Source organism: Thalassospira permensis NBRC 106175, assembly GCF_000714555.1.
Lineage (GTDB): Bacteria > Pseudomonadota > Alphaproteobacteria > Rhodospirillales > Thalassospiraceae > Thalassospira > Thalassospira xiamenensis.
The window spans coordinates 1-57,671 of the sequence record NZ_AUNC01000016.1; the positions used below are offsets into that span (position 1 = coordinate 1).

Sequence of the window (57,671 nt, forward strand, 5' to 3'; positions counted from 1 at the left end):
CTTGGGCCGACAGGCAAGCGCCATGGCAACCATGACGCGCTGGCGCATCCCGCCCGAAAGCTGATGGGGATACCGCCCCAGAAGTTCCTGCGCATCGGGCAGCCGCACCATATCAAGCAGCCGTTTGCTTTCAACAAGCGCATCGGGCTTGGACATGCCTTCATGCAGCATCAGGGATTCCGCAATCTGATCGCCGATGGTGAAAACCGGATTCAGCGACGTCATCGGTTCCTGAAAGATCATCGCGATGTCTTTGCCGCGAATGCGGCGCATCTGTTTTTGCGACAGTGCCAGCAAATCTTCATCGCGATCTTTTGACGTAAACCGGATACGCCCCGATGCATAGGATGCGCCCATCATATCGGCCAGACGCATGATCGACATCGATGTCACCGATTTGCCCGATCCGGACTCTCCGACAATTGCCAATGTCCTTCCGGGTTTCACGGCAAAACTCAGATTTTCGATAACCCGGCTGTCGCCGAACTCAACGGACAAATCTTCGACGGACAGGATCGGAACAGAAACAGCATCAGTCACGCAAACATCCTCGGCAATGTAAGGCGGATGCGCGGGTGGCGCGCACCGGTCAAACCGGTGTCAGTGCTGCAAGAAACGATGGCCGCAAAGAAGGAATTTTCTTCAGGCACGGTGGGGGCCGTGACCTTCTGATCATGCGTAACGGAAAGTTGTAACGCGGTCCCTCTTAACGACGATTGCCAACAACCCTGATACCGAATTCATGGTTTTTTATTTTGTATACAAACCTCATCATTTATTCGACAAATTGTCAACGAATTGAATTTCACTAAATTCAATTCGGTTTAAATGCCCTGCTGCCGCATAATCCACTGCACAGCCCGAACGTATTAAAGGTTTGTTTCAAAACCACAATTTTGCATCGCAACATTTCACCATGTTTCTGGTGTATGCCAACGCACTTCACAATCAAAAGACGAACCCATCACATCGCTTTCGGAACCCACCCCGAAGACTCCTCATGCACCGGCACCAACCATCCTTCCCTTTGCCAAACCATGGCCGGTTTTGGGATACCCCTTTCCGGTCAGAAAATTGGCACCATTAATTTTACCAAAACGGCTCTTTATGGCGCACCACTAATATCCCAGACTGCATGCTCCCTCGCCCCGCAACAAAGGTCATCAGATGCCATCCGAACATAAAAACGAATTTGGCCAACCGGTCGGTCGCCCGGTTGAAAACTGGAAAGAATGCCCGATGCCACCACGCAGCGACATGGCTGGCCGCCATGTCATTGTCAGTCCGACCGATGTGAAACGCGACGCCAGACAGCTATTTGACGCCAACCGCACAGCCATGGACGGATCGCGCTTTACCTATCTTTTCACCGATGCGTTCGAGGATTTTGATGCTTATCAGGCGTGGCTCGAAACCATGACCGCCACCCGCGACCCGATGCTTCATACCATCATCGACAAAGCATCGAACAAGGCCGTCGGCATTGCCGCCTTCATGCGCATCGATACCAAATTTGGCGGCATTGAAATCGGCAATATCAACTATTCCCCGGCGCTTTCGAAAACCATCGGCGGGACAGAGGCGATGTATCTGATGATGAAGCGCGCCTTTGACGAACTGGGTTACCGCCGGTACGAATGGAAATGCGACGATCAGAACGCCCCATCACGTGCCGCCGCCCTGCGATATGGCTTCACCTACGAAGGCACCTTCCGCAACCACATGGTCTATAAGGACCGCAACCGCGATACCGCATGGTTTTCGATTACCGATCTTGAATGGCCGATGGTCAGGGCCGCTTTCGAAGCATGGCTTGCCCCCGGCAACTTTGATGAAACCGGCAAACAACGCAACAGCCTGCAAAGCTTCCGCAGGGCATAATCGCGCCCATAATAGCGCCCCATGAAACACGCCTCTGGTCCGGTGCCGGGTTATTCCCCGACACCGGCAAAGCTGCGCATGTCGAATATGCTGTTATCCAGAAACGCATCCGGGCCGACAAACGCCCGGTCGGCGGCATCATTCGCGCCCTCGACCCGCCAGTCATCATGCGGAAGCGCAACATCAAGCCCCTTGACCGCACGACGATAAAGATCAGGACGATAAATGTCGGAAATAAGCGTACCGAAATCGACGGAGGCATCAACCTGCCCCCAGCGCTGCATCTGTGTGCCAACCCACGCCCCCTGCGACAGCCACGGGAACGTCGCGGTATAGCGATAGAACACATGACGATCAGGCGCCTCAATCGGATTGTCACCGGGTTTAAGCACCGGCCGGCCAAGTAACGAGGCCCGCAGAATATCAAACGATGCCCCGACGTGATTTTCACCAGACAGCAATTGCGCCAGTTCGGTGCGGTTTTCCGGCTGATCGGCCCATTCCGCCGACCGGACAAGCGCACGCACCAGCGCATCCACCGTATCGGGATTGGATTGCACCCAGTCTTCGCGCACGCCAAGAACCTTTTCCGGGCTACGCGCCCAGATATCTTCCTTAAGCGCGACAATCACCCCGTCCCCGTGGAATACCGCCCGCTGGTTCCACGGTTCCCCCACGCAATACCCATCGACCCAGCCATTGCGCAGACTGTCAAACATGCGCGGCGGTGCGATGACGCCGATATTGACGTCCTTGTCCGGGTCAATACCGCCCGCCGCCATCCAGTAACGCAGTTCGTAATTGTGGCTCGAATACGGAAACACGGTCGCAAAGGACATGATCGGACGACCATCCGCCCGGTCCTCGTCGATCACCTTTTTAAGCGCCCGCGCCGAAAGCCCGCGCGGCCCATGCATCGCCGCCGGATCTGCTTCAAGCATCCGCTGATAAAGCCGGGTTGAAACCGTAATCGCATTCCCGCCGCGCCCCAGCGCCATAGGAACCGCAATGCGTTGCGAGGGCATCCCGCCAAGCCCTAGCCGAGCTGCCAGCGGAATACCCGCCAGCAAATGGGCCGCGTCATAAACCCCATAAGACAGCTTGTCGCGAATGGCCGCCCAGGACATTTCCCGGATCAGGGTCAGGTCGATATTTTCTTCCTCGGCAAAGCCCTTGGCACGCGCCACGACAGGCAGGGCACAATCCACAAGCGGTACAAAGCCAAGTCGAACCTGTTTAAGGGACATGCGTTAGAACTCCAACTGAAAGGCCGTGATCACGCTTTGCGCGATTTCAGAAATTTTGCGGTTCTGTTTCATGGCGTTTTTGCGCAGCAGGTTATAGGCCTCATCCTCGCTCAGCCCCTTTTCCTGCATCAACAATCCTTTGGCCCGGTCGATCAGCTTGCGATCATTAAGCTTGGCCTTGGCCTCGTCACGTTCGCGGCGCAATTGATCAAACGCGTTAAAACGCGAAATCGCCATTTCGACGATGGGTCGAATACGATCCTGGCGCAAGCCGTCAACGACATAGGCACTGACCCCGGCCTCGACCGCCTCGCGGATCGTATTGCTGTCGCTTTGATCGACAAACATCGCAATCGGGCGTGCAATAACACGCGATACCTGAAACATCTGTTCAAGCGTATCACGGTCCGGGTTTTCAAGATCAATGATGATGATGTCGGGGGCCAACGCCTGAATGCGTTCGACCAGATTGTATGACGTGCCAATGCGGCTGACACGGGTATAGCCACTTTCGACAAGGCCGCGCTCGACAATGGCGGCACGGTCCGGGTTTTCGTCGATCACCAGAATGCTGAAGTCTTCAAGCTTCATTTAGAACCTTTTCCCTGACGATCAAGGCCTCTCTCCTGTCTGTTCTTTTTCGCCCGGACCTTGATGGCCCGGTGGAAACCGGGATGCGGCACATGCCGCATCCCGGAAAGATCGTATGTTATTCTGCCGGAACCGCCTGCGCACCGGATGGCAGCGCATCGCGTTCCTTCATGGCTTTTTCGAAACGTTCCTTTTCCTCGGCCACGGTCTTTTCCGAGAAACGAACCGCAAGGGCTGCAAAGGAACAGACAATCACGGCAATACCAAGATACATCAGTCCCTGCTGATAGGTCAGTGCTTCGGATTTGAACAGGAAGCCCGCGGCAACCGCCCCGGCATTCCCGCCCGCACCGACAATACCGGCAACCGAGCCAAGCGCCTTGCGGTTAACAAACGGAACAATCCCGAATGTCGCTCCTTCGGACATCTGCACGAAAAGCGAGAAGACCACCATCATCGACACCGCGATGACCAGCGCATCCATCATCGAAAACGCAACAAGCGCAACACCTTCAATGAACAGCGCCAGAAACAGGAATTTGACCCGCCCCGAAAGCCCGCCCTTGGCGGCAAACTTGTCGGAAAACACCCCGCCCAGCGTGCGGGCAAAGATGTTCATCAAACCAAACAGACCGGCAATCAGACCGGCGGTCTGAAGGCTAAGTTCAAACCGGTCAAAGAAATAGATCGCGGCGATGTTGTTGATCGTAAGCTCGACACCGAAACACGCCCCGTATACCAGAAACAGCGCCCAGACCCGGTAATCCTTGGCCGCGGCCAGCATGCCCTTGGTCGCACCGGCATGATCATCTTCCGGCGACAGAGCACCGCTTTTGCGCATATCGGCATAATTGCCATCCGGCGCATCGGTGGTGAAGAACCAGTAAAGTGCCGCAACCACCAGCATGATCACACCCGGAAAGACCATTGCCAGACGCCAGCCCATGGTTTCCGAAACACCAAAGCCAAGCACCATGGCAAGGATCAGCGGCATGACCATCTGTGTCACACCACCGCCAAGGTTACCCCAGCCCGCCGTGGTGGCGTTTGCCGTCCCAACGACGTTCGGCGCAAACATGGTCGAGGTATGATACTGCGTGATCACAAACGATGCCCCGATCGAGCCGATGGCAAGACGCGCCAGCAGGAATGTTTCATAGCTGTCGGCAAGCCCGATCAGCATGACCGGCAGGGAACCGATAACCAGCAACGCCGTATAGGTCTTGCGCGGGCCGATTTTATCGCAAAGCGGCCCGATCAGAAGACGGACCAGAACCGTGATCGCGACAGACGCGATGATGGTATTGCCGATTTCACCCTTGGTCAGGCCAAGATCGTCACGCACAAGCGGCATCAGCGGCGCAATACCGAACCAGCCAAAGAAACACAGGAAGAACGCAAGCCAGGTCAGGTGGAAAGTCCGCATCTGAACAGTCCTAAGACTGAAGAGATTAATGCGCGGAGCCTTGTTTTTGATTTCCATAACAATGAAGCCCTTCGTTTGGGTCACTCCGAACCGGTTTCCCGGTTGTCGCGACCGACGGTTATTTCCCCAAGGGCCGCACGCTTCATCAGATGGATTCCGCTGGCGGCCCGTCATTCGTTTCGACTGCGGCTGCGCCATCGTTGCGCGCCAAAATCAAACGTCTGATCGCCCGCCATTGGACGAAGAACTGTGAGTCACCCGTCATTGGGCCTGCTTCCGTCGAAGCGGCTCACACGAAACAAGTTGTGCAAACCGCGCGCCAATTTTTTCGCAACGCGGAAATTTTCAAATAATTCCCTGAAATTCAATACAATTTATCCACCGCAACTGCACAGACGGAAAACCCGCCATGTCTGGAAGCAGCATATTTGCACATTTTTTAATCTCATCATTTTGCGTGTGGTTATTTTTTAAACAATCACAGGTTTCGCGCAATTTTTGCTTATCCCGCAGGCATCAGAAATCTGTTTTAAAATCATTGCGTTGCAAGTTTTTCGGCGCAATCTGCAGTTCTGGCACGCAACTTGTATAGTAAGGGGCAAGAGCGCGGGCAAGGTCGCCTGCTGCCACGGCAGAAATGCCAAACCCCTATATAGAATCCAATGGCGGGTTCACCCGGATAACGACGTCCGTTGCGAGATTGCCTTTTTGACAGGCAGTGCGCACCGGGCGTTTTTTTTTGCCAATTCGCTTCCCGCGATCAGGAGCCAGAGACAAATGAACCACGTCCCTGCAGCACTTACCAAGAAACCCCGCCTTGTCGTCATCGGCAACGGCATGGCCGGCATGCGCACCGTCGAGGAAATCCTCGGTCGCGCCCCTGACAAATACGAAATCACCGTTTTCGGGGCCGAGCCACGCGTGAACTATAACCGCATCATGCTCTCCCCGCTTCTGTCGGGCGAAAAGGAATTCGACGATATCGTCATCAATACCGCCGAATGGTATCAGGAAAACCGCATCCATCTGTTTTCCGGCGATCCGGTGATTGAAATCGACCGCGCCCGCAAGGTCGTCATTTCCCAAAGCGGCACCGAAACCGTCTATGACCAGCTTCTGCTGGCCACCGGTTCCGACCCGATCATGATCCCGATCCCCGGTCACAAGCTTTCGGGCGTTGTCACCTTCCGCGATGTCGATGATGTCGATACCATGCTGAAAACTGCCGCCAATGGCGGCCCGGCTGTCGTGATCGGTGGCGGTCTTCTGGGCCTTGAGGCCGCTGTTGGCTTGCAGGCACGCGGCATGACGGTCACGGTCCTGCATCTGGCCGGTCACGTGATGGAACGCCAGCTTGATCCGTCGGCGGGTTATCTCCTTGCACAGGAACTGGGCCGTCGGGGCATCAATGTCATTACCGAGGCCGACACCGCCGAAATCGTCGGCACCGATTGCGTAACCGGCGTCCGGCTTAAAGACGGGCGCATGATCCCGGCTGATCTGGTGGTCATGGCTGTTGGCATCCGCCCCAACGGTCGCCTTGCCGCAGACGCGGGACTGACCGTCGAACGCGGCATTGTCGTTGACGATGTCATGACCACCAGTGATCCGGATATCTTTGCCGTTGGCGAATGCGTGCAGCATCGCGGCCAATGCTACGGCCTTGTTGCACCGCTGTTTGAAATGGCAAAATCCTGTGCCGATCATCTGGCCGAAATCGCAACCGATGGCTATGCCGGTTCGGTCACCTCGACCAAGCTGAAAGTCACCGGGGTTGATGTTTTTTCCACCGGTGATTTTTCCGGCGGCGGCGAAACCGAAGAAATCGTCTTCCGCGATGCCGGACGCGGCGTTTACAAACGCATCGTTCTGGAAGACGGCAGGATCAAGGGGGCCGTCCTTTATGGCGATACATCCGATGGCGGCTGGTATTTCCAGCTGATGAAAGATGCTCAGGACGTGACCGAGCTTCGCGATACCCTCGCCTTTGGTCAGGCCTTCGCCGGGGGATCCGCCGGAAACCCTCTTGATGCCGTTGCCGCCCTGCCAGACGACGCAGAGATTTGTGGCTGCAACGGCATTTGCAAGGGAACCATCGTTTCGGCCATCACCGAAAAGGGCCTGACAACGCTTGACGAAGTCAAAGGCCACACCAAGGCATCCGCATCCTGTGGTTCATGCAGCGGCCTTGTCGAAAACCTTCTGGCGGCAACGCTTGGCGGTGATTATCAGGCGGCTGCGGTCAAACCGATCTGCACCTGTACCGATCATGACCATGACAATGTCCGTCGCCTGATCAAGGCCAAGGAACTGAAATCCATGCCTGCCGTCATGCAGGAACTGGAATGGAAATCATCGGACGGCTGCCATGTCTGCCGTCCGGCGCTCAACTATTACCTGCTCGCCGCATGGCCGGGTGAATATGTCGATCATGGTGCGTCGCGCTTCATCAATGAACGCGTCCACGCCAACATTCAGAAAGACGGCACCTATTCGGTGGTGCCCCGCATGTGGGGTGGCCTGACCAACCCGCGCGAATTGCGCGCCATTGCCGATGTCGCCGACAAATTCAATATCCCGACCGTCAAGGTCACCGGCGGGCAGCGCATCGACCTTCTGGGTGTAAAAAAGGAAGACCTGCCCGCTGTCTGGGCCGATCTGAATGCGGCCGGGATGGTTTCGGGTCATGCCTATGGCAAGTCCCTTCGCACGGTCAAAAGCTGTGTCGGGCAGGAATGGTGCCGCTTTGGCACCCAAATGTCGATGAGCATGGCGGTCGACCTTGAAAAAATGACCTGGGGCTCCTGGATGCCCCACAAGTTCAAGATGGCGGTATCAGGTTGCCCGCGCAACTGTGCCGAAGCCACGATCAAGGATTTCGGCATTGTCGCAACCGATGGCGGCTGGGACCTGCATGTGGGTGGCAATGGCGGCATTCATGTCCGCGCGACCGAACTTCTGTGCAAGGTCACAACCGATCAGGAAGTAAAGGAATATTGCGGCGCCTTCATCCAGCTTTACCGCGAAGAAGCCCGCTATCTGGAACGCACCGCCCCCTGGATCGAACGTGTCGGCCTGAAACACGTTCAGGAACGCGTTGTCGATGATGCCGAAAATCGCGCCGCCCTGTTTGAACGTTTCATCGAAAGCCAGAAAACGGCGCAGGTCGATCCGTGGGCCGAACGCGCCAGCCAGGGCGTGGATGCGCACGAATTCAAATCCCTTTCCCTGATCGCAGCGGAGTAACGGCAATGACGGATATCGTAAACTGGGTAAATGTCGGACCGGTCGCCAATATCCCGCTTCAGGGGGCCCGTACCTTCCAGACCGAAACCGATCGCATCGCGATTTTCAGAACCCTTGATGATCACGTCTATGCCCTTCTGGACCGCTGCCCGCACAAGGACGGGCCGCTGGCACAGGGGATCGTGCATGGCCATTTTGTCACCTGTCCGCTGCATAACATGGTCTTTTCGCTTGAAACCGGCGCGGCACAGGGCCCCGATGACGGCTGTGCGGCCAAGGTGGAACTGCGCGTCATTGACGGCACGGTTCATATCGGCCTGACGGCGGAACAAATCGGTCTGCGCCATGCGGGGTGAGGTTAAAACCACCTGTCCTTATTGCGGCGTTGGCTGCGGCCTGATCGTCTCCCCCACCAGGGACGGCTGGGCGGTCGGGGGCGACCCCGATCACCCGGCCAACCGGGGACGGCTATGCTCAAAGGGTGCCGCCCTGATCGATACGATCACCGCCGAGATGAAGCGCGATTTCCGCCTGCTGAAACCCGAAATCTATGGCAAAATCGTCGATTGGCCAACCGCAACACAGGAAACCGCGGATCGCCTGCGCGCAACCATCCAGAAACACGGCCCGAAATCAGTGGCATTCTATGTTTCCGGTCAGTTATTGACCGAGGACTATTATATCGCCAACAAGCTGATCAAGGGCTTCATCGGGTCACCGCATATCGATACCAATTCCCGGCTTTGCATGGCATCGACCGTGGTCGGGCATAAACGTGCCTTTGGTGCCGATGTTGTACCGGGATGCTACGAAGACCTGGAAATTGCCGATCTGGTCGTCCTGACCGGATCGAACCTGGCATGGTGCCATCCGGTCCTGAACCAGCGTTTGCGCGCAGCCAGGGAAAAGCACGGCACCAAGATCGTCGTGATCGACCCGCGCAAAACCGCAAGCTGCGACATCGCCGATCTGCACCTGCCAATCAAACCGGGCAGCGACGTTGCCCTGTTTAACGGCCTGCTGGCATGGCTTGACCAGAACGGTCATTGCGACCTTAAATATGTCGCCCGTCACGTCAAGGGCTATGAAGCAGCCGTCGCCGAGGCACGCGCGGACTGCCCCGATATCGAGAGTACAGCAAAAAAATGCGGCCTCGATTATCCCTCCGAGATCAGTGAGTACGCCGATCATGACGGCTCGGGTCTGGGGAAACTGGAAACGTTCTTTAACTGGTTTGCCGCCTTTGACCGCACGGTCACCGTGTTTTCACAAGGTGTCAACCAGTCCAGCAGCGGCTCTGACAAGGTCAATGCGATCATCAATACCCATCTGGCAACCGGGCGGGTCGGCAAACCGGGATCAAGCCCGTTTTCCGTCACCGGCCAGCCAAACGCCATGGGCGGGCGCGAGGTTGGCGGCCTTGCCAACCAGCTTGCCGCCCACATGGACCCGAACGATGTTAACGACGTTGATCGGGTCCGCCGCTTCTGGAAATCCGATATTCTGGAACCGGGCGAGGGATACAAGGCGGTTGATATGTTCCGCGCCATCGAACGTGGTGAAATCAAGGCCGTCTGGATCATGGCAACAAACCCCGCTGTCAGCCTGCCCGATGCGGACCGCGTCCGTCTTGCCCTGTCGCGTTGCCCGCTTGTCATCGTGTCCGACACGGTGAACGATACTGACACGCTGCGCTATGCCCATATCAAGCTACCCGCCGCCGGTTGGGGCGAAAAATCCGGCACGGTCACCAACTCCGAACGCCGCATTTCCCGCCAACGCCCGTTCCGCGAATTGCAGGGTGACGCCAAACCCGACTGGTGGATAATGACGCAGGTCGCACGCGCCATGGGCTATGGCAAGGCGTTCAAATACCGCGATCCTGCCGACATTTTCGCCGAACACGCCGCCCTGTCGGAATTTGAAAATGACGGGATGCGCGCCTTTGACATCGGCAAATGGCACAAGGCAAAAAAATCGACCTATGACGCCATGGAACCCTTCCAATGGCCCGCATCGCGCAAACATCAGCCCGCAGGCGGGGCCGAACGTCTTTACGGCAATGGCATTTTCACCACCTCAAACGGGCGGGCCCGTATGCTGGCGGTCGCGCATAAACTGCCCATGTCGCAACCGGGCAAGGAATTCCCGCTGATCGCCAATAGCGGCCGCTACCGCGATCAATGGCACACCATGACCCGTACGGGCACCGCTGCGCGCCTTTCGGCCCATCGGCCCGAACCGTTACTCGAAGTCAACATCCTTGATGCCAGGCGTTACAAGCTGACCGATGGCGGCATTGCCAGAATCAAAAGCAAACGCGGCACCGCCCTGATGCGCGTATCCGTATCAGACGCGCAGACGCCCGGCGAAGTCTTCATGCCGATGCACTGGAACGATGTTTATTCATCGGCGGGCGGTATCGGGCGTTTGCCAACCGCCCATGTTGATCCCTTTTCCGGGCAACCGGAAACCAAACATATCCCGGTTTCCATAGAACCGTTTGAACCGCTGTGGCAGGGATTGCTGTTTTCCAACACGCCGGTTGATCTTTCAAACCTGCCCTATTGGGTGGCGGCAACTGGCCCCGGCTGCATGATCTACGAAATCGCCGGCGACAGGCCCTGCCTGTTCAAATCCATGTTGCCAATGGCGGCCAACAATATTGGTAATGAAAACGCCATCGAACACATCATTGAATATAACGACGGCAAAAAAGGCGTTCATCGCTATGCCCGCCTGAATGGCGACCGCATCACGGGTGCGCTTTTTGTCGGCCCGGATCGCCCCGCCCTTGGCCGGGACTGGATATCGGCACTGCTTGGCAATGATGCGATCAGCGGGCCGGAACGCAATGCGCTTCTGGCGGGCCGCATGCCCGATGCGGGTGCCATCAATGACCGGCTGATCTGTTCGTGCTTCTCGGTCGGGCTGGCCGCCATCACGCGCGCCATCCATGATCAGAATGCGGTCAGCACCGCCGATATCGGCCGCCTGTTGCAAGCCGGAACCGGATGCGGCTCCTGCCTGCCGGAACTCAAGGAGATTCTTGATGACGCATTACCGCGCGCCGCAGAATAAGCAGCAGTATAAAACGGCCAAACCCGAAAACCTGTATGGCCTTGAAACGGAAAACCGGGAAACCTTCCCCTTCTTTCCGGCCTTCGTCCATGTCACCGGCAAAAAGGTCGTCGTACTGGGCGGGGGCGAGGTCGCGGCGGGCAAACTCCGCCTGTTGCTGCGCAGTCAGGCCGACATTACCGTCATCGCCCCGGAACTGTGCACCGACATCGCAACGATGGTCAATACCGGCGCGATCCGCTGGGAACCCGCCCCGTTTGTCGATACCATGCTAAACGGTGCGGTGATGATCTTTGACGCCGCCGATGACATGCAATTGACCCGCCGGGTCAAGGTCGCGGCCAAACGGCGCAACATCCTTTTGAATGTCGTCGACAAGACCGAACATTGCGATTTCATCGTGCCGGCAATCCTTGACCGGGCACCGGTGATGGTCACGATCTCGACCGGCGGCTGCGCCCCGGCACTGGCGCGCATCATCCGCCAACGGCTTGAAACCACCCTGCCCGCCTCGATGTCACAACTGGCAAGCCTCGCCCGTAGCGCACGCCGTCGCGTTGCCGCCCACCTGCCCGACAATGTCGCAAGACAACGGTTCTGGACGCGTTTTTTCCAGAACGGATTGCAGGATACCCACCTGAGCCAAAGCACCCCGCAGGACCTTGACGCCGCCCTGACCCGCTTCGTCCCCCAAGGCAGTTCCGCCACCGTCCCGGGTGGCCAGATCCTGCATGCCGATGTTGCGGCCGACAATGCCTTCGACCTCGCCCATGGCATTGCGCGCGCGATTGAAACATCCGACATCATCTTCCACATGCCTGGCATCGCACCTGACATCCTGGGCCTCGCCCGCCGCGACGCCACCGTGATCGAACTTGAAAGCATCGGCGATGATGGAAACATCGATAACGACGCCCGCGAACGCCTGAAACACCAGGCCGCCTTTTTCGCCCGGCAAGGCAGCAATATCACCTGTCTGTATCGAAACTAACGCATTAAAAACCGCGCCAGCCCATCCATTGCCCTGTGAATGCGGTCTTCCGATACCGCATAACAGGCTCGGATATGACCGGCACCCTCTGGCCCAAATGCCTCGCCGGGCGCAAGGCCGATGCCCTCGGACAGCAAAAGCGTCTTGGCAAAGGTCAACGTATCCTCAACCCCATCAACCCGGAAAAACGCATAAAACGCGCCTTCTGCTTCAGGCAGGTGGATGCGGTTCATGTCGCGTAACCGTTCGGTGATTGCCGCGCGCGCACGGCTGTATCTGGCACGCGAACTCGCAACGAAATCCTCGCCCTGCTCAAGCGCCGCAATGCCCGCCTGCTGAACAAACCCCGCCGGGCAGGACACGTTGAATTCCATCATCTTTTCAAGCTCGCCCCCAACCCCCTTGGGTGCTGTGATCCAGCCCAGACGCCAGCCCGTCATCGCCCAGCTTTTGGAAAAGCTGTTGATCACCATGATCCGCGTATCGTCGCTGACATAAGGCACAAATGACGGTGCCACGTCCGATCCGTCATAGATCAGGCGCGCATAAACCTCATCCGCAATCAGCCAGATACCCCGTTCGGTGGCAAATTCGACCAGCTTTTTCTGGTCCTCCGCGGGCATCACCCAGCCGGTCGGATTATTCGGCGAATTGATCAGAATGGCGCGCGTATCGGGCGCACAGGCGGCAATGAATTCATCGATATCAAGCTGCCAGCCATCAATCCCGGCGTGCAACGGCACCGTTGTCACCTGCGCACCCAGAACCTTCGGCATCGCAATGATGTTGGGCCAGATCGGCGCCGTGGTCACCATCCTGTCCCCTGCCGTCAGGATCGACTGCATCGCAATCATCAGGGCATTTAACCCCGATACCGTCACGGTCATGTTTTCACGGTCCAGCGACGTGCCATAAAGACGATCGGCATAAACCGCCAGCGCATCGCGAAGCGGCGTGATACCCCGGTTGGGTTGATAGAACGTGTCACCGGCTTCAAGGGCCGCAATCGCCGCCTTGCGGATGAATTCCGGGGTCGGCTGATCGGGTTCGCCAAACCACAGCGGCACGATATTTCCCCGCCCCATTCCCAGATGGGCAACTTCGCGGATCAGCGACGCCCCGATATCGCGGACATCCTTGCGGATACCGTCTACCGCAAAGGAAGAAGTCGGGATAACGTTCGAAACGGACATATGGAGCGCCCCGATAAAATTGAATTGCCATACAAACAACAGCCAATCCCGTTTTCAACGCCCCGTCAATCGGACAATTTCAAACCGGTATCATCACGCGTGCATGATTTCCCAACAGACCGTGATAGGATTATGATGTGTCTGCAATGACTTAACCGGAAACCAGAATGTTTGATGCCCGTCTGCGCCCGCTGATCGACAAGCCGCTCAATGCCGTCGCCCGCCAGCTATCGGGAAGCGGCATCACGCCCAACATGGTGACTGGCCTTGGTTTTGTCTTTGGTCTCCTGGCCGCCGCCGCACTCGCCTTCCGGCTCGATCATATCGCCCTTGGCCTGATTTTGCTCAGCCGCATCATGGATGGTCTGGACGGGGCCGTTGCCCGCCATACCCAGCCGCGATCCCGTCACGCCGGATCAAAGTCGCAGGAAAGCGACCTTGGCGGTTATTACGATATTGTCGCCGATTTCCTGTTTTATTCGGGTATCATTCTGGCCTTTGCCATCGGACGACCCGAACACGCCCTGATGGCGGCATTCCTGATTTTCTGTTTTGTCGGCACCGGATCAAGTTTTCTGGCCTATGCGATCATCGCGGCCAAAACCGGGCGCAACCATGAAAAACAGGGCAAAAAAAGCTTCTATTACCTGACCGGCATTACCGAAGGCAGCGAAACCATCTTTGTCCTTGTGCTGATATGCGTTTTCCCGCAATGGTTTAATCATATCGCGGCTATTTTTGGCGCGTTATGCGTCCTGACAACAATCGGCCGGGTGATGCAGGCCCGCCGGGATTTCGGATAAGGTCAATGTCCCGCTTTCGCGAAGCTTGAAGTCGCGATCTGCGCGCGCCATATCGAAATCTCTGACGACGAAACAGAAAACACCTTTTTAACCGGTTCGGCACAACATGAAAAAGCAACAAGAACACGCTTCGAAACCGGCAAATGGCACCCGATTTTCCGCCCGTTTTTGCACCATCGCCGCCGCGGCCATGATGCTGTTTGGCTGCGATGACAGCGGCCCGATCAAAATCGGTTTCATCGCCGGTATTTCCGGTGACGGTGCCGATACCGGGATCGCGGCCCTTCACGCGATGGAACTTGCCGCCCAGCAGGTCAACGAAAAAGGCGGCATTCATGGCCGGTCGCTTGAAATCATTGCCCGCGATGATCAGAAAAATCCGGAAACCGCACAGGCCGCAGTCCGCGAATTCAAGGAACTTGGCGTCACCGCGATCATCGGCCCGATCATCAGCTCGATCGGCATGGCGATGCTGCCGGTGATCAACGAACTTGATATCGTGGCCATATCGCCCACCGCCTCGGCTGCGGAATTCACCGGTCTTCGCGATAACTTTTTCCGGATGAATTCGACAACGCGTGAAAATGCCGATGCCTATGCCAGACGCAATATCGACAAGGGGCGCATGCGTATCTCGCTTGCGCTGGACGGTGAAAACGAAGCTTTCACCGAAAGCTGGTATCGTGAATTCCTGCTGACCTTTGACAAGCTTGGCGGGCGGGTTGTCTCGAAAGTCTGGTTCAACACCGCCGATACCACCAAACAGGATGTCGCACGGCAATTACGCGCCGATAGTCCCGATGCGATCATCTTTATTGCCAATGGTGTCGATAGCGCCGAACTGGCAAAGGAAATCCGCAAAATTGATCGTGACATCCCGCTTTCGACCGCCGAATGGGCCGGAACGGAACAATTGATCACCTTCGGCGGGGATGCCGTCGAAGGCATGGAACTGCTGCAAACCTATGATCGTTACGCCACCAACCCGCACTATCAGAAATTTGTCGCCGATTACCGGAATAAGTTCAACGAACAGCCCGGCTATACCAGTGTCCTGGCCTATGATGCGATGACCGTTTTGGTCGCAGCCCTTGAAACCCGTGCCCCCGATCAACCGCTTTCGGATGCGCTTGTGACCCTGCCACCGCAACAGGGCCTGCATCAGGAATTGATGTTTGACCAATTCGGTGACGGCAAACGCGATGCCTATTTCGTAAAAATCAAAAACGGGCAGTTCATTCTGGAATAAAAAAACCCCGACGGATCGGGGCTTTTGCTGGTCTGGATTGACAAATCAATGATCTGATTCTTCGACAAAATTCTCAGAAAGGCCAGTATCGTATTCCATGCCCTCACGGGTCAGGACGATGCTGGCCGGATAACCTTCGCGCGCCAGTCCCTTGCGGGCCAAAGCCACCCAGACCGCCGGATTGGCAAAGCCGCTGGCGTCGCGCGCGGCAACCACGAATTTCCCGACATGAACATGATCCCCATGCGCATGCGGAATACGCAAAAGGGTCGCATCACCCGTGGCTTCGTCAATCGATCCCGAATTCGGATCCTTGGCGATAATCTGCGCCAGCACAAGCGTGCGCAGCTGCAGGTTATTGAGCTTCAGCGGATTTTTGCGTTGTACCGGCATGATGTCGTCCTGATGGTTTGAAACTGTTGGCCCAGATATCTGCGACTGCGCGCAAATATTCAAGCCCTGATTTGTTTATCACACGCCCCCTGCCAGCATTTTGCGCAATTTCCGGTCACGCTTTAAATGCCATTCGCGGCTCATCGCCTCGCCAAAGGTGCGGAACCGTTCGACATAAACAAGCTCCCATTGCCGCCCGCGTGTCGTCTTGGCTCCCTTGCCGCTGTTATGCGTCGCAAGCCGGGCCTCGACATCGGTTGACCAGCCAACATAGGTACGCGGGCGGGGCATATCCCGCTCGCGCAACACATAGACAAAGGTGAATGACGCCATGCTAGCACCACCCTTTGCGCCGGGCATTTGGTGATATGCTGGATTTCGTTGCAGGACGTGTCGAAAATGCCGGTTTGTGAGAACCGGCGCGCAGCGTACTCAAGGTACGTGAGCACCGGAAGCGCAGCAAATGGGCATTTGCAGACCGCCCTGTGACGAAAGACGACATATCAGCCCATGGTCGAGTTGAAGGCACCACCATCTAGCAGAATGTTTTGACCAACCATAAACTTTGCATGCTCGCTGCACATGAAGGCACAGGTCGCCCCGAAATCAATCGGGTCACCAAAACGCCCGGTCGGCAGACCCGCCTGCGTTTTGGTACGCGCCTCTTCAAGGCTGATATTCTCGTTCTTCGCCCGATTGGTCATCAATGCATTGATGCGATCCGTATCATGTTGGCCCGGCAACAGGTTGTTCATAATCACGCCATCCTTGGCCACCTGGCGCGCGGTTCCAGCCACAAAACCGGTAAGGCCTGCGCGTGCGGCATTCGAAAGGCCCAGATGCGGGATCGGCGATTTGACCGAACCCGATGTAATATTGACGATCCGGCCCCATTTGCGCGAAATCATGCCCGGCAAAACCGCCGTCGCCAACAGGATCGGGGTGAGCATGTTGGACTGAACCGCCGCCTCCCATTCCTTCTGTCCCCAATCGGACCAGATACCGGGCGGCGGGCCACCGGCATTATTGACCAGAATATCGGGCATGCCTTCGGCCGCCAGAACCTTGTTGCGGCCCTCTTCGGTGGTGATGTCACACGCAACCGTCGTGACTTTCACCCCATATGTATCGCGGATATATTCCGCCGTTTCCTTTAACGGCCCTTCGGAGCGCGCATTCAGCGTCAGATCAACACCCGCCTCGGCCAGTTTGATCGCGCAACCACGCCCAAGTCCCTTTGATGACGCGCAGACAATCGCCTTGCGGCCCTTGATTCCCAGATCCAATGGATCCTCCCGTTCTGGAGTTCTTGCAATGGCAGGAATTTAGACCGCGCGCCTTCAAGGGTCAAACGCACTTCCACAATTTGGAATGATTTAAAAACCGAATATTCCAAAACACACGAGCAATGCGCACAATCATTGTGTTCTGCTGCTTGGGAAAGGAAGCATTTTGTAACGTATCGGACGTTTCCGAGCCACAAAGTGCTGTCTTCTGTTGCAGGCTATTGGTTTGTATCTTACCGTATAGGTAATAAACAGGCAGCCTGAATCAAAGGCTTAGATCGTCTCGGTTGCTTGCTAGGGACACAGCATAGCGCATGGTATTGCATTCGAAATTCACAGTAATTCGGTCAAAAGATTTGGCTGAGCTACAGGAATTCGTTTCTGATTTTTCTTCACCACTGCGACTCAGGATCAATCGAAAAGGGGACGAGATTGATGCCGATATGGCGCTTGCCATGATCGGGAACCAACCGTTTTTGCATGGAACGTTCGGGACTGCACGTGTCGACTGGCAGTCTGCCGGGGAAGGCAGCGATACAATGATGCTGTTTGTCCCGACCGATGGTTGGGGCGAAATCACCCACCTTGGCCGCACGTGGGATCTGACACCCAACCAAGGCATGATGCGCGACCTAAGTATCGAGACAACAGCCTATCAGGAACAGTTTCATTCCTATGTCCTGCCGATCTCTAAAACCCGGATCAGGGAACATGCAAGAAACCTTGGTGGGGAGCTTATGGGACTTTACCCGATAGAATTTGATCCGGTTGCCAATCTTACGACCTCCGGTGGGCAAATGATCCGGCACTATATGCAATTTCTGGCAAGTTCCCTTAATCACGGGCTGATGGATAAGCCAAATAAATTAGTGACTTCACAGGCCTGCGATCTTTTGCTGACACATATACTGACCCAACTGAAAAGCAATGTGCAGGATATCCTCACCGGTCAGGAAGTTTCGCGTGTCGTTCCTCGCCATGTCAAGCGCGCTCAGGACTATATCCATGCGAACCCGTCTGAAACTCTTGACATGGTGTCATTGTCAGAAACTGCCGAGTGCAGTTACCGCACTTTGCAACGCGGCTTCATTGATGCCTTTGGGCTGACGCCGCGACAGTATATTCGCAAGGTTCGTCTACAGCTTGTTCGCAATGATCTGATGTCAACTGACGTCACGGACCCAGTTGCGACCATCGCCCGGCGATGGGGCTTTGGCCATATGGGACGTTTCGCACAGGAATATATACAAGAATTTGGCGAACGTCCGACCAAAACAGCACGCAAAGCGTAGGCCAAAATATCCGATTTCGGACACCACTATCCACTTCACGACAAAAAGTAATCGTCGCAGAAATCCGCGATTGTTTGACGCGTGGTTGTTACCTACACCACGTGGTAACAGGTGCTGGGAAAACAGCGCAAAAACAATTCAACAGGATGTCGGACAAGCTTTGTCATTTTCTGAAAGGCTTCTGCAAGGTCACCCCATGAAGATCGCTTATATACGCCCCCGGTTTTCCGCGTGGCTGGTGCTGATGGCACTTGCCTGTCCAATGGAAGAGGCCAAGGCAGAAGAAGGCGACACCCCCAAATGGGGACCGCATCTTGACCTTGAAGGCAAGGCAGGCACAAACCGTAATCTGGGTGAAGTCGATCTTTTCATGCCGCTTCTTCAGAATGAAGATACGCTGTTCTTTACTAATTTACGTACGCGCATGGATGATGGCAGCAGTGTTGAAGGCAATTTTGGCGTTGGACTACGCCATATGCTTGGCAGTGGCTGGAATGTTGGCGGCATTGCTTATTTTGACCGGCGCAAAAGCGAATGGGATAATTATTACAATCAGATCACGCTGGGGCTTGAGGCCCTGTCCACCGATTGGGATTTTCGTAGCAACGCCTATATCCCGCAGGGAAGCCGTGTTCGCAATGTTGACGCCTTGAACGAGGCCAATCTGTCGGGCACCACCATCAGCTTCCGCGGCGGCGAAGAACGCAGCATGGCGGGCTTTGATGGCGAAATTGGCTGGCGTCTGCCGGTCTATGAACCAGAAGAACCCCGGCAAATCCGATTGTTTGCCGGTGGATATCATTTCTTTGCCGATAAAGTCGAGGACATAACCGGCCCACGACTGCGGGCTGAAATGGCATTCGACGAGGTCCCCTGGCTTTGGAACGGATCGCGCTTTTCCATAGGCGGCGAATGGCAACATGACAAACCGCGTGGCTCACAGGGATTTGTTACAGCACGTCTGCGCATTCCGCTGCAATTCTTTGGCGCAGGCCGCAAGCGCCTGACACCGATGGAACGGCGCATGACTGATCCGGTGGTCCGTGACATTGATATTGTCAGCCAAGCTGGCGCCTTCGGCCCGGTTGAAACCGCCACAGAAACAGCCGATGGCCAAACTTTGACGGTTATCAACGCCTCATCGGTGGTCGATACAGATGATTTCAATATTGACCTGGGCACAGCAGGGGCCAATACGGTTATCATTGACGGAACAATTGATGTAGATAAGCAGGTAAATATGGTTGCCGGTCAAACTCTTGTCGGGTCTGGCAATATCACTGTTAGATCCCCTTCCGGTCGGGAAGCGGTCCTGACCATCTCTGGCGGCAAAATCGCGGCGACGAACCAAAATAACGCCTATACACTGCTGATGAGAAATAATACCAAACTGATCGGAATGACCGTCAGCAATTCGAATAATGGGACTGGCACGTTTGCCGTTCGCGCTGACAACACAACCGGTGTCACAATCGAAAACAGCACACTTACGTCCTTTGATGGGACAACGAGTAGCGTTGCCATCGCAGCCAGTGGCTCAACCAATCTGGTCGTTCGTAACAACACGTTATCGGCATCATCCAATACCGCCACTACGAACGGAATTGTTGTTGGAAACGCCACCAATGCGACCATTGCCAACAACAGGTTTTCACTTTCAACCACCGGCACCAAAAGAGTTATTACCGGTAACGGAACAATAATTTTCAACGTCGCATCAACCGGGAACACGACCAATGATGGTAGCTGTTTCTTTGCTGCGCCACCGACACGTTCTGTAGGCTTTAGCACCATCAATTGCCCGTAGAATAAACGGCGAGTTGACAGCAAAGACCTCAGCCAAACACCGCATCATGCGCCGTAACATAGGCAATAGCGGCCTTGGACACATCGCTTGCCGTCATGCCGGATTTATAGATGCCTGACCCAAGGCCAAAGCCGTCACAGCCTGCCTTGGCATAGACGCTAAAATCATCCGGCCCGACCCCGCCAACCGCATAGACCGGCATGTCTTTTGGCAATACGGCACGCATTGCCTTGATGCCCTCCGCACCGATGATGCTGGCCGGAAAGATTTTAAGCCCGCTTGCACCGGCCCTGATCGCGGCAAAACATTCGCTCGGTGTCAGAACACCGGGCCACGATCCAAGGCCCAATTCCTTGGTTCTGGCGATCACCTCGATATCGCAATTGGGCGATACGATGAATTCGCCCTTGGCCGCCTTGACCTGTTCGGCGTCTTCGGGTGTTAAAACCGTCCCCGCCCCGATCAATGCCGCCGCGCCAACTTCATCCTTCATCGCCGCAATGCTTTTAAGCGGTTCGGGGGAATTGAGCGGCACCTCGATCATGGTGATTCCGGCATCGACAAGCGCACGCGCCATCCCGGCCGCTTCATCGGGTTTCACCCCGCGCAGGATGGCAATCAGCTTGCGATGGGAAACCGGTTCCACCGCGTCCGTAATCTGTGAATTTACCGAAGTCGGATATGCCATGTTACACCTGCGAAACCTTGAAAAACAAAATACTGTTATGCATTGCGGATGGCCTGATGCGCCGCCGCAAGACCGGCAATCGTGATCGCCTGCCCATCAACGGCATGCGCATCAAACCCATGCACCGCCAACGCCTTGCGATACAAACCGGCAAGCTTGCCATCCCCGATCAGGGCAATCTGCGCATTTCCGTCCAGCGCGCCAACGACATCGGCAATTTCCGAACCGATCACAGCCCCGGAAAGAACCGCGGCACCCGCAACATTTGCGGCATTCGCATTGCCAACCAGCCCGCCTGCACGCACCGTAAACAGCTTGTGCAGGAAACCGGTCGGTGCATCGGATGCATCGCGTATCGCGGCCTCGAAAGTGGCATCATCCCATCGATCATCCATTGAATGGCGCAGGATCGATTGCCCGGAAAGCAGGGCAAAAACCTCGCCACTCATATAGGTTTTAAATCCAAGGATCGCTCCGCCCGAAACCCGCGCCCATTTCGAATGGGTGCCCGGCAAACAGACCCAGCCATCAAATCCCGGCTGCGAGGCCATAAACCCGACAAGCTGGGTTTCCTCGCCCCGCATCACATCGGGATCATCGACCTGCTTAAGCCCCGGCAAAATCGCAACATCAATCCTTTGATCGGAAAGGACCGGGCGTACCGCGCCGGATGCCAATTCATCCGGGCGCACCGGCACCGAACAATACGGCGCTTCAAGCCACCCCTGCTTTGCCCCGGCCATGCCGCAAATCACAACCCGCATCCGATCAGATACCCCGGATGGCAACCACCGACCAATCAGATCGATCAGAACGCCCTCAAACCCAAGTGCCGCATCCGCCGCAATCGCATTCATGCCAAGCCGGCTTGAGACCTGATCAAGGATATTGGCACGATCATCCATCGCCCATGCCCGAACGTTGGATGTTCCCCAATCCACGGCAATCCATGCGGCGGAAGATTTAAGTTCCGATTGTGACACGGCCACCCTGCCCTCAAACGTTATGATTTGTTTGAATTCCTCATACTATTTGCAACAGGGCCGGTCAATCTGCGTCTGCACAGATGATCGGCTGAATGGCGGGATCATTGCACCCGATCATTGCACCCAATCACTGCGCCAGATCACTGAGCAAGAAGCTCCTGATGCGACCGCCAGTTTTGCGCTTCGATAAACACCTTCGCGACACCGGGAATGGTGGATCGGATATCGGCTTCGACCTGGGAAACGGTCGCCTCTATCTGGTTCGAACTGATATTGTCCTGAAAATCGACACTGATGCACACCATAAGGCTTTGCGGACCTTGATGCAGTGTAATGATTTCATTGGCGCGCTTGATCCCGGGAATGGCATTCACCATTGCAGTGATCTTTGACCGGGTTTCGGCCGTGGCACTTTCACCGATCAGCAATCCCTTGCATTCCACCGCAAGGAAGAACGCCGTAACCGCCAGAATGACGCCAATCGCAACCGATGCAATCCCGTCCAGAAGCGGCATATCAAGAACATACGCCGCCGATATCCCGAAAAAGGCAACGATCAGGCCAAGCATGGCCGCACTGTCTTCAAACAGGATGACGATCACGGTCGGATCTTTGGTATCGTGAATGGCCTTCAAAACTGGCGTATCGGGATGTTGCGTGACAAAGGCCCGGTAGGCTGTCCGGAACGCCACCCCTTCCAGCAGCATGGCAACCACAAGGATCGACAGCACGACATGATAGGTCATGACATCGAACCCGCCGATGCTGGCAACCATATGAATATCAAGCGCATGGGGATGAATGATCTTGTCCACCCCTTCCCAGATCGAAACCCCCGCCCCAAGGCCAAAAATCATCACCGCCACCAGAAACGACCAGAAATAGGTTTCCTTGCCATAACCAAGCGGATGCTGCTTGTCGGGTTGCTTGTTTGACAGCCGGATACCAAGCAGAAGCAATCCCTGATTTCCGGTATCAACCAGCGAATGGATCCCTTCTGACATCATCGCGGCAGACCCGGTAACCGCCGCCCCGCCAAACTTGGCAACGGCGATCAAAAGATTGGCGGCAGCAGCCATATAAATGGCGCCTTTGGAAGAATGAGACATGATATGGTGGCTTCCGGGTTTTGTGGTTGTCAGGGTCAGGACCAGGGACTGGAAAGATTGTTGATCGGCCGATCTTCTTTGATCAGAAAATCCAGATTGCGCAACAGTCTAACCTGTTTTCACGAAATGTCATTGCTGGCAATGATATACGGGTTCACGCAAGAGACAGGCTGCTTTGAAACGCGGATACGATTTCGATGCCTCCCGCCGCAGAAGACCCGCTACAGAAGCAATCATCCTGCCATTTCTGCCCGTCGATGAAATTGAAAAATCCCTGTTTTCAATGGATAACAGCCTATCATGGCGATCTGACACCCAATGTTACACTCTTGCGTCGCAATTTTACTGTGTGATTGCCTCAAGGTTCCTGCCACCTGCCGTCCAATTCGCAATAGATTTTCAAATCTTTTTAATCGCCTGTTGTTCATCAAGGGCGAATGAAGAGCAGGTTACCTGCCGCATGAAAAGAGGGAGACTTTGGGTGCAATTGACAGCACGCGCCGCATACAAGACAGGCATCCCGTTTGCGGGCGCTTGTTTTTCAAGTATCTGCCCCCCTGTTGTGACCAACCGGGCAAGGGCCGAACTGCGCCACCGGGAAGCATTTCCATGTGCTTTTGCCTTGCCTGTTCGTTGCCGTGACAAACACCTGAAACCGGCCAATGATGTCGTCCGAAGACGGAAAATCACTGCTTCCTGTTTCCTTGCACCCAAGACAGGTCCATCATTCAATTATTCCGCAAGGACCGACAAAGTCCTTCTCCCGTGACACCCTCATAAGTTGAGGTACCGATCATGCGTTTTTCTTCTGACATACAAGAACTCGTGTCGCGCCGCGAGAAAGGCAAAAGCCTTGAAGCGCCATTTTACAATGCCCCGGAAATCCTTGATCTGGATATAGAGGTCATTTTCAACCGGCACTGGATTTTCGTCGCGGTCGAGCCGGAACTGCCCGAACCGGGTGACTGCATCACGGTCGAGGTTGGCCGCGCATCGATCCTGCTTTTGCGCGGCGACGATATGGAAATCCGCGCGTTTCACAATGTATGTCGCCACCGTGGGGCAAAGCTGATCGACGAACGCGCCACGACAATCGGCAATATCGTGTGCCGCTATCACGGCTGGACCTATAACGAAGACGGCGATCTGATCCTGGCCGAACATATGGGGGCGGGCTTTGATAAAAGCTGTCACGGGCTTAAAGCCGTCCATATCCGTTCCATCGCCGGACTGATTTTCATCTGCCTTGCCGATGAAGCCCCCAAAGACATCGACGATATGGCCCGCGTGATGACGCCCTATATCGCACCGCACGACATCGCCAATTGCAAGGTTGCCTTCACCTCTGACCTGATCGAGGAAGGCAACTGGAAGCTGACGATGGAAAACAACCGCGAATGCTATCACTGCGAAGCCAACCATCCGCAACTGACCGTGCCGCTATCCGAATTCGGCTTTGGCTTTTCCCCCGATGAAATGGACGAACGCCGGTCCGAAGACGTCAAAAAATATACCAGCGCGATTGAAAACGAGCATAAACGCTGGGAATCCTGTGGCCTGCCATCGGCAGAAGAAGATCATCTTTCGGATATCACCGGCTTTCGCACCATGCGCCTGCCGCTGATGTGGGAAGGAGAATCCCACACCCTTGACACCAAGGTCGCCTCGAAAAAGCTGCTGGGCAAATTCACCGATCCGAAGCTGGGCGGGCTCAGCTTCTGGACGCATCCGAATTCCTGGCACCATTTCATGAGCGACCATATCGTCACCTTCTCGGTCCTGCCGCTATCAGCCGACCGCACGCTGGTGCGCACCACATGGCTTGTCCATAAGGACGCCATCGAAGGCGAAGATTACAATCTCGATAACCTGACCCAGGTCTGGAAAATGACCAACCAGCAGGACGCCGATCTTGTCCGTATTGCCCAGCTTGGCAGTGAACAGCCATCCTACGAGCCCGGCCCCTATTCACGCTTTACCGAACCGCATGTCGAAGCATTCTGTGACTGGTATATCGCCCGGATGAATCAACATCTGGCCAAAGACAAATCCGGGGCGGCCACCAAATGATGACCCAGACCAATCCACCGGCCCCCGGGCAAGCCGCCCCGTCCGGGGACGATGAAAACTTTACCGAGGCCACCCGCATCCCGCTTTGGGACCCGGAAAATGATGACGTTCTGGTCTGTCGGCAGGTGCGGCAGGAAACCCACGACGTAAAAACATTCGTCTTTTCGGCCCGCGAACCCCGCGCATTCCGCTTCTATCCGGGCCAATACATGACGTTTGAACTGCCCGTCGAAGGCATGGTCACGCGCAGTTACACGATTTCGGGATCTGCCGCCCGCCCCTACCGGATCGAGATCACGGTCAAACGTGTGCCCGGTGGTCCGGGGTCGAACTGGCTGCATGACTATATGACGCCCGGCAAGGAAGTGAATGTTTCCGGCCCGTTCGGTGAATTCACCACCGATGCAACTGGCGAGGAAAAGCTCCTGTTCATTTCGGCTGGCAGCGGCATCACCCCGATGATGTCGATGACCCGCACGGCCTGCGATCTGTCCGAACCGTCCGATCTGTATTTCATCCACGCGGCACGAACCCCGGCCGACATCATTTTCCACAAGGAACTGTCGCTTCTTGCCACCCAGAACCCGGGCCTCAGAATTGCCTTCACCTGCAGCACCGCCGCCGCCCATCACAGTTGGACCGGCTATACCGGCCGCTTCAACATTCAGATGCTGTCGTTGATGCTGCCCGATTTCAAGGACCGCAAGGTGTTCTGCTGCGGCCCTGCCCCCTTCATGGAAGGTGTTCGCAACATGTTGCGCGATGCCGGTTTCGACATGGAGAAATATTACGAGGAAAGCTTCGACTTCGGCGCGGAAACAGCCGGAACATTTGAAGAGCCTGTCGCGGCCCCGGAAATCAGCGGCCAGACCTTCCGGGTGAGCTTCACCAAAACCGGCCACGTTGTCGAATGTGGTCCGGGCATGACCGTTCTTTCGGCGGCACGCGAGGCGGGGATATTGCCGATGTCCTCCTGCCAGCGCGGCATCTGCGGTACATGCAAGTCAAAACTGATTTCCGGTGAAGTCGATATGCAACACGGTGGCGGCATCCGCCAGCGCGAAATAGATCAGGGAAAAGTCCTGATTTGTTGTTCGACACCTTTGTCGGACATCGAGGTCGAACTCTAAGACCTCTGCCTTACGCCCCGCACGTTAAGACAGTTCTGAACGAGCTCGCCTTTTGGCGTGCGTGGCACCTTTGATTCAAAATCACAAGAAGGGTCCAGCAAAAGGATCTCTCCTGACGGAATTTTTTCGCAGGTTCATAACAGGAGAAGCTTCATGAGTGACGTAAAAACAGCGGCGGAAGAAACGCCGCCAGAAGGCCAGATCGATACAGACTACAATATTGGTCAGGACAATATCGAAGGCAAACTGGGCCCCATCGGGTTCGATATCCATAACCCCGTCTTTGCCGTCTCCGCCCTGACCGTTATCGCGTTCGTTGCCTACACACTGCTGATGCCAGATCAGGCGAACTCTGTTTTCAGCCTGCTGTTCTCCGAAGTCACACAGGGCTTCGACTGGTTCTTCATCGGTGCGGCCGATATTTTCGTAATCCTCTGTCTCGTCGTCGTCGTCAGCCCCTATGGCAAGGTCCGGCTTGGTGGACGGGACGCAACACCTGATTTCAGCTATCTAAGCTGGTTTTCCATGCTGTTTGCTGCTGGCATGGGTATCGGGCTTATGTTCTATGGTGTCTCGGAACCACTAAGCCATTTCTCGTCTTCTCTGGGCGGGACTGCCGTGGGTGCTGATGGCATTCGGACCGACTGGGCACCGCTTGGTGCGGCGGCCACGCAGGAAGAAGCCATTCGTCTGGGTATGGCCGCCTCGATCTTCCACTGGGCCCTTCACCCTTGGGCGATTTATGCCATCGTGGCACTCAGCCTTGCCCTGTTTAGCTATAACAAGGGTCTGCCGCTGACCATCCGTTCCGCCTTCTATCCGATCTTCGGTGAACGCGTCTGGGGATGGCCGGGGCATATTATTGATATTCTTGCTGTTTTTGCGACCCTTTTCGGTCTTGCCACCTCGCTTGGTCTTGGTGCGGTTCAGGCAAACTCCGGCTTTAACAAGCTGTTCGGAATGCCCATCGACACCACCTGGCAGGTGATCCTGATTGTCGGCATCACCTCCATCGCCCTGTTCTCGGTCGTTCGCGGTCTGGAAGCCGGGGTCAAGCTGCTCTCGGAAATCAATATGGGGATCGCCTTCCTGCTGTTCCTGTTCGTGCTTGTCGCGGGGCCGACCCTGCTTCTGGTGACCGATGTCTTTGACTTCCTTGGTGCATATCTTCAATACCTTCCGGCACTTTCAAGCCCGGTCGGTCGTGACGATGTCAACTTCATGCAGGGCTGGACCTCGTTCTACTGGGCATGGTGGATTTCCTGGTCCCCGTTTGTCGGCATGTTCATCGCCCGTGTCAGCCGTGGCCGTACCGTGCGTGAATTCATCATCAGTGTCCTGCTGATCCCGTCGCTGGTCTGCGTGCTGTGGATGTCGATCTTTGGCGGCTCCGCCATCAGCCAGGTCGTTCGTGACGGCTATACCGCCGTTCAGGAAGCCGACCTTCCGGTGCAGCTCTTCACCATGCTTGATGCACTCCCGCTGGCATCGATCACGTCCTTCATCGGGATCGTGCTTGTGATTGTTTTCTTTGTCACGTCCTCGGATTCCGGGTCGCTGGTCATTGATACGATTGCAGCCGGTGGCAAGGTCGATGCACCGATGCCGCAACGCGTCTTCTGGTGCGTGTTCGAAGGTCTGGTCGCAATTGTCCTGCTGCTCTCGGCGGGTGGTCTGAAATCACTGCAGTCCATGGTGATTTCAACAGGATTGCCGTTTACGATTGTTCTGCTTGTGATGTGCGTTGCCATCTGGCGCGGACTTGCCAGCGAACCGCGCTGATCACGGTCTTTGATCACTGAAAAACGCCGCCCGGAGGGATCATCTTCCGGGCGGCGTTTTCATGTTAACTTCGATATGAAGGCGAAAGTTACGCCTCTTCCAGAACCGGCACCGCATCAGATACTTGATCGGATACCGGGCGACGCAATTCCTGTGGCGTGCAGCCATAGCGGCGCCGGAACATCCGGCTTAAATGCGAGGAATCACAAAATCCGCAATCCACCGCCACCTGTGCCACCGACTTCTGGCTTTTCTCCATCAGGTGATGGGCCATATCAAGCCGGATATTGAGGAACGCCACCTGCGGCGATGTATCAAGCGAAAGCCTGAAATGGCGTTCAATCTGGCGTTTGCTGTTACCCATCCGGCGCGCAATTTCCTGAACCGAAATCGGCGTGTCGATATTCTGCTGCATGATCAGCAAAGCCCGCTGCACGATCGGGTCCTGCGTCTTGAGGTCAAGCGGAATACCCGGCTGTGGTTTTTCCGCCTGCAATGCATCATCAATGATCATGATATGCAGGCTTTTGCTGGCCTGCGCGCGCCCGACATGCTTGTCCACCAGATAGGCCGCCAGATGCGCCGAACTGACCCCGCCCGAACAGGTCAGCCGATCCCGGTCGACGACAAAAATCTGATCGGCAACCGGATCAAGCCCTTCGAACTGTTCGATGAAATCGGAATGATGGAACCAGCTAACGCAGCAGCGATACCCGTCAAGCAACCCCGCCCGGTGCAACAGGAACGCGCCTGTGCATATCCCGACAAGCGGAATACCGGCCTCCGCCGCCTCGTGCAAAAACTTGTGATAGGCCGAACCAAGATTGGGCGTTTCTTCCATAAGCCCGCCGACCACGACGATATAATTGAACCGCCTTGGGTCGCCCAGCCGTTCCTTGGGCTGAACGATAATACCGCTGCTTGACGGCACCGGGTCCATGGTGTCGGACACCACCGTCCAGTTACACAGGATCGGTCGGCTGCGATCCCCTTCATCAGCCGCCAGTCTGAGCACATCGACAAAATTGGCAAAGGCACACAGCGTAAACCGCTTCGCCAGAATGAACCCGACCGAAAGCCGCGGCTTTTCGTGGTTCGACTTGCCCGCACCAGACGCATTCGCAGGACGCCCCGCTTTGACGCTTTGAGATCCGGAATACATGGCCCTAGACCCTCCGATGCAGACAAGGTTGCTGTATCTGTCGTAGCGATAATCCCGCTTTGACGCAAACATTCTATTTTCCGGCGCAAAAATTCGCCAAGCTATTTTTCAACAATACCAATAATGCGATTTCGCGGCGAAAGGATGAAATCCCCAAACCGCGATTTTATCAGGAAGGACGAAGATGAAGGTTCTCGTACCTGTAAAGCGGGTTGTTGATTACAACGTCAAAATCCGCGTCAAGGCAGACGGCACTGGTGTCGATCTTGCCAATGTCAAAATGTCGATGAACCCGTTTGACGAAATTGCCATCGAAGAAGCCGTGCGCCTGAAAGAATCCGGCAAGGCGAACGAAGTCGTCGCCGTTTCCATCGGCCCGGCACAGGCGCAGGAAACCCTGCGCACCGCCCTTGCTATGGGGGCGGATCGCGCCATCCTGATCACGGTCGATGGCCCCATCGAACCGCTATCTGTCGCCAAACTGCTCAAAGGCGTGGTTGCGGTCGAAAATCCAAACCTCGTCATCCTTGGCAAACAGGCGATTGACGATGACGCCAATCAGACCGGGCAAATGCTTTCCGCCCTGCTCGGCTGGTCGCAGGCAACCTTTGCCTCCGAACTTGACCTTGGCGATACCACCGCCAAGGTCACCCGCGAGGTTGATGGTGGCCTGCAGGCCATCGAAGTCACCCTGCCCGCCATCGTCACCGCCGATCTTCGCCTGAACGAGCCGCGCTATGCGTCGCTTCCCAACATCATGAAGGCCAAGAAAAAGCCGCTGGAAACCAGAACGCCCGATGATTTCGGCGTCACGGTTGCCCCGCGCCTTCGCGTGATCCGGGTCGAAGAACCCGCCGGTCGCACCGCCGGGATCAAGGTGGCCGGTGTAACCGATCTGATCGAAAAGCTCAAAGCCGAAGCTGGCGTCATCTGAACCGGGCGGAGATAAAAATGGCCATTCTTCTTTTTGCAGAACATGACAATCAATCCCTGTCCGATCAGACCGCCAAGGCACTCAGCGCCGCATCCCTGATCGGTGGCGATATCGACATTCTGGTCGCCGGTAAAAATGCCGGTTCGGTGGCCGATGCGGCGGCAAAACTTTCGGGCATTCGCAATGTGCTGCTTGCAGAAAGCGACGCGCTTGAACAGCGTCTTGCCGAACCGACCGCCGCCCTGATTGTCAATCTTTCAGGCGATTACGACACCATCCTCGCGCCAGCCACCACCACGGGCAAAAACGTATTGCCCCGCGTTGCCGCCCTTCTCGATGTCATGCAGGTTTCCGACGTGATCGAGGTTGTTTCCCCCGATACCTTCAAACGCCCGATCTATGCCGGGAATGCGATTGAAACCGTGCAGACGACCGATGCGATAAAGGTCCTCACGATCCGCACCACAAGCTTCGCCGCCGCCAATGGCGACAACGCCCCGGCCCCGATCAAAACCATCGATGCCGGATCGGACGCAACCGGTCTTTCGACCTTCCTTGAAAACATCCTGTCGAAAAATGACCGGCCGGAACTTGGTTCCGCCAAGATCATCGTATCGGGCGGCCGCGCCCTTGGTTCCGCCGAAAGGTTCCAGCAGGTCATGACACCGGTTGCCGACAAACTCGGCGCTGCCATCGGCGCCTCGCGTGCGGCCGTGGATGCCGGTTATGCGTCAAATGATTTGCAGGTCGGCCAGACCGGCAGGGTGGTCGCCCCCGATCTTTACATCGCATGTGGTATTTCGGGTGCCATTCAGCACCTTGCGGGCATGAAGGATTCCAAAATCATCGTTGCGATCAATACCGACGAAGATGCACCGATCTTCCAGGTCGCGGATTATGGCATTGTGGGTGATCTGTTCGACATTCTTCCCGAACTGGAGCGTCAGCTCTGACACGAACGTCGCACCCCTTTGAAACGGAGCACATCCAGTGAGCGAACATTCCTATACCCTGCGTATCGCCTGTGACGACCAGCCGGGCATTGTCGCAACCGTCGCCTCTGCCCTGGCATCGCGCGGGGCCAATATCATTGAATCCAACCAGTTCTGGGACCGTCAGACCAACCAGTTCTTTTTGCGCATCGCCACCAGCACACCGGAAAATGTCAGCAAGGCCGAAATCGAACTGATGCTGAACCCGGCGGTTGACCGCTTCAATATGAAGCTCAAGATCGATGATCTGTCCCGCCGTCCCAAGATCATCATCATGGTGTCGAAATTCGATCACGCGATGCTGCATCTGCTCTATCAGATCAAGGTCGGCTGGCTTGATGCCGAGGTCGCCGCCATCGTCTCGAACCACGAAGACGCGCGCAAAATCGCCGATCAGGAAGGCATTCCCTTCCATTACTGGCCGGTAAACAAGGAAAACAAGATCGAACAGGAAGCCAAACTTGCCGATCTGATCAAGGAAACCAAATCCGAACTGGTCGTCCTTGCCCGCTATATGCAGGTCCTGACCAACGATCTTTCAAGCCAGTTTTATGGCATGATCATCAATATTCACCACTCGTTCCTGCCGTCCTTCAAGGGCGCAAAACCCTATCATCAGGCCTATGAACGCGGTGTGAAACTGATCGGGGCAACCGCGCACTATGTCACGCCCGACCTCGACGAAGGCCCGATCATCGAACAGGAAACCGAACGCGTCAGCCACGCCATGTCGGCCGATGATTTCGTCGCCACCGGGCGCGATATCGAAGCCCGCGTTCTGGCCCGTGGTGTCAAATATCACCTCGAAGGCCGCGTGATGCTCAATAAAAACCGCACCGTAGTCTTCACTCAATAATTCTTCACCCAGTAATACCGCCAAAATTCCGCCGCCGCCGACACCAGATAACCATCGCAATAAGAAGGAAACAGAGAAATGGCCGCATTTCCGAACAGGGCAAAAGTCGTTATCGTCGGCGTCGGCGGTATTGTCGGTGCATCGGTATCCCACCATCTGATCGAAAATGGCTGGGACGATATTGTCGGCATCGACAAATCCGGCATTCCGACCGATATCGGCTCGACCGCGCATGCGTCCGATTTCTGCTTTGCGACAAGCCACGATCTGCTGTCCTGCTGGACAACAATGTATTCCATCGATTTCTACGAAAAGATGGGCCATTACGCCCGCATCGGCGGGATCGAGGTTGCCCGCGTTGGCGATGATGCCCGCATGGCCGAACTCAAACGCCGCGTTGATTCTGGCAAGGCGTTTGGCACCAACGTCAAAATCATCAGCGCGTCCGAGGCCAAGGAAAAATTCCCCCTTCTCGAAGAAGACCAGATTCAGGGTGCCATGTGGGACCCGGATGCCGGCCTTGTCATCCCGCGTTCGCAAACCGTGGCAGGCAAGCTGATCGATCAGGGTGTCGCAAGCAACAAGCTCAAGATTTTTGCCAACACCTCCGCCCTTGAACTGATCACCGAAAATGGCCGCATCACGGGGGTTAAAACCGAACGCGGCACGATCCATGCCGATTATGTTGTCGTCTGTGCCGGTCTTTGGGGCCGCCTGATTGCCGAAATGGCGGGCGAAGACCTGCCGGTGATGCCGGTTGACCACCCGCTGACCTTCTTCGGGCCCTATAACGAATTTGCCGGCACCGGTGTTGAAATCGGCATGCCGCTTCTGCGTGATCAGGGCAATTCGGCCTATATGCGCGATACCGGCGATCCCAAAAGTACTGAGGGCGGCCAGATCGAATGGGGCTATTACTACGAAGAAAACCCGCGTCTGGTCCATCCGCGCGAAATCCTTGAAAAGGATCAGGCACGCCTGTCCCCGTCCCAGCGCGATCTTGAACTCGAAGACGTGATCGAACCGCTTGAACGCGCCATGGAACTGACCCCGATCCTGACCGAACTTGGCTTTAACGAAAGCCATTCCTTCAACGGCCTTCTGCAAACCTCGGCTGATGGTGGCCCGTCGATGGGCGAAAGCCAGAAGCTGCGCGGCCTTTGGTATGCGGTCGGCATCTGGATCAAGGACGGGCCCGGCATGGGCAAACTGATTGCCGACTGGATGACCCATGGCCGCACCCATGTTGATCACCACGCGATTGATTTCTCGCGCTTCAATGAATTCCAGCTCGACGAGAAATACATTTACGACCGCTGCTGGGAAACCGCGAAAAAGATCTATAACCCGCCCGTCCACCCGCGCGAGCCCTTTTCAAAAGCCCGTGGCATCCGCCGGTCGCCGTTTTACGAACGCGAAGTCGAACTGGGCGGCTATTTCATGGAACTGGGCGGCTGGGAACGTGCCCACGGTTATGCCGCTAACGAACATCTGCTGGAAAAATACGCCGACCGGGTGCCGGTGCGTGAAAACGAATGGGATACCCGTCATTTCTGGCGCGTTTCCAACGCCGAACAGCTCGCCATGAGTGACGATTGCGGCATCATCAACCTGTCGCACTTCCACATGACCGATATCGAAGGCCCGGATCATGTCGAACTCATGGAATGGCTCTGTGCGGCTAAAATCGGTGGGGATGCCAATATCGGCAAGGGCATCTATACCCACATGCTCGATGACGAGGGCATGGTCCGTGCCGACTTTACCGTCTTCCGCATGGCGGATCGTTGCCGTCTGGTCAATGGGGCCGATGCCGGCCCGCGTGACCTGATCTATATGCGCCGCATGGCACAGGACAAGGGCTGGGACGTCACCATCACCGACGTCACCGAAAAATTCACCACCATCGGCATCTGGGGCCCGAACGCGCGTGAAAACCTTAAAAAGGTTGTCGCCGCCCCCGAAGAACTCGATATCGAAAACTTCCCGTTTGCCGCCATCCGCCAGATCAGCATTGCCGGTAAAACCGTCACCGCATTCCGCATTTCCTATGTCGGGGAACAGGGGTGGGAGCTTCATATGCGCTACGAAGACGGTCTTGCCGTCTGGGATGCGCTGCGCGGCATTGGGGTGATGGCCGTGGGTGTTGAAACCTACGCCAACTCGCGCCGTCTGGAAAAATCACTGCGCCTGCAAAACGCCGATCTGCACACGCAATATAACCTGATCGAAGCCGCCCTTGCCCGCCCAAAGGTCAAAGAGGCCGATTTCCGTGGCAAGGCAAAGCATGTCGAATATCGCGAACGCGATCATCAACCGGCCATGCTCTGCACCCTTGTCATGACCGACAACACGGATGCCAACGGGGTGGCGCGCTACCCGGTCGGCAATCTGCCGGTCATGGACCCGGACACCGGCAAAACCCTGATTGATGAACTGGGCCGTCGTTCCTATACGACCTCCATCGCATTCGGCCCCAGCATCGGCAAAAACATCGCCCTTGCCTATCTGCCGTGGGACTATTGCCAGGAAGGCCGCAAACTGACCGTGTCCTATTTTGACGAAATCTATCCCGTCGAAGTCGTCGGCATCGGCTACAAACCGCTTTACGACCCGGAAAACCTCAAACCGCGTAGCTAATCATCCGCGCAAGCGCGCAAAAAAGAACGGGGGCCACTGCTGGCTCCCGTTTTTCGTTTCAATCGGGTTAGTCCAAGCCTCGCGACTAGCTGGCCTTCGCCAGAACATTGTGCGGATCCAGCACGAATTTCTTGGCCGCCCCCTGATCAAAGCTTTCATAACCCTTCGCCGCATCATCAAGCGAGATCACCTGCGCATTGACGATATCGGCAATCTTCAGGCGGTCATGCAGGATCGCCTGCATCAGTTGCCGGTTATATTTGATCACCGGCGTCTGCCCGGTATGGAACGACTGCGCCTTGGCCCAGCCAAGCCCGAACCGCAATGACAGACTGCCCTGCTTGGCCGCATCATCGACCGCACCGGGATCTTCGGTCACATAAAGCCCCGGAATGCCGATGGAACCGGCCGCGCGTGTGATTTCCATCATCTGGTTAAGGACAATGGCGGGCTGTTCACCGCCGCTATGCCCGCGGGCTTCAAACCCGACCGCATCAATGGCGCTATCCACTTCCGGGCTTCCGGTAATCTCGGCAATCATTTCGCCCAGACGGTCACTTTGCGACAGATCGACCGCCTCAAAACCCATTTTGCTGGCATGCGCCAGACGTTCCTTGTTGAAATCACCCACCATCACCACGGCCGCACCAAGGATACGCGCCGACGCGGCCGCCGCCATGCCAACCGGCCCGGCACCGGCAACATAAACGATGGACCCGACACCAACACCGGCCTGCACCGCACCGTGGAAACCGGTCGGCAGAATGTCGGACAGCATCGTCAGGTCGCGGATTTTATCCATCGCCTGTTCGCGGTCGGGGAATTTCAGAAGGTTGAAATCGGCATAGGGCACCATGACATAACGCGCCTGCCCGCCGATCCAGCCACCCATATCGACATAGCCATAGGCCCCCCCGGCCCGCGCCGGGTTCACCGTCAGGCACACACCGGTATCCTGCGACTTGCAGCACCGGCACCGCCCGCAGGCAACATTGAACGGAACCGATACGATATCGCCGATCTCAAGCTGCTCGACGTCGCTTCCCTTCTCGATGATCTCGCCGGTGATTTCATGCCCCAGAACCAACCCCGGCTCCGCGGTCGTGCGGCCGCGCACCATATGCTGGTCCGATCCGCAAATGTTGGTGCTGATCACTTTCAGAATGACGGCATGGTCAAGCTTCCGGCCATTCGGCGATGCCATCACCGGATCGGCAATATTCCTGACCTCGACCTTCCCGGGCCCGACATACACCACACCTCTGTTGCTGCTCATCTGCTTCCTCCTCCGATTATGTGACGCCGGAATTATTTCCCGGCCTTCCATTCCAATCAGCAGGCTCCTGCCCGGAAAACGGAGGACAAAAACCATCCTTTGATTGCAATTACGAAGGATAACAAAACCCGGAGGATATGGACTGAACGAATACGACGAATGGAGAGTACCATTGCGCATGGGGAATGTGTGGAGCTTCTGAAGGCTGAGCGCCTTCGCTAGGGCGACAATCAGGAGAAATTCGCCGAGGAGTTCTTGGCAGCCCGGGTCAAGGTGATGAATGCAGATCGGTTTTATCTGACGTATGGGTTTGGGACTTTGCGACGGTTTGGATTGGGGCTTTTGGGCTCTGAATGAGGCCCCCGGTCGGTTGGTTGGGGTGTTTTGCTAAGATGGGGTGTTTTGCTAAGAAATGAAACAACACTTCGTGCAGCTTTACGACGCTTTAAGAATTTCTAGCTGTCCAACTGCAAACCTCTTTACCACTTGAATTGTATCTTCACAGGCTGTTTTCAAATCTTCAGGCGTCGGCGCTTCGTCGTAATACGTGCCATGGCTAAGATTATTGATCATGACACTCTTAATCTCCAAGCCTTCTTCGCCGGCAAGAAATGTAACAAAGTCTGACAGACTATCATGGTCTGGTCGGCAAAAACGACCAACTGCCTCTAATACTGATCGCACTGCATTACCTATTTGGTGATCAGGCTGCTTCCCATTTTCCACCACATCATAAACATCTTTTAACTGCTGCTGGAAGGGAGCGACATAGCTATTTAGGCGTGTCAAATGGTGTGTCGAGCTATCAGCATGCAAAGCGAACGCCGCATGCTCTTTTACGACCCGGTTTGAACGCGAGATGTTAAAAAAGTAGCTGCTGTGTGTCAGAATGATTAGCTCGGGACGGGAATAAAGATTTCCGTCAATTAGTTTTGGATTAGTTGAAATATCTCCTTGATTTGAAATACTTAGATTTTTAAGTGTTTGTGTAATTGTAAATATGAAGTCATAAGACATTGACGTAACAGGATCATCAAACACCAGAAAAACCTTCTGATATTCACTATTACTTTTGACCTTCTTATGAATACTCGCAACAAAATAACAAAAGGCTATTGCGGTTTTTTCACCATCACTTAAAGTTCGATGAGGTCCACGAGCCATATCATTCTCACCGCGCTTCAATACAAAGCTGGCTCGGTCAAAAACATACTTTTCCGCAAAAAACTGGCGTAAGAGATACTCAAAGGTATCACATACTCGTTCCTTAGCGTCAGTCTTCGGGCTCGCTTTCTCTTGGATTGCAAGTTCTAAAATTTTTTCCTGCTTCGCAGCCTGTAATTTTTTTGCGTTCTCTACATCTCCCCAATGATCTCGAATAAAATTTGAGGAAAAAACAGCACAGGCTTGACGTTGTAGTTTTTTTCGCTCTTCGTCCGACTTATCTATTGCCGACCTTAACGAAGCGATTTTTATTGAATTTTCTTCGTTTAGCTTCGTAAATTTAGATATTGCATTTGAAAGATCGCCATCAGGAAATGAAATTATTTCACCAAGAGAATTTTCTTTTAATTTTATCGCATCTTTAATGGCTGCAATAGCAGCGCACACTTCCACGATCTCATCTTCACAGGCCGCTAATTGTATATCTTTTTGTGACGGCAGAAGACGCTTCAGAACATCGAAACGGGTTATCTGATTTGCGATACGTGGCGACAGCCCAATAATCTCTTTTTCTTTATTAGTAAGTATTTCGAGGTGCTGACGTAATTCACGTTTGTGTCGGGCTTCTTCATCTTGAAAGTATAAGATGTATGCTTGTATGGTCGAGGCCGTAGGTGGGCTTTTAATATTTTGCTCACAGAATGGACAAGCATCTAAATCATGCTTAGTAACAAGACTTACTCCAGCTTCGAAGAATCCCCGGTGCTCCTCAATTTTCTTCTTTATATCTTCTGAAACCGTAGATGAGGAAGTAACCTTACGGAGAGACAGCTCTATCGCTTCAACATCAATTTCCTCTAATTTAATAGGGTTTTCTTGAGATGGATAAATCGGTTCAGCAGGAATAGATTTCAGTGCATCAAGATCTTTAAGTATATCAGAAAATGACGGATCAGGAACATCTGGCTTTTCGGGAAACTTCGTAATTAGCGCATCGAAACTAAGCTCTTTGTAATCTTTAAGCTGTTTGCTCACAGCAGCCTTTTCGTGGACTTCGGCTATCTTTTCCGTTTCAAAATATTTCCTTAATGCGGCCCATGCCTGATCTTCCTCTTTCGTCGCAGACTCAACGGCTTTCTTAGCTGCGCTTAACTTTATTTCATCACTATCAACGGCGATCTGATTTTCGATGTTGCCATCTGGATTATAGAGTCTTTCTCGCAGCTCCTCGTGAACAAAGTCCTCGGAAAAAACATGGAAAATACGTTTAGAAGTATCTGGAACAATGTTGTTTTCTTTTTTGTACAGCTTTAGTTGCCCAAGCGTTTCTTGACCTTGAGCAATTTTAAAACTTCCAATTCCATCCAGTGCTTCATCAGAAACCAAGTTCACAGCAGCATCTGAGATATCCTTACCTTCTGCTGCCTTGTCTAAGTACCGAAGTGCACGAGATAAAAACGATTTGCCTGTACCATTTCTGGCAAACACTAAATTTTGAGGCCTGTCGGACAGCTCACCATTTAAAGATAAGACCGGCCCAAGAAAATTGGCCTCAATCGCAAATTTTGGCCTTGGCTGTGAATTCATGTGAGTCATTCCAGATAATCAAAAAGGCTCTAGCATTGTTAAAGCAGCAACCTTTTCAACTATTCTATCATTCAGTCAATTAGACAATACTAATTCCCTTATCGGAAGTATTTTTGTTAACTCACATCCACCAAAGATTGCCCTTCTCTCAATGCCTTTTTCAGATGCACGCCCCACCGGGTACATGGTTCCTTCGAAGCCATCAGGTTATGGGCACCAATCTAGAACACAGGAAGGCCACAGGTTCTTTGCGGAGCACAGAGTCTCGCCTGTGGCATGATGCTTAGACCAATGGCATTTTCCAGCCAGCACAGTGGCCACCGAATCCGGGCTGCCGCCAGCCGATGATTGATGCGACGACGGAGCCCTCCGCCCAAAACCGGAGACTTCCGGCAACCGATGAAGCCCGGACACTCTTCGGACGCACGGCCCCCACTGGTCCACCATCGACAGGTCACAGATCACCGCTGCCCGCTGCTGCCATCGCTGCCGCTCCCGGCAATTCTAACGCTCCCTCTCCAACAAGACGCACCTCTCCCGTCATGACAAATGACCGGGTTAGTCCCCTTAGTCCTTGGGCAGAATGCCGCCGTAATGGCTCCGCCATCCGCCGCCCCATATCCTGCGGAGCCCCCCGCCGCCCGGCCCGTGTCTATGTCCGTCTCTTTGCCGCTGCATCCTGATCACCTCTTTCATCCGGCCCCAAACGCAAAAACCCGCGAAGCTCAAGGCCTCGCGGGTTTCGGTCTGGACAACTTGTCTATACGCCTTCTCTTCGAACTTACGCGCACCCTCCGGTGGACGGTTCGCTCCAAACCATCAAGCGATAAGCACAGGCTCATAACGCAGGAAGATCAGAGGCTTACAGGCTCCACACATGATCAAAGAAGAAAACGTAACGGCCTGCTGTCAAAGCAGCTCAATCAACCAGCATTACTCGGCAACCCCGTGCAGAAACAGTCCCCATGCCTGATCGAAATAATGGTCCCGGACTGTTTCATCGTCATACCTGTTTCCGCCCAGCATGGCGTGGTTTGACGGTCCGAACACGATAGAATGGATAAGATGTTCGGCAATCGTTATCGGGGCGCCGTTGCGCAACAATCCGTCACGCTGCGCATCCCTGACAAGCCCGACAAGGCGCGCCATGATCGGATCATTATCCGTATGCCCCGCACCACCAGCACCAGCAGCACCAAACACCACAGCCTCACTCATCGCGATGCGCTTGAAGGCAACCATCTCCGGGCGCAGGTTCACCGACAGGAACCATCTGGCCACACGGCGCAACCGCTCAAGGGCGTCGCCACTGCCTGCAACCGCACTGATTTCCTGCTCAAGATTTTCCAGAACACCGGCACGTAAACGGCTCACCACCGCCCCAAACAAATCTGCCTTTGACGGAAACCTGCGATAGATCGTGTCCTTGCCCGCGTTGCAGGCCGCGGCCACCTGCTCCATCGAGGTCGCGGCATATCCCTGGGCTGCAAACAACTGCGCTGCCGTGTCGATAATCCGGCTGGATGTTTCGGCCGAATCTTCTTTTGGTGGCCGTCCGATACGGCGCTTGGGCGCACCTGTTTTTGTCATGATCCCTCTCCAAACCGCCAAGGCACCCGGCTGTATTTCAACCGCTGTGCCCTCGCAGGAAAAGGCGCACCTCACGGTAAATATGCCCCGTTCCTAGCAGAAGACACCGCCACCGTCCACGGCCAATCCCCAACCTCAAGAACCCATAATACATCTAGTGTCTTAAATAATATGAAAAATTAACTGGACGGAACCGTCCCGTTTGTTTTACATAAGTCGCAATTAATAATGATACGCATTACAGAACCATGATCTGCTTGCCCGCAAAGCGACGAACCAGAAAAGGCCCAACAGATGACAGTGATATCTCCGATGCATGCGCGCATGATATTGCTTGCAACCTCCACGATGCTAAGCCCCCTTGCGGCCAACGCGCAGAACGCGGCAGTAACGCTCCCGACGATCGAGATCGAGGCCGACGCCCCCGATCCGGCTTCGACACGGGATTCCTACCTTGATGAAACCCCGAAAAGTGCAACCAAGACATCAACACCGGTACTGGAAACCCCGCAATCCATCAGTACCGTCACACGCCGCCAGCTTGACGATCAAAATCCGCAAAGCGTGAAAGATGCCCTGAATTACACCGCCGGTGTCCTGTCGACCCCGGATACGACAAACCGGTATGACAGCCTGTTCATGCGCGGCTATGGCGGGTTCGGCACATCGACGCGTATTGTCGATTTTCTGGATGGTCTGCGCCTGCCCCGCGGACAGGGTTTTGCCTTGCCCTCGATTGATCCCTTCCTGCTGGATCATCTTGACGTGCTCAAGGGACCATCGGCCGTGATGTATGGTCAGACAAGCCCGGGGGGCATGGTCAATCAGGTGTCGCGCACACCAGATGACGTTTCCTATAACGAAGCCCGCCTTGAATACGGCTCGCACAACCGTATCCAGGCAGGACTGACCAGTCAGGGGGCACTCGATGACGCAGGCGAATGGCAATACAGCCTGACCGGGATCACCCGGCGTGCCGAAACACGCTATGATGATGTTGACGAGGAACGAATTGCCATTGCCCCGGCACTGACATGGCAACCGACACAAAATACCTCGATCACGGTGCAGACCTATTATCAGGAAGATCCGGAAGGCGGTTATTTCAACTCGATCTATCCGAAGTTTCTGGCATCTGGACAATATAGCGGGGCTCTTGACCGTGACTTCAATGTCGGCGACCCCGGTTACGAAAGCTATGATCGCGAACAATATGGTATCGGCTACGACTTTGATCATCGCATCAATGATGTCGTCAGCATCAGCTCCGCAACGCGATATTCGGCAATGGATCTGGATTTTCAGGGCATCCAGATGACGGGGGCCCTCACAGCAGGCGGAAGCCTGCCCCGCCAGGCAACCAGATCAATCGAAAATGTCGATGGCATCTCGTCTGACAACAATGCCCAATTCGAATTTGCAACCGGTGCACTGGAACACACGACCCTTGTCGGTCTTGACTTCCAACGCTCCGTCAGCGAATGGGAATATCAGGTCGGAACCGCCCCATCGCTTAGTGTCACCAATCCGCAATACAGCCTCGCCTATGGTCCGTTCACCACATTTATCGATAACAGGCAGACATTGCAGCAAACCGGCCTGTACCTTCAGGATCAGCTTGCCCTTGGCGGTTGGCACGCCCTGTTGGGGGTTCGCTACGACTGGACCGATCAGAAGACCGAAAATCGCCTGACGAACTCAACCAGAAATCAATCCAGTGACTCGGAATCTTACCGTGCCGGTCTGCTCTATGAATTTGATAATGGTATCGCCCCCTATATCAGTTATTCAACATCGTTCGAGCCAACAGTGGGCGTTGATGCCGCCAGCAACCCGTTCACCCCGACCGAGGCAGAACAATGGGAAGCCGGTGTCAAGTTTGAACCCCACGGCCTTGATGCATTATTCACCGTTTCCACATTCCACATTGTTCAGGAAAACGTCCTGACAGCCGACCCGGTAAATACCAATTTCCAGGTTCAGGAAGGCGAGATCCGCTCTCGCGGGATTGAATTCGAAGCCCGTGGACAGGTGACAGAAAATCTTGAACTCATTGCCGCCACAACCCTGATTGACACCGAAGTCACCCAATCCACCACCGCCAGCAATATTGGCAAACGCCCGCAGGCTGCGCCGGAATATTACGGCTCTGCATGGGCCAATTACCGCTTTGACAACGGTATACTGGATGGATTGGCCGTTGGCGGCGGCCTGCGGTTTGTCGGCAGCAGCTTCGCCGACAGCAACAACACGACCAAGGCGGATGGTTATGTGCTTGCCGATGCAGCACTCAGCTACGCGCTGGGGGGCATCAGCCCGGCGCTGGATGGTGCCGAGGCAACGCTTAACGTCACCAACCTGTTTGACAAGGAATACTATTCAAGCTGCAGCTCAAACTTTTATTGCCAGTATGGCAATGGTGCGCAGTTCCTCCTTGGTCTTCGCTATAAATGGTAAGATTGGCGCTTTAAAAATGCTTCTGAACAGACGGAAATTTTCCCTTCTGCTCGGCGCTGCGATGGCGGCCCCCTCGGTCGCCCTCGCAAATGCCGGTGCTGACGCATCCTCGCACATTACCGATATGGCCGGGCGCACGGTAAAGCTGCCCGATCATATCAAACGTATTGTGCTGCTTGATGCCCGTGACATTCTCAGCATGGCGATCCTCCACCCGTCCCCATCCGACCTCGTGGTGGGATGGGCGGATACCGCCCGACTCGATAGCGAAATACTCCGTACCACCTATGACCGTCACGCCGATGGCAGCCTGATCGAAACTGTTGGCGGTTCATCACCGGGCACGGTGTCGCATGAAAAAATCATCGCTCTTGAGCCCGACCTTGTCGTGGCAACGGCATTTTCCGAACCCGGGCTTGGCAATGGTGAACTGACCCAACGTCTGGAACAGGTCGGCATTCCTGTCATTTTCAGCAATATGTCATCAAACGTGCCCTCCGGCTCGAAGACGGCAACAAACCCGTTTGATGAAATGGCCGCCCTGATGCGCATGTGGGGGAAAATCCTGGACCGGCGTAACCGCGCCGAAGAATTCATCTCCTTTGTCGGCAAACATCAAAAGGCGATTGCCGACCGCCTTGCCGGGATCACCCCCACGCAGGCTTATCTCGAAATCCAGTCGACATATGATGATTGCTGCTGGGCTGCCGGCCAGCAGATATGGGGGGATCTTCTGCGACAGGCAGGCGGCCGCAATCTGTCGATCGTCGAAGCACCATGGTACGCGCAGGTATCAATCGAACAATTGATGGCAGAATCCCCGGACGTCTATATCGCATCGGGCGGTGCATATGCCGCCGAAATCCGCCCTGCCGTTGGTCCGGGCCTTGATCCCGTGCCCGCACGCGCCGCACTCGAACGCCTCACCGGACGGACCGGCTTTTCAACCCTTCCTGCGGTCATCAATAACCGGGTGCACTGCGTCTGGACCGGGCTTCTGACCATCGCCCCTTTGCAAATTCTCTTTCTCGAAGTCGCCGCAAAATGGCTTCATCCCGACCTTTTTGCCGATCTGTCTCCTCAGCAAACGCTTGATGACATCAACCGTCTCTATCTCGGCACGCCGCTTTCCGGTCCTTGCTGGATTTCGCTTGGCGACAATGCCTGAAAATCCGCCACGAAGGCGGAAAACAGAACCGACAAGGATAAACGCCATGACCATTTACACGGCAGATGCGGCCTTCGACTTTCCCGACCTTGATGGGGAAATCCAGAACATTATCGATCTCCTCTGCGCGCATAATATGGAACATGAAGCCCGTGATGACGGATCATTGTTCACATCGCCGCTTGGCACCGCACTTCTGGTTTCCGGCAATGAAAAGCTTCATATCCATGTCGAGGCGACCGAACCGTTATCTTTTAACCGCCTCAAACATGACCTGACCATTCTGATTGATTTCATTACCCAGCCGGACGCCATTCAATTTGACTGGTCCGGCGATGCCGTCGGTACCACATTGGCCCCTGATCTCAGAATCATCGAGGTTCTCCATATCTCCCAGCCAAGTGCGAAAATGCGCAGAATCCGTTTTCGCGGGGAAAACCTCGAACGATATGCCGCTCCCGATCAGATCCATTGTCGCCTGATGTTCCCCAACACCCATACGCCGCACAGCCTGTCCGCATGGCCAAGGCTCGATGACAACGGCAAAATTGTCTGGCCCCAGACCGGTAAACTGGAATCCCGTATCTATACAATCCGCAAAATCGATACCGCGACCAACACGCTTGATATCGATTTTGTCCTTCATGATGCTCCGGGCCCCGGTATTTCCTGGGTAAACAACGCCCGGCCCGGGGATGTTGTCGGCATGTTTGGACCGGCGGGAAATGGTCCCAAACCGGCTGGTCAGTATCTCCTGATTGGGGATGAAACCGGGCTTCCGGGCATCGCCCGCATTCTCGAAGGCCTTCCGGCCAATGCTTGCGGCAATGCCTTGGTTGAAGTTTCCGATATATGCGAAAAACAGGATATTCGTCACCCCGAAGGCGTTCAAATTCACTGGCTGTATCGAAACGGCGCCGCGCCCGGGACAACAACACTGCTCCTCGACCGGCTCCGCTGGCTCGACCTTTCCGCGCAGCCGGAATCACTGTTTTGCTGGGTCGGCACCGAATATGTATCCTTTCGCGACATCCGGTCCTATCTGCGCACGGAAATCGGCATCCCCAAATCCCGTCTGGTCGCATTCGCCCATTGGCGACGCGGCATGAGCGAAGAAAACGTTATTGCTGCTGGCCCTGAACAAACCTGATCCGTTTACCCGCCCCGGCCCGGAACACAGAAAGATCACAGACTCTCTGCCAGGCTGGTCCTGGCCTGGGACTGACGCTGCGGATGACATCTCGGTCAATGATCTTTACCGCCGGAACCATGACCAAGACATCCGGGCAACCGCCAAGCGATAGCCGATGCGACAGCAGAACACACAACCCAAAACCGGAAGTCCGGCCTCCCGGAAGTCCGGGCAGCCCCGTGCCTCCCCCAACCTCAAAAACATTCCGCATCGGCTTCACGGCACGCTCCGATCACCTCCGGCAATGGCAACACTTCCCACTACCGATGGAGCCCGGACACACTTCGGGCGCACGGGCCCCGACCGGTCCACCATCGTCGGGTCACAGATTACCGCTGCCCGCTGCTGCCATCGCTGCCACTCCCGGCAGATTTAACTTATCCCTCCTCAACAAGACGCAGCTCTCCCGTCATGACAAATGACCGGGTCAGTCCCCTTAGTCCTTGGGCAGAATCCCGCCGTAACGGCTCCGCCATCAGCCGCCCCATATCCTGCGGGTCACCTCGCCGCCCTGCCCGTGTCTCTGTCTCAGTCCGTCTCTTTGCCGCTGCATCCTGATCACCTCTTTCATCCAGCCCCAAACGCAAAAACCCGCAAGGCTCAAGGCCTCGCGGGTTTCGGTCCGGGCGCTTTTCTCCCGTTGACTTTTATCTTATGCCACAAACAAAAGAACAAATCAAGAACTTTTTTCGAAAAATCTGAAAAACTTTATATATGCCCCAGGGCTGCCCCCAATTCGTACGCTTGAAATTGACAATTGAAATCTGGTTCCCCTTAGGAAAGGGAATTGCCGTATGGCACGGATTTAATGCTGCAGAATGAATAAGTTATTGCTCATTTTCTTCTGCTTGAAGGGCGTGGATTGATCAGCAGAACAGCGATCTAACAGCATATTTCACATTATTTAAACCGTTACGCGGCCCAATTTAATTGCGAATGAGTATTATTTTTGATAACTCAACAAGTATCGGATCATTAGAGTCAGGTTTTCGGTTTGGCAATAACCGACATCAAAACGCTATTCCTTTCCCATCAAAGGGAATTGCAGATTTATCTCACTCGCCTGTTGCGCGACGCTGATATTGCTGTGGATTTGACACAGGAAACATTCCTGCGGGTTACCGAACACGCCCGGCAGAATAAATCGAATGATGTGACGCATGTACGCTCCTACCTGTATCGGGTTGCCCACAATCTTGCCGTGGACCATGTTCGTGCACAAAAGCGTAACCCGGTGAATCGGGCTGATGACAGCAATCTGGGAACGATCCCTCACAATGCCCCCTCGCCAGAACAAATTGTCGGCGATCAGTCTGAACTTGATTTCGTGCGGCGTGCCCTTGATGAACTTCCCGAAAGGACGCGCAATATCTTCGTGCTGGTGCGCGTAGATGGGCTTACCTATCATCAGGCTGCCGAGAGACTTGGTATCTCCGACAGTTCGGTCCAAAAGCATATTGCCCGTGCCATTGCCCACGTCATGGCACGGCTGGGCAAGAAAGGCGTGTGATCTGGTGCAAAATTTTTTAGCCTTTTCTTGTACTTTGAACGTCCTAAAGTTATGGACCAAATGAAACAGCGATTTTCGGGCGTGGACCAGTAACGTGAATCAAACGCAACAGACGCAGGAAAGCATTGATCTTTGTGCCGCCAACTGGGTTGCGCGGATGATTGACGGCGGCCTGAATGATGCAGAACACAAAGCTCTTGATGCCTGGCTTGCACAATCCCGTTCCCACCAGCAAGCATTTGCCGATGCCAATCACGCACTTGCGATGATGGATGCCAGTCTGTTTTCTGACGGCGTAAATGCGGCGCAAAGCTCTATGCATGAGGCAGACAGGCAGAACGCCCAAATCCGGCCATTTCCGGTAATTACAGGCAAAGGCAAAAAACCGCCTCGCACAGGTATCGGAAAATGGGCCGCGATTGCGATGGCAGCCTGTCTGCTCATCGCACTGTTTTCCGGCAGGGTGCTGATGGGTGATCCGGCTTTGGTCTGGGGGGCAGATTATCATACTGCACCTGGCGAAATCAGGACGATCACCCTTGACGATGGCAGCAAGATAACACTTGGCCCCGATAGCGCCATTGACGTCAAATTCAGTGAACAGGAACGACGGATCGAAATTTTTACCGGCCTCGTCGACTTTCAGGCAGTTCCGATGGAGAATGCCGGTGATCGTCCCTTCGTCGTGTCCACCGGCGACGGTATCGCACGCGCTTTAGGGACCCGTTTTGTCATCGACAAATTCGATGATTATGCGTCGGTCTCCGTATTGCAACACAACGTGAAAGTCAGCCTGACAAACGGCGCGCGCCCCACAAAATCGCTCGTTCTGAGCGCCAATGAGGCTGTCAGATACAGCCGATATTCACTTGAAGATATCTATCCCGTCAATTCGGACCGTGTTCTGAGTTGGCAAAAGGGCAAGCAGATCTTTGACCGGGTTGCCTTGCGTGAAGTGGTTGCCGAGTTTTCCCGATATCAGCATGGAAAAATCCTGATCGCCAATGAAGCCGTTGCACGAAAGCGTGTCAGTGGTGTTTTCGACATGAGCGATCCACAAATCGGGCTGGACCTGATTGCGACAGAGCTGTCTATCCGCAAGGTTTCCATCACACCGCTGCTGACATTCCTTTACTAAATCGGACGCCCAGTCTTCCGGAAAAGCCGCATTTCGGCCATTTCCCGACCTTCCTCCTGAAGAAAAACAAAAAATAGAAATTTATCTTACTGAATCAGAATGCAAATCCCGTCTCACCTAGCATCAGCAAATGCAAATCATTTGCGTTATTAAGAAAATATCGAAGATGGGGGTCTGCATAATGCAGGTAAATAAAGCCGGCAAAGCCCGGTTGGCAAAAGGTTTGGCATATCAGTTGATATGTGGTGCAAGTTTGTTTGCACTTGCTGCCGGGTTGATCGTTACGGGGGTTCCAGCCACGGCGAAAGCACAACAGGACAATACGTCGGTAAGCAGTGCAACACCGATGGAATTTTCAATCCCGTCACAGGACCTTAATCAGGCGCTGTTGACTTTTGCCGATCAGGCAAATTTGCAATTGTTCTACGATCTGGACCGTGTCGACGGTTTGCAAAGTTCGGAACTGGAAGGCAGTTACACGCCTTCTGATGCACTTAAAGTCCTGCTGCTGGGTAGCGGTATGACCTATCGGTTCACGGGCGAGAGCACTGTTTCCCTGTCAAAGATGGAAACTTCCGATGTGGATGCGTCGACTGTTGTTGATCCGGTCTATGTCGAAGCAAATGCACAAAGCTCAAGCGAACTGGCGCATGGTTACGTCGCAACAACCAGCAGTTCGGGAACCAAAACCAGCACTCCCCTGATCGAAACCGCCAAAAGCATCTCGGTCGTGACCGAACAGGAAATTGAAGACCGCGCAGTCGCCAGCATTGAGGATGCAGTCGCCTATACCGCAGGTGTCGCAACCAATAATTACGGCTATGATCCACGCTTCGATCAGGTCTATGTCCGTGGCTATCCGGTTCATATCTATGGCGATTATCGTGACGGCCTACGGCAGATGACAGGTGTTTACGCAACCTTCAGAACCGAACCTTACAGCCTTGAACAGCTTGAGATCGTGAAGGGCCCGACGGCGGCACTATATGGCCAGACGACACCCGGCGGCTTGCTAAATAGCGTCACCAAACGCCCGCACAAAGATGCCAAAAACAACGTCTATGGACGTTTCACCGACACGGAATCCTATGAAGGTGGTTTCGACTATAATCTGGATATCAGCGAGAATGGCGAATGGGCTTCGCGATTTGTCGGCATGGCGCGTTATGGCGAAACAAGCAATGACATCCAGGATGATCGCCAGATGTTCGCGCCAACCATTCGCTGGCAACCCAATGAGAACACGGACCTGACCGTTTATACCCTTTTACAACATGACGAGACGGACGCATCTGCGACATTGCTGAACCTGAATGGCGAAGTCCTTGACTATCGTACCAGTGACGCAGATTACGACTATCAGAAGCAAGATCAGTTTCAGGTCGGCTATGAACTCACCCACCATCTGAACTCCGTGCCGGTCACCCTGGCTCAAAACACCCGATTTGGTTATTTTGACCTCACGGCCCGCTATCTCACCGGGGGCGTTGCCGGGGCTGGCTGGAATCCTTCTGACGCCAACGAATATCGACGCGTGGCGCAGGCCGTCCAGGAAACGCTCTGGAGCGCACAGGTCGACAATCAGGCAATTACCAGCTTTGAAACCGGAGAGGTTTCTCATGAATTGCTGACCGGTCTGGATTTAATGTACTCGAAATCCGATTATCGATTTGGTTCAAGTGCGGTGCTGAGCGACTACAGCTTCTATCTTGATGACCCAAACAGATCAATTTCCGGCAGCACGCCTGCCTACACGACATTGGATGATGTTACTTATAACCAGACAGGCGTCTATGTTCAGGATCAGCTGGAATACGGGAACTGGCATTTCAATGGCGGCGTTCGTTTCGACTATGCAGAGCGCAAGCGCATCAGCCGCCTGACAAATACCGGCTCAACAGACTACAACACCGCAACGACTTTTAATGCCAGCGCACTTTACGCGTTCGATAACGGTGTATCGCCCTATGTCAGTTGGGGCACTTCATTCCTGCCAAGCACCAGTCAGGATATCAACGGCAAGATGCTCACCCCGACCGAAGGTGAACAATATGAAGTTGGCGTCAAATACGAACCAATCGGGTTCGATAGTTTAGTCACCGTATCTGCCTATCGGCTGACCGAGGACAATGTTGCCCGCTATGCAGGCTACAGTGCCACAATTGGTTCGTATTATGAGCCTATCGGCAAACTTGAATCACGCGGGCTTGAAATCGAAGGCAAGGCAAATGTGACCGAAAGCCTGAGCCTTGTTGCAAACTTTGCCTATAACAATGCCAAGATCGTCAAAGGCTCCTACCGTGGCAACACGCCGCTCGTAACGCCGGAAAAAACCGCATCGACCTGGGTGGATTACACTTTCCAGAGCGGACCTCTGAGTGGCTTCGGACTTGGCGTTGGTGTTCGCTACATCGACTCAAGCTATGCCAACTATACCAACACCAGCAAGAACAAGTCTTACACACTGCTTGATGCCGCAATCCGATATGACTTCGGTGCGGTCAGCGACAAGCTTGAAGGCCTGACACTCGCCATCAACGGCACCAACCTCGCCGACAACAAAGCCGACATTTGCAACAACGGATACTGCTACCAGAACGAGGGGCAGACCATTGCAGCAACATTAAAATACGACTGGTAACCGCGCATCCCGGGGCGCAATACCGCGCCCCGGGTCCGTTTTCCGCAATCCGCGTCCAACGCGGATTTTCTGCATTTCCAAGAAACTGGTTCATCGCCATGGATTTGTCTGACCGCCCCGCCGTTCTTGCCATGCAGGACACCCATTTCCAAACATCGGAGGGCTCAATCCTTCTTAAGGAAGTCTCCGTTACATTTCGGGCGCGCAGCCTGACTGCAATTGTGGGCCATAACGGTTCTGGTAAATCGACGGCCCTTAAAATGCTGGCTGGGCTGAACAAACCATCGGGGGGGACCGTCACCCTTGATGGCGAAAATATTGCAAGCTTTGGCACACGCGAATTTGCAAAAAACGTTGCCTATCTGGCACAGGATCCCGGCGACGGCGCAGATTACACCGTCGAGGAACTGGTCGCTCTGGGACGGTATCCCTGGCACGGACCATTCGGGCGATTACAGGACCACGACAAACAAGCAATCGAACGTGCCATTGCTCTGACCGGGCTGGAATCATTACGTCAACGTGCTGTCCACACCCTGTCTGGTGGAGAACGGCAACGTGCATGGATCGCAGTCACGCTGGCCCAGCAGGCACCTTGCCTGCTTCTGGACGAGCCAATTTCAGCACTCGACCTTGCCCATCAATATGAAATCCTGCTTTTGCTTGCAGAACTCAGCAAGCAAGATGGCTTGTGCATCATCGCCGTTTTGCACGATATCAATCTGGCTGCGCGCTTTGCCGATCAAATCGTTGCCTTGAAAAATGGCCATCTGATTGCGGATGCATCCCCTCAAACCATTATGCAGCCCAATATTCTGCGCGATATTTTCGGCATCGACATGCTTGTCCAGCCCCATCCAACCAATGGGCATCCTGTTGCCTTGGCCAATGTGTGACGGGACGAATTTCAATGCATAAACCAATCCATTTATATTCACGCCGATCATTCCTGCGCCTTGTCACGCAGGCATCGATTATATCAGGATGCGGTTACGCTTTATCCGGCCTGATGGCAGAAACCACATCGGCGGCAGTTCCCAAACGCATCGTGATCGCAGACGGCGCAATCAGCGAAACGGCACTGGCGATGGGGATTGTTCCGTTAGCGATGGCCGATATTCCGGGTTATCGGGCATGGGTGCAGGAACCGGCTGTTCCAGATAGGGTCATTAACCTTGGCGCACGTTTCCAGCCAAGCCTTGAACGTCTGGCACAGCTTAAACCTGATCTGATCCTGACCAGCAGCTTCTATGCAAACCAATATGCCAGCCTACGTGATCTGGCACCGATTGAAAAAATCGACATTTACAGCAGCAGCAAAACCCCGTTTTCAAATGCGGTTACCGCAGCACGCAAAATTGGCGACGTCACCGGTCACCCGAACGCCGCCGATAGACTGGTTGCTGATACAGCTGCGCGAATTGAACATGCTGCCCGACAACTTTCAACTCCAAAAGCCCGTTCGGTTTTGATTACCAGCATGCTGTCCCCCAGACACATGCGTGTATTTGGCCAAAACAGTCTGATGCAGGATGTTATTGCGCAACTCCCCATCCAGAATGCCTGGACTGGCCCAACCAATCATTGGGGGTTTGCGACCGTTTCGATTGATCAGGTCGCGCAATATACCGATGCCGCAATGATTGCCATCGAACCGGTGCCTGACAATGTTGACCGGGCAATTGATCACAGTCCCATTCTTTCCGAACTTCCACCGATCAAACGCTACGGGCTGATCAGGATGCCCCCGATTGCAACATTTGGTGGCCTGTTTGCCGCCGGTCGTTTTGCCGACCTGCTGGCAAAGTCGCTTACCCAAGCCACGCCGGAGAATGCCGAGGCGACATCATCATGACAACAACATTGCGTAACCACCCCGCATATCTGGGCACCATACCGACGACGATTTTCATTGCAGCTTTGCTGCTAAGCGCCCTTTCACTGTATATCGAAACGGGAAGCCTGAACCCTGCAATAGTTTTCGATCTTGCATCTGCGTCGGGTACACAATCCTTGTTGCTAACCCATGGCTGGGTGCCAAGGTTTTTGATCTCCTTTGTCGCCGGTGCAGGTTTGGCGACGGCCGGTGCACTGTTTCAGCACACCCTCAAAAACCCGTTAGCGTCACCGTCCACACTTGGCCTTGCTGGTGGGGCAAAACTGTTTCTGACACTGGCAACACTGTATGTTCCCGGCGCACTTGTCATTGGCCACGATATGATTGCCCTGCTGGGTGCTTTAGTGGTCGGTATGTTGGTTTTTGCCTTGGCCCGACGTAGCGGTTTCTCGCCGTTGGTGGTGATTCTGACGGGTATGATCATTGGGCTTTATTGCGGGGCTGTGACCACCGCCCTTGCAATCATTCATCATGAATGGCTCAAAAGCCTGTTTATCTGGGGCAGCGGTGATCTTACTCAGGATGGCTGGTACATTTTGAATCCGCTGACCATCAAAGTCGCGATCGGGATGGTCGTTGCAATTATGCTGGCCCGCCCGCTTGAGATGCTGAACCTGAATGATCATCAGGCAACGGCCCTTGGTGCATCACCGGCCCGACTGCGTATGCTGTGCCTCCTGATCGGCTGCTGGCTGACGGCAGTTACCGTTGCCGCAGTTGGTATTGTCGGTTTTGTTGGCTTGGCTGGTCCCGCAATCACACGCATGATCGGTATAAGACGCCTGCGCCACAAACTGATCGCATCTGCACTGTTTGGAGCTCTACTGCTTTGTGCCGCCGACCAAGGAGTACAGGTCCTTTCGGGTCATCTCGGAACTCTTGTTCCTGCAGGGGCCTTGACCGGTGTTTTCGGCGGGCCATTACTAATTATTCTCATAAGGCAACTACGTGCCAATTCCCCACCATCACGCAGCACAACAGCAATCCCGACGAAGGATAGGAGCCTTCGGCAAAGCAGAATGATCCTTAGAACTTGTGTCCTGCTGGCCATTGCGGGTGCGATATTCATAGGACGTGACGTAAATGGGTTCTGGCAACTTCAATGGACAAATGATCTGCAAACTGTCTGGCCATGGCGTGGCCCGCGCATTTTGGGGGCAATCGCGGCTGGAACAATGCTGGCAATTGCCGGAACCGTCTTGCAGCGCATGACAGCAAACCCGATGGCCAGCCCCGAAAGTCTCGGTGTTAGTGCCGGGGCGGCAATTGGCATGATCGCCATCATCTTTGCGATTGACGCACCATCTGTGTGGCTTCTGATTTCCGGGGCCGCAATTGGCGCATTCGTGACACTGGTTGCGATTTTTGTCCTGACGCGGAAATCGGGATATGCACCGGAGCGCATTCTTATTGCCGGAATTGCAATCGGAGCATTATTTGATGGTTTCATTGCATTCCTGATGGCAGGTGGCGATCCACGTGCCGCACGCCTTCTGGCCTGGAGTTCGGGGTCCACTTACGGGCTGGGCTTCGACCGTGCCACTATTCTTGCAATCGTTGCTGTTACCGCCCTGCCAATCCTGCCTGCGCTTGCACGCTGGCTTAATCTATTTCCGCTAGGCCCCATCACCACAAAGTCGATGGGTGTGGACCTGTCGGTGTCACGTGGCAGCATGTTGCTGTTCGCTGCCATTCTGACGGCCGCGGCAACATTGCTGGTAGGGCCGCTCAGCTTTGCCGGCTTGATTGCCCCACATCTTGCGCGATTAGCCGGGTTCCGCCACGCGCTTTCACATAGTATCGGAGCTGCTTTTATCGGTGCCGCCCTGATGGTGAGTGCCGATTGGCTTGGACGGATGTTGTTCTTTCCGTGGGAAATACCTGCTGGCCTGATGGCTGCGATCATTGCCGGACCGGTTCTGGTTTGGCTTCTTATGCGTATCGGACAAACCTCATCATGATGTCAGCACCACACAATCAATCGAACCTGCCGCCGCGGCAGCCCTCCATCAACGGGACAGAAAGCAAACTGCTTTCGGAAATCAAGGCTCAGGTTTTTCAGGGCCCCTATCAGGGGCTCGGCGAACGTCATCACGTTACTGCCGACGCCAAGGCCGGTATTGACTGTTTTGACTTGCATGATCCCGAATGCCTTTCCCCGCTGCTGGATCACTATTGCAAGATGAAATATCCCAATGATGATCGTCGTGCCGCGGTTTCGATGTGGTCACAGTGGTATTTCGGGCTTCTTCTATCGCCTATGCTGGTCATGGGTGCCTGGGGGGAAGTAGTACTGCCGTTTCAGGCTGGCTTTGTCAGCATGAAGTCAGATGACGTCAATTGCCCGGTGGGGTTTGATTTAACCGACAGGCACGTTCGCCAAACGGTCACCGATCCTGTGGCACCTTGTTCATGGGCACATTTTGATGATCTGATCTCCATGCATCTCACCCCTCTGATCATGTCGCTTTCAACCTCATCAAAGGTTTCCCCCAAAGTATTCTGGTCAAATGTTGGCGTGTTAATTGCCTATGTCGAAAAACACGTTCTCAAGGACAGCCGTATCTCGCTTGTACCGCTGATCAGTGATGCAAAACGCCCCGACGATATGCGCAACCCTCTGGCAAATCCATACAGCACCAAACAATCAGAAGATGGCAGTCTTTCCAGGCGTGTCTGTTGCCTGCGGTATTTGCTCACCAGTGTCAAAATATGCCCCACCTGCCCGCTCGCAAAACTCTAGAAATTCCACAAGCCCCTTGCATAACTGCGTTCACTTTCCGGACACGCAGTTTTCCTTACTGAAAGCGATCAGAAATCCCGTCTCATGAATCATGAGGCGGGTTTGGAGCACCATCAGGCCCTGCTCAAAAAACAAAAGATGTATCGACCTCACGGAGAGTGCAAAGCCACGTCCCAAATTTGCAAGTGACTATTAATTTCACTTACGAGCAAACCAATGGAGACTATTGGAAAATGCACCTATCAAACCGACTTGAGCCGAAATCCTTTGAGCACAAACAGAGACACGAACTGCTGATCAAAACCCGGGACATTGAAGGAAAGCTGCGTCGCATTGCCCAATCCATCGTCAAATGCCCACATCTTGCAGATGATATTGTTCAGGACACATATGCCAAACTTCTAACTATACAGATTGACGAGGAAGTCTCCACGCCAAGTGCATTTATCACCCGCATTGTACGCAACATGGCCATTGACAAGGTGCGGCAGATGACATTTGAACGCAGCCTGTTTTCAGGCAGTGACCAAACCGAGTTCTGCCCGGCAGGTACTGCCAATTGTCCGGAAGCACGACTAAGCGGATGTCAGGCCCTGCGCGTCATTGAACACACCTTGCAGGAACTGCCGCCCCATGTTCGCAATGCTTTTTATCGCCACCGTGTCGATGGGTATGCGCAAAACGTCATTGCCAGAGATATCGGCGTTTCAAAGGCATCTGTCTGCGCCTATATTCACCTGGCCGATCAAAGTTGTCGCAAGGCCCTGCAAAATGCCGAACTGGTGCGTCCCGCCTGATTGGTAAGGAGGGATCGGCAGCCGGGATAAAAACTATTTATCCCGGCCGCTTGCCGATCAATTATCACACCATACTATCCCCACGCCTGAACCACAGCGCCATCTGCCACATGCGTCCCATCTGCAACCCAATCGACAATTGGCCGGTTTTGATCGAGATCGAACACATTCTGCCCCATCAGTGCATTGACGATCTTCGCACTGCGCCATGCCATCAGGCTGAGCTGTGGTTCAAAGATTCCCAGATCAATACGCCCGGCATTTTGAACGAAGATGCTACGATCAGCCGGGCCATCCCAACAGGCACGAAAATCCGCATCAAGCCGGTAGGCACCAGACACACCTTCTTCAAGACGTGGGCGCAATGGTGCCATGAATTCCGGCAAGGCCGTTTCATACCCTGTTGCAAGGATCAATGCATCGACATGGAAGAATTCAACATCCTGATTTAGGCCGTTGCGCGCCGCTATCCTGAAATCTTCCCCATCATGCTGAACCTGAAAGACCTCACGTTGCGGCAACAATCGCGCAATGACGTTACCCTCATCAAGATATCTTTGCCGATAGATCAGCTGATAGATCGACTTCAATGTCGAAAGCGAAGCCCCGTCACTTGCCAGCTTCTGGCGCGACATAAGCTCCTGCTTCCGGCTATCGTGCAATCTGGCAAAGATATCAGCATATCCGGGGGTGAAATATTCATTCACAAACGGCGTATCATCAAGTGGCTCAAAATTATCCCGCCGTGACAGCCAAAGGACTTCTTCCACATTCCCGTCATTTCCGCCAAGCAGATACTCCACAAGCTCCGCCCCGCTCTGACCACCGCCGATAACCGCGACCCGTTTGCCATGCAAATCAGGCAATCGCGATTTTGCCTGGCTTGTATGGAAACATTTCTCAACCGGCAGATGACGTGCCCAACCGGGCACAAAAGCAGGCTTTCCGATGCCAATTGCAAGATTGCGCGCCACATAGGTGCCATTGTCTGAACGCACCTGGAAGTCATTGCCGTCAAATTCGACTTCCCGCACCGCATTATTGAACAGAAGCCCGCCAAGATGATCCGCAACCCATTTCAGATACGCTGCAAACTCCCGACGCGGTACGGCTGCAAAATCGGCATTCATGAAATCAAGCATACGTTTCTGGCTGACCATGTAGGACAGAAACGACCATTTGCTTGTCGGGTTGGTAAGGGTCACAAGATCCTTCAGGAAAGATGTCTGAAGTTCAACACCGGGCAGCATCATGTCGGGATGCCAGGCAAATTCAGCCTTTTGTTCCAGAAATGCATATTTCACATCGCGAACGTCATCAAGTTGTGCCGCAAGACTAAGATTGAAAGGACCAATCCCGATCCCGACCAGATCCAGCTTATCCATCTTCTGAGTCCTTCTAATTGCCTGAAAATTCGGAGCTGACTGTCTGTTCAAACGCACGTTGCAAACGTCGTCCAAACAGTCTGTGAAATGCAGGGTCACCAATGATGGTCAAATGGTCTGTGCCAGGAATGTGTTCTGGTTGCTCGGCCCGACGTGACAGGGCCTGCCAGTCAATGAGATCAAGCTTGCGACTTACGGTATCACCTGCCAGCCAGGATGCGATTGGTGCGTCATAAGGAAGAAGTTCATGGCGCCGAAAGACAAGGGCATTATCAATCAGCACCCAAAAAG

44 protein-coding genes (1 of these 44 running past the window's edge) are annotated in these 57,671 nt (G+C 54.6%); 27 read left to right on the plus strand and 17 right to left on the minus strand.

All coding sequences use genetic code 11. The annotated features are described in order from the left end of the window. The coding region (locus SMB34_RS09935) for an ATP-binding cassette domain-containing protein (protein ID WP_037989696.1) at nt 1-540 on the minus strand (540 nt) is incomplete at its 3' end. 627 nt (nt 541-1,167) lie between these two features. On the opposite strand from SMB34_RS09935, the gene SMB34_RS09940 reads away from it, so the two are divergent. Then, on the plus strand, nt 1,168-1,881 hold the full coding sequence (locus SMB34_RS09940; protein ID WP_037989697.1) for a GNAT family N-acetyltransferase: 714 nt from the start codon (nt 1,168-1,170) through the stop codon (nt 1,879-1,881). 50 nt (nt 1,882-1,931) lie between these two features. Here the strand turns inward: SMB34_RS09940 and SMB34_RS09945 are convergent, their stop codons facing one another. From SMB34_RS09945 to SMB34_RS09955, 3 genes are all read right to left on the minus strand, one after another. Next, nucleotides 1,932-3,128, minus strand: a complete 1,197-nt coding sequence (locus SMB34_RS09945; RefSeq protein ID WP_007091384.1) for a CmpA/NrtA family ABC transporter substrate-binding protein — start codon at nt 3,126-3,128, stop codon at nt 1,932-1,934. 3 nt (nt 3,129-3,131) lie between these two features. Further along, nucleotides 3,132-3,719 (minus strand): ANTAR domain-containing response regulator, encoded by a 588-nt coding sequence (locus SMB34_RS09950; protein ID WP_007091383.1) that lies wholly within the window; start codon nt 3,717-3,719, stop codon nt 3,132-3,134. A 118-nt stretch (nt 3,720-3,837) separates the two neighbouring features. Beyond that, nucleotides 3,838-5,145 carry an MFS transporter gene (locus SMB34_RS09955; RefSeq protein WP_240478801.1) on the minus strand — a complete coding sequence of 436 codons (1,308 nt, stop codon included), beginning with the start codon at nt 5,143-5,145 and terminating at the stop codon, nt 3,838-3,840. A gap of 777 nt (nt 5,146-5,922) precedes the next feature. On the opposite strand from SMB34_RS09955, the gene nirB reads away from it, so the two are divergent. From nirB to SMB34_RS09980, 4 genes are read left to right on the plus strand one after another with little or no spacing between them, the layout of a single operon-like run. Further along, nucleotides 5,923-8,391 carry a nitrite reductase large subunit NirB gene (gene nirB / locus SMB34_RS09965; RefSeq protein ID WP_037989704.1) on the plus strand — a complete coding sequence of 823 codons (2,469 nt, stop codon included), beginning with the start codon at nt 5,923-5,925 and terminating at the stop codon, nt 8,389-8,391. Between the two features lie 5 nt (nt 8,392-8,396). Then, the gene (nirD, locus tag SMB34_RS09970; RefSeq protein WP_037989707.1) at nt 8,397-8,747 is read left to right on the plus strand and encodes a nitrite reductase small subunit NirD; all 351 of its coding nucleotides are present in this window, start codon (nt 8,397-8,399) and stop codon (nt 8,745-8,747) included. Next, a complete protein-coding gene (locus SMB34_RS09975; protein ID WP_037989711.1) occupies nt 8,737-11,472 on the plus strand; it encodes a nitrate reductase in 2,736 nt (911 codons plus the stop codon). Before nirD ends, SMB34_RS09975 begins: the two co-directional genes overlap by 11 nt. Further along, a complete protein-coding gene (locus SMB34_RS09980; protein ID WP_037989716.1) occupies nt 11,444-12,463 on the plus strand; it encodes a precorrin-2 dehydrogenase/sirohydrochlorin ferrochelatase family protein in 1,020 nt (339 codons plus the stop codon). The genes SMB34_RS09975 and SMB34_RS09980 overlap by 29 nt, the downstream gene beginning before the upstream one ends. Here the strand turns inward: SMB34_RS09980 and SMB34_RS09985 are convergent. Then, entirely contained in the window at nt 12,460-13,656 is a 1,197-nt protein-coding gene (locus tag SMB34_RS09985; RefSeq protein WP_037989719.1) for a pyridoxal phosphate-dependent aminotransferase, read from the minus strand. The two genes, SMB34_RS09980 and SMB34_RS09985, sit on opposite strands and share 4 nt — an antisense overlap. A gap of 167 nt (nt 13,657-13,823) precedes the next feature. On the opposite strand from SMB34_RS09985, the gene SMB34_RS09990 reads away from it, so the two are divergent. Together SMB34_RS09990 and SMB34_RS09995 are read left to right on the plus strand one after the other, a co-directional pair. Beyond that, nucleotides 13,824-14,459, plus strand: a complete 636-nt coding sequence (locus SMB34_RS09990; RefSeq protein ID WP_037989722.1) for a CDP-alcohol phosphatidyltransferase family protein — start codon at nt 13,824-13,826, stop codon at nt 14,457-14,459. Between the two features lie 106 nt (nt 14,460-14,565). Next, nucleotides 14,566-15,708, plus strand: a complete 1,143-nt coding sequence (locus tag SMB34_RS09995; protein ID WP_037989724.1) for an ABC transporter substrate-binding protein — start codon at nt 14,566-14,568, stop codon at nt 15,706-15,708. Between the two features lie 45 nt (nt 15,709-15,753). On the opposite strand, the gene SMB34_RS10000 is transcribed toward SMB34_RS09995, so the two are convergent. The 3 genes from SMB34_RS10000 to SMB34_RS10010 all read right to left on the minus strand — a co-directional run bounded on the left by SMB34_RS10000 (nt 15,754) and on the right by SMB34_RS10010 (nt 17,387). Further along, the gene (locus tag SMB34_RS10000; RefSeq protein ID WP_037989728.1) at nt 15,754-16,101 is read right to left on the minus strand and encodes a hypothetical protein; all 348 of its coding nucleotides are present in this window, start codon (nt 16,099-16,101) and stop codon (nt 15,754-15,756) included. Between the two features lie 78 nt (nt 16,102-16,179). Continuing rightward, complete coding sequence (locus SMB34_RS10005; RefSeq protein WP_037989785.1) at nt 16,180-16,434, minus strand: GIY-YIG nuclease family protein; 255 nt, start codon at nt 16,432-16,434, stop codon at nt 16,180-16,182. Nucleotides 16,435-16,604: 170 nt separating this feature from the next. Continuing rightward, nucleotides 16,605-17,387 carry an SDR family oxidoreductase gene (locus SMB34_RS10010; protein WP_037989730.1) on the minus strand — a complete coding sequence of 261 codons (783 nt, stop codon included), beginning with the start codon at nt 17,385-17,387 and terminating at the stop codon, nt 16,605-16,607. 356 nt (nt 17,388-17,743) lie between these two features. Between SMB34_RS10010 and SMB34_RS20645 the strand changes: the two genes are divergently transcribed. Both SMB34_RS20645 and SMB34_RS10020 read left to right on the plus strand, forming a co-directional pair. Continuing rightward, a complete protein-coding gene (locus SMB34_RS20645; RefSeq protein WP_167332757.1) occupies nt 17,744-18,679 on the plus strand; it encodes an AraC family transcriptional regulator in 936 nt (311 codons plus the stop codon). 196 nt (nt 18,680-18,875) lie between these two features. After that, a complete protein-coding gene (locus SMB34_RS10020; protein ID WP_037989732.1) occupies nt 18,876-20,486 on the plus strand; it encodes an inverse autotransporter beta domain-containing protein in 1,611 nt (536 codons plus the stop codon). Nucleotides 20,487-20,514: 28 nt separating this feature from the next. Here SMB34_RS10020 and SMB34_RS10025 read toward each other — a convergent pair whose 3' ends face one another. From SMB34_RS10025 to SMB34_RS10035, 3 genes are all read right to left on the minus strand, one after another. Then, the gene (locus SMB34_RS10025; protein WP_037989736.1) at nt 20,515-21,174 is read right to left on the minus strand and encodes a 2-dehydro-3-deoxy-6-phosphogalactonate aldolase; all 660 of its coding nucleotides are present in this window, start codon (nt 21,172-21,174) and stop codon (nt 20,515-20,517) included. Nucleotides 21,175-21,209: 35 nt separating this feature from the next. Next, entirely contained in the window at nt 21,210-22,157 is a 948-nt protein-coding gene (locus tag SMB34_RS10030) for a 2-dehydro-3-deoxygalactonokinase (RefSeq protein WP_037989788.1), read from the minus strand. A 143-nt stretch (nt 22,158-22,300) separates the two neighbouring features. Further along, entirely contained in the window at nt 22,301-23,269 is a 969-nt protein-coding gene (locus SMB34_RS10035) for a cation diffusion facilitator family transporter (protein WP_051682228.1), read from the minus strand. Nucleotides 23,270-24,064: 795 nt separating this feature from the next. On the opposite strand from SMB34_RS10035, the gene SMB34_RS10040 reads away from it, so the two are divergent. From SMB34_RS10040 to SMB34_RS10050, 3 genes are all read left to right on the plus strand, one after another. Then, on the plus strand, nt 24,065-25,339 hold the full coding sequence (locus tag SMB34_RS10040) for an aromatic ring-hydroxylating oxygenase subunit alpha (RefSeq protein WP_007091361.1): 1,275 nt from the start codon (nt 24,065-24,067) through the stop codon (nt 25,337-25,339). Next, nucleotides 25,336-26,469 carry an FAD-binding oxidoreductase gene (locus SMB34_RS10045; protein WP_037989742.1) on the plus strand — a complete coding sequence of 378 codons (1,134 nt, stop codon included), beginning with the start codon at nt 25,336-25,338 and terminating at the stop codon, nt 26,467-26,469. Before SMB34_RS10040 ends, SMB34_RS10045 begins: the two co-directional genes overlap by 4 nt. A gap of 153 nt (nt 26,470-26,622) precedes the next feature. Continuing rightward, complete coding sequence (locus tag SMB34_RS10050; RefSeq protein ID WP_037989743.1) at nt 26,623-28,251, plus strand: BCCT family transporter; 1,629 nt, start codon at nt 26,623-26,625, stop codon at nt 28,249-28,251. 88 nt (nt 28,252-28,339) lie between these two features. On the opposite strand, the gene SMB34_RS10055 is transcribed toward SMB34_RS10050, so the two are convergent. Next, nucleotides 28,340-29,413 carry a GlxA family transcriptional regulator gene (locus tag SMB34_RS10055; protein ID WP_037989744.1) on the minus strand — a complete coding sequence of 358 codons (1,074 nt, stop codon included), beginning with the start codon at nt 29,411-29,413 and terminating at the stop codon, nt 28,340-28,342. Between the two features lie 184 nt (nt 29,414-29,597). Here SMB34_RS10055 and SMB34_RS10060 point away from each other — a divergent pair, with 184 nt between their 5' ends. The 4 genes from SMB34_RS10060 (at nt 29,598) to SMB34_RS10075 (ending at nt 34,835) form a co-directional block, all read left to right on the plus strand. Beyond that, the gene (locus SMB34_RS10060; protein ID WP_007091357.1) at nt 29,598-30,347 is read left to right on the plus strand and encodes an electron transfer flavoprotein subunit beta/FixA family protein; all 750 of its coding nucleotides are present in this window, start codon (nt 29,598-29,600) and stop codon (nt 30,345-30,347) included. A gap of 17 nt (nt 30,348-30,364) precedes the next feature. Then, entirely contained in the window at nt 30,365-31,300 is a 936-nt protein-coding gene (locus SMB34_RS10065) for an electron transfer flavoprotein subunit alpha/FixB family protein (protein WP_037989747.1), read from the plus strand. A 37-nt stretch (nt 31,301-31,337) separates the two neighbouring features. Then, entirely contained in the window at nt 31,338-32,195 is an 858-nt protein-coding gene (gene purU, locus SMB34_RS10070; protein ID WP_007091355.1) for a formyltetrahydrofolate deformylase, read from the plus strand. A gap of 78 nt (nt 32,196-32,273) precedes the next feature. Next, nucleotides 32,274-34,835, plus strand: a complete 2,562-nt coding sequence (locus SMB34_RS10075; RefSeq protein ID WP_037989753.1) for a GcvT family protein — start codon at nt 32,274-32,276, stop codon at nt 34,833-34,835. An 85-nt stretch (nt 34,836-34,920) separates the two neighbouring features. On the opposite strand, the gene fdhA is transcribed toward SMB34_RS10075, so the two are convergent. The 3 genes from fdhA to SMB34_RS10090 all read right to left on the minus strand — a co-directional run bounded on the left by fdhA (nt 34,921) and on the right by SMB34_RS10090 (nt 40,452). Continuing rightward, nucleotides 34,921-36,111 carry a formaldehyde dehydrogenase, glutathione-independent gene (gene fdhA, locus SMB34_RS10080; RefSeq protein ID WP_037989755.1) on the minus strand — a complete coding sequence of 397 codons (1,191 nt, stop codon included), beginning with the start codon at nt 36,109-36,111 and terminating at the stop codon, nt 34,921-34,923. A gap of 435 nt (nt 36,112-36,546) precedes the next feature. Continuing rightward, nucleotides 36,547-38,862: an AAA family ATPase gene (locus SMB34_RS10085; protein ID WP_084716555.1), complete on the minus strand. Its 2,316-nt coding sequence runs from the start codon at nt 38,860-38,862 to the stop codon at nt 36,547-36,549. Nucleotides 38,863-39,795: 933 nt separating this feature from the next. Then, complete coding sequence (locus SMB34_RS10090; protein WP_037989760.1) at nt 39,796-40,452, minus strand: TetR/AcrR family transcriptional regulator; 657 nt, start codon at nt 40,450-40,452, stop codon at nt 39,796-39,798. A 294-nt stretch (nt 40,453-40,746) separates the two neighbouring features. On the opposite strand from SMB34_RS10090, the gene SMB34_RS10095 reads away from it, so the two are divergent. The 11 genes from SMB34_RS10095 (at nt 40,747) to SMB34_RS10145 (ending at nt 55,995) form a co-directional block, all read left to right on the plus strand. Further along, entirely contained in the window at nt 40,747-42,909 is a 2,163-nt protein-coding gene (locus SMB34_RS10095) for a TonB-dependent siderophore receptor (RefSeq protein WP_037989761.1), read from the plus strand. 16 nt (nt 42,910-42,925) lie between these two features. Then, nucleotides 42,926-44,077 (plus strand): ABC transporter substrate-binding protein, encoded by a 1,152-nt coding sequence (locus SMB34_RS10100; protein WP_037989762.1) that lies wholly within the window; start codon nt 42,926-42,928, stop codon nt 44,075-44,077. 46 nt (nt 44,078-44,123) lie between these two features. Further along, nucleotides 44,124-45,227 carry a siderophore-interacting protein gene (locus SMB34_RS10105; protein WP_007091349.1) on the plus strand — a complete coding sequence of 368 codons (1,104 nt, stop codon included), beginning with the start codon at nt 44,124-44,126 and terminating at the stop codon, nt 45,225-45,227. A 1,036-nt stretch (nt 45,228-46,263) separates the two neighbouring features. Continuing rightward, entirely contained in the window at nt 46,264-46,779 is a 516-nt protein-coding gene (locus SMB34_RS10110; protein WP_007092393.1) for an RNA polymerase sigma factor, read from the plus strand. Nucleotides 46,780-46,873: 94 nt separating this feature from the next. After that, on the plus strand, nt 46,874-47,917 hold the full coding sequence (locus SMB34_RS10115; RefSeq protein ID WP_037989764.1) for a FecR family protein: 1,044 nt from the start codon (nt 46,874-46,876) through the stop codon (nt 47,915-47,917). Between the two features lie 346 nt (nt 47,918-48,263). Then, on the plus strand, nt 48,264-50,558 hold the full coding sequence (locus SMB34_RS10120) for a TonB-dependent siderophore receptor (RefSeq protein WP_158526694.1): 2,295 nt from the start codon (nt 48,264-48,266) through the stop codon (nt 50,556-50,558). A 98-nt stretch (nt 50,559-50,656) separates the two neighbouring features. Then, nucleotides 50,657-51,454, plus strand: coding sequence for an ABC transporter ATP-binding protein (locus tag SMB34_RS10125; protein ID WP_037989767.1), 798 nt, complete (start codon nt 50,657-50,659; stop codon nt 51,452-51,454). Nucleotides 51,455-51,468: 14 nt separating this feature from the next. Continuing rightward, on the plus strand, nt 51,469-52,413 hold the full coding sequence (locus SMB34_RS10130) for an ABC transporter substrate-binding protein (RefSeq protein ID WP_051682230.1): 945 nt from the start codon (nt 51,469-51,471) through the stop codon (nt 52,411-52,413). Continuing rightward, complete coding sequence (fhuB, locus tag SMB34_RS10135; RefSeq protein ID WP_051682231.1) at nt 52,410-54,416, plus strand: Fe(3+)-hydroxamate ABC transporter permease FhuB; 2,007 nt, start codon at nt 52,410-52,412, stop codon at nt 54,414-54,416. Before SMB34_RS10130 ends, fhuB begins: the two co-directional genes overlap by 4 nt. A 221-nt stretch (nt 54,417-54,637) precedes the next feature. Continuing rightward, nucleotides 54,638-55,198, plus strand: a complete 561-nt coding sequence (gene fhuF / locus SMB34_RS21135) for a siderophore-iron reductase FhuF (RefSeq protein ID WP_167332758.1) — start codon at nt 54,638-54,640, stop codon at nt 55,196-55,198. A gap of 158 nt (nt 55,199-55,356) precedes the next feature. Further along, a complete protein-coding gene (locus SMB34_RS10145; protein ID WP_156962662.1) occupies nt 55,357-55,995 on the plus strand; it encodes a sigma-70 family RNA polymerase sigma factor in 639 nt (212 codons plus the stop codon). Nucleotides 55,996-56,069: 74 nt separating this feature from the next. Here the strand turns inward: SMB34_RS10145 and SMB34_RS10150 are convergent, their stop codons facing one another. Both SMB34_RS10150 and SMB34_RS10155 read right to left on the minus strand, forming a co-directional pair. After that, on the minus strand, nt 56,070-57,380 hold the full coding sequence (locus SMB34_RS10150) for a lysine N(6)-hydroxylase/L-ornithine N(5)-oxygenase family protein (RefSeq protein WP_037989781.1): 1,311 nt from the start codon (nt 57,378-57,380) through the stop codon (nt 56,070-56,072). Nucleotides 57,381-57,393: 13 nt separating this feature from the next. Then, nucleotides 57,394-57,671 carry the final stretch of an amino acid adenylation domain-containing protein gene (locus SMB34_RS10155; RefSeq protein WP_051682232.1) on the minus strand. Its footprint extends 2,332 nt past the window's final position, so only the last 278 of its 2,610 coding nucleotides appear in the window; its start codon lies off the right edge, out of view; its stop codon occupies nt 57,394-57,396.

What these genes read in the sequence shown, in the direction of transcription:
- SMB34_RS09940 (WP_037989697.1), top strand. Translation starts at nt 1,168, where the DNA reads ATGCCATCCGAACATAAAAACGAATTTGGCCAACCGGTCGGTCGCCCG.
- SMB34_RS09945 (WP_007091384.1), bottom strand. Translation starts at nt 3,128, where the DNA reads ATGTCCCTTAAACAGGTTCGACTTGGCTTTGTACCGCTTGTGGATTGT.
- SMB34_RS09950 (WP_007091383.1), bottom strand. Translation starts at nt 3,719, where the DNA reads ATGAAGCTTGAAGACTTCAGCATTCTGGTGATCGACGAAAACCCGGAC.
- SMB34_RS09955 (WP_240478801.1), bottom strand. Translation starts at nt 5,145, where the DNA reads ATGCGGACTTTCCACCTGACCTGGCTTGCGTTCTTCCTGTGTTTCTTT.
- nirB (WP_037989704.1), top strand. Translation starts at nt 5,923, where the DNA reads ATGAACCACGTCCCTGCAGCACTTACCAAGAAACCCCGCCTTGTCGTC.
- nirD (WP_037989707.1), top strand. Translation starts at nt 8,397, where the DNA reads ATGACGGATATCGTAAACTGGGTAAATGTCGGACCGGTCGCCAATATC.
- SMB34_RS09975 (WP_037989711.1), top strand. Translation starts at nt 8,737, where the DNA reads ATGCGGGGTGAGGTTAAAACCACCTGTCCTTATTGCGGCGTTGGCTGC.
- SMB34_RS09980 (WP_037989716.1), top strand. Translation starts at nt 11,444, where the DNA reads ATGACGCATTACCGCGCGCCGCAGAATAAGCAGCAGTATAAAACGGCC.
- SMB34_RS09985 (WP_037989719.1), bottom strand. Translation starts at nt 13,656, where the DNA reads ATGTCCGTTTCGAACGTTATCCCGACTTCTTCCTTTGCGGTAGACGGT.
- SMB34_RS09990 (WP_037989722.1), top strand. Translation starts at nt 13,824, where the DNA reads ATGTTTGATGCCCGTCTGCGCCCGCTGATCGACAAGCCGCTCAATGCC.
- SMB34_RS09995 (WP_037989724.1), top strand. Translation starts at nt 14,566, where the DNA reads ATGAAAAAGCAACAAGAACACGCTTCGAAACCGGCAAATGGCACCCGA.
- SMB34_RS10000 (WP_037989728.1), bottom strand. Translation starts at nt 16,101, where the DNA reads ATGCCGGTACAACGCAAAAATCCGCTGAAGCTCAATAACCTGCAGCTG.
- SMB34_RS10005 (WP_037989785.1), bottom strand. Translation starts at nt 16,434, where the DNA reads ATGGCGTCATTCACCTTTGTCTATGTGTTGCGCGAGCGGGATATGCCC.
- SMB34_RS10020 (WP_037989732.1), top strand. Translation starts at nt 18,876, where the DNA reads ATGAAGATCGCTTATATACGCCCCCGGTTTTCCGCGTGGCTGGTGCTG.
- SMB34_RS10025 (WP_037989736.1), bottom strand. Translation starts at nt 21,174, where the DNA reads ATGGCATATCCGACTTCGGTAAATTCACAGATTACGGACGCGGTGGAA.
- SMB34_RS10035 (WP_051682228.1), bottom strand. Translation starts at nt 23,269, where the DNA reads ATGTCTCATTCTTCCAAAGGCGCCATTTATATGGCTGCTGCCGCCAAT.
- SMB34_RS10040 (WP_007091361.1), top strand. Translation starts at nt 24,065, where the DNA reads ATGCGTTTTTCTTCTGACATACAAGAACTCGTGTCGCGCCGCGAGAAA.
- SMB34_RS10045 (WP_037989742.1), top strand. Translation starts at nt 25,336, where the DNA reads ATGATGACCCAGACCAATCCACCGGCCCCCGGGCAAGCCGCCCCGTCC.
- SMB34_RS10050 (WP_037989743.1), top strand. Translation starts at nt 26,623, where the DNA reads ATGAGTGACGTAAAAACAGCGGCGGAAGAAACGCCGCCAGAAGGCCAG.
- SMB34_RS10055 (WP_037989744.1), bottom strand. Translation starts at nt 29,413, where the DNA reads ATGTATTCCGGATCTCAAAGCGTCAAAGCGGGGCGTCCTGCGAATGCG.
- SMB34_RS10060 (WP_007091357.1), top strand. Translation starts at nt 29,598, where the DNA reads ATGAAGGTTCTCGTACCTGTAAAGCGGGTTGTTGATTACAACGTCAAA.
- SMB34_RS10065 (WP_037989747.1), top strand. Translation starts at nt 30,365, where the DNA reads ATGGCCATTCTTCTTTTTGCAGAACATGACAATCAATCCCTGTCCGAT.
- SMB34_RS10075 (WP_037989753.1), top strand. Translation starts at nt 32,274, where the DNA reads ATGGCCGCATTTCCGAACAGGGCAAAAGTCGTTATCGTCGGCGTCGGC.
- fdhA (WP_037989755.1), bottom strand. Translation starts at nt 36,111, where the DNA reads ATGAGCAGCAACAGAGGTGTGGTGTATGTCGGGCCCGGGAAGGTCGAG.
- SMB34_RS10085 (WP_084716555.1), bottom strand. Translation starts at nt 38,862, where the DNA reads ATGAATTCACAGCCAAGGCCAAAATTTGCGATTGAGGCCAATTTTCTT.
- SMB34_RS10090 (WP_037989760.1), bottom strand. Translation starts at nt 40,452, where the DNA reads ATGACAAAAACAGGTGCGCCCAAGCGCCGTATCGGACGGCCACCAAAA.
- SMB34_RS10095 (WP_037989761.1), top strand. Translation starts at nt 40,747, where the DNA reads ATGACAGTGATATCTCCGATGCATGCGCGCATGATATTGCTTGCAACC.
- SMB34_RS10100 (WP_037989762.1), top strand. Translation starts at nt 42,926, where the DNA reads ATGCTTCTGAACAGACGGAAATTTTCCCTTCTGCTCGGCGCTGCGATG.
- SMB34_RS10105 (WP_007091349.1), top strand. Translation starts at nt 44,124, where the DNA reads ATGACCATTTACACGGCAGATGCGGCCTTCGACTTTCCCGACCTTGAT.
- SMB34_RS10120 (WP_158526694.1), top strand. Translation starts at nt 48,264, where the DNA reads ATGGAATTTTCAATCCCGTCACAGGACCTTAATCAGGCGCTGTTGACT.
- SMB34_RS10125 (WP_037989767.1), top strand. Translation starts at nt 50,657, where the DNA reads ATGGATTTGTCTGACCGCCCCGCCGTTCTTGCCATGCAGGACACCCAT.
- SMB34_RS10130 (WP_051682230.1), top strand. Translation starts at nt 51,469, where the DNA reads ATGCATAAACCAATCCATTTATATTCACGCCGATCATTCCTGCGCCTT.
- fhuB (WP_051682231.1), top strand. Translation starts at nt 52,410, where the DNA reads ATGACAACAACATTGCGTAACCACCCCGCATATCTGGGCACCATACCG.
- fhuF (WP_167332758.1), top strand. Translation starts at nt 54,638, where the DNA reads ATGAAATATCCCAATGATGATCGTCGTGCCGCGGTTTCGATGTGGTCA.
- SMB34_RS10150 (WP_037989781.1), bottom strand. Translation starts at nt 57,380, where the DNA reads ATGGATAAGCTGGATCTGGTCGGGATCGGGATTGGTCCTTTCAATCTT.